Raw genomic sequence first — 55,476 nt, forward strand, 5'->3', positions numbered from 1 at the left:
CGAGGGTTTCGACGAAGGTCGGTTTGCCGCCCTCCTGGAAGGTCTCGACCATCTGCACCACGAGTTTCTTGCCGCGCTCGAGCATCGGCTGCTGCGAATCGTCATGGCGCATATCGAGCCAGGCCGGAGTGCCGTGACGACGGCCGCGTGGATCGTGGCCCATGTTCGGCGCGCCGCCGAAACCGGCGAGACGGCCACGGGTCACGGTGGAGGAATGGCCGTCGCCATCGACTTGCAGGGTCGCGCCGATGAACAGGTCCACCGCGTACTGCCCGGCCAGTTGGCAGAACATCCGGTTGGAACGCAGCGAGCCGTCACGGCCGGTGAAGAACACATCAGGCCGGGCGGCAATGTAGTTTTCCATGCCCAGTTCGGTGCCGAAGCAATGCACGCTTTCGACCCAGCCGCTTTCAATCGCCGGGATCAGCGTCGGGTGCGGGTTGAGCGTCCAGTTGCGACAGATCTTGCCCTTGAGGCCGAGGGATTCGCCGTAGGTCGGCAGGATCAGTTCAATGGCCGCGGTGTTGAAACCGATGCCGTGGTTCAGCGACTGCACGTTGTGTTTTTCGTAGATCCCACGGATGGCCATCATCGCCATCAGCACGTGCACTGGCTTGATGTGGCGCGGGTCGCGGGTGAACAGCGGCTCGATGTAGAACGGCTTGTCCGCCACCACCACAAAATCGACCCACGACGCGGGGATGTCCACGCGCGGCAGTTCGCTGACGTCGTCCACCAGTTGATTGACCTGGACGATGACGATGCCGTCGCTGAACGCCGCCGGTTCGATCAGCGCCGGGGTGTCTTCGGTGCTCGGGCCGGTGTAGATGTTGCCGGCCCGGTCAGCCATGAACCCGGCCGAGAGCACGACGTTGGGGATCAGGTCCACCACCAGCCGGGCGTAGAGTTCGATGTAGGTGTGGATCGCGCCGATTTCCAGCAGACCGTCTTCGAGCAACTGGCTGATGCGCAGGCTCTGGGTGCCGGCGAAGGAGAAATCGAGCTTGCGGGCGATGCCGCGTTCGAACAGGTCCAGATGCTCGGAACGGCCGACGCTGGGCATGATCATGTGCAGGTCGTGGAGCTTTTCAGGATCGGCCTTGGCCAGAGAGCGCGAGAGGAAATCCGCCTGCTTCTGGTTGTTGCCCTCCAGTACCACACGGTCGCCGGGCAGGATCAGCGCCTCAAGTGCCGCGACGATTTTGTCGGTGGGCAACACCGCACCGTCGGCCAGCCCGCGCACCTTGTCGAGGCGCCGCTGCTTCTCGTCACGCCGCCGCGTCCAGCGCGAGTCGGGGGAAAGGGTTGTTGTCATGCTCACTCCACAGGGTTCGCTGTCGTGGAGCTACCTTAGGAGTGTGATCGAGGGGCATCAATCAAGCGCGGTGGCGAACCGTTACGGTGAGCGTAACGATCAGTGGCGAGTTCGCGAACCGGCGCTATTGATCAATCGGCGTGCTGATTGTCTCTTGAAAATTACTACGACCCCACACTCGAAAACCGATAAACCTCAGACAGACTAGTGCAGCAGTAAAACTTCCAATGACCGCCGATGGGGAAAAAAGCCATATACCCACGAGTGACTGAAAGAACACGGCCAGAAGCAACATAAACAGGCCTAATAGAGTCAACAGCAATAAACCTTGTAGCTTGACCCAGCGCTTTCCTACTTCGGCAACCGGCAATCCGACACTTGCCAGCACCGTACTCACCATCAAGCCGATGAATTGTCCGTTGGTCGTTACAGGATGTGCAAAGAGCGCCAGGCCTGCACTCAAAATCAACACCAGCAAGCTTGCGAAGAGTCCGAACCAGAACAAAATCTTAAATACGGCCATGACATGGCTACGAATGAATTCACGCTGCCTGATTTCATCACGCCGCCTGGGTTTAGTGAGCATGGCAGATACCAGAAGAGCAGAACCTACCCCGCCAAGGCTCATGATGACGAGATTCTTGATGACCTCCTTGCCCTGCTTTTCCAATCCATAAAATGTCGATAGGTCCATGTACGTCAGAATCCACACTGTTCCCGTCATCGAGATCACAAAACCGGTCATTTTCCCGATCACTGCGCGATTCACTGAGAGCACTACGGCGGTGGCAAATACAAAAGCTGCCCAGCAGAGCAGAACTCCTGCAAACGGAGTTGTGTTGTAAAACGTGAAAAACCAATCCATTGCGTTACTGACCAGAAGCATCATTTGATGATCGTTCCTTCATTTTCAGACTCTCCCTTATCGGCGCCTTGAACCCGAGCTTTACACTTTGATGAATTCAAGGCGGCGTGGCCGGCGCATCGGTAACGCGTGGCGTTAAATCATGAAGATTTGCGCTTACCGTAGTGCCACCCAAATCCTGTAGGTGCTGTCAAATGATCGGAATGGTTTAAATAGCTATCGCGAGCAAGCTCGCTCCCACAGGGAAACGCATTTCAAATGTGGGAGCGAGCCTGCTCGCGATGAGGCCAACCCGAACACCGAAGACTTTGGATCAGTGGACAAGTCCGGCATCCACCAACAACTTCTCCAGCGCCAACAAATCCGGCACCTTCGCCACCTGCTCCCCCACCTGCACCGCCGCCTGCTCCAGCGCACACAACGGCACGTCGACATAACTCAACTGGCTGTCGAGCTTGTACGAGCGCGGAATCCCCTGCACCAGCAGCGCGATGAACTTCAACTCCGGCCGCCCGCCCAGGGCATTGAGGATGACGATCCGTGCCCGCTCGCCGATGACGATCCTGTTGCCGCACGCCGACTCGAAACTCAGCAGCGGAATCTGCCGCTCGCGCCAGGTCACCCGCCCCAGATACCACGGCGGCGTGTCGAGATCGAAGGCGCTGGACTGGTAGTCGATCAGCTCGGCGACGGCGACGTTGGGCAGGATCAGGTTGCGATCCGCCAGCGGCAGCAGCAGCCCGGTGAGCTGGCTGCTGCGTTGGTTGTGCCGGGTTTCATGCATGTTTTTTGCTCCACAGGGCGATGCTTTCGAGCAGCACCGATTCCTGGTACGGCTTGCCGAGGTAGTCGTTGACGCCGATGGCCATCGCGCGGTCGCGGTGTTTCTGGCCGGTGCGCGAGGTGATCATGATGATCGGCAGATGCTGCAGGCGTTCATCTTGGCGTACCTGGGTCGCCACTTCGAAGCCATCCATGCGCGGCATTTCGATGTCGAGCAGCATCAGGTCCGGCATGTGCTCCTCCAGCAGCAGCATCGCATCGACCCCGTCCTTGGCGGTCAGCACGTTCATGCCGTGGCGTTCGAGCAAACGGCTGGTGACCTTGCGCACCGTCACCGAGTCGTCGACCACCATCACCAGCAACGGCTTGTGCGGTTCGCTTTCGATTTCGTGACTGGCCGGGCGCTGCGGCAACCGCGCCTGCATCGCGCGGATCGGCGCCAGCAGGTCGAGAATCAGCACCACCCGGCCATCGCCGAGGATTGTCGCCCCGGACACGCCCTGCACCGAGGCAAACTGCGGGCCGAGGCTCTTGACCACAATCTCGCGGGTGCCGGCCATCGTGTCGACCTGCACCGCGATGTACCGGTCGTTGCACTGCACCAGCAAGACCGGCACCGGCAGGCTCTGGCCGGACAGTTTCGGCCGTGGCGCGGTTTTCAGCAGCTCGCCCAGATAGCACAGTTCATAACGCTGGCCGCCGTACTGATAAGTCGGCGGGTCGAGACGGAAATGCCCGTCCAGTTCATTCGGCAGTACGCGAACGATGCCGTCGATGGTGTCCAGCGGAATCGCGTATTGATCCTCGCCGCACTGCACCATCAGCGCACGGTTGACCGAGACGGTGAACGGCAGGCGAATGCGAAAATGCACGCCCTGCCCCGGCACCGAATCGATGCTCATGGTGCCGCCCAGTTGCCGCACTTCTTCATGCACCACATCCATGCCCACGCCGCGCCCGGAAATCTGGGTGATTTTCTCGGCCGTGGAAAAACCTGGCTGGAGGATGAACTGCAACACCTCGCGGTCGCTGATCTCGGCGTCCGGCGCCAGCAGGCCGCGCTTGATCGCCTTGCGTCGCACGGCATCCAGCGGCACGCCGGCGCCATCGTCGCGGATGTCGAACACGATGTCGCCGCCCTCGCGGGACAGGTCGAGGCTGATCTGCCCCTGCGCCGGTTTGCCCGCCGCCAGCCGGACTTCGGCGGACTCCAGGCCATGGTCGACGGCATTGCGCAGCATGTGTTCCAGCGGTGCGGCCATGCGCTCGAGGACGTTGCGGTCCATCTCGCCCTCGGCGTTGCCGACGCTGAACGCCACGTCCTTGCCCAGCTCTTCGGCGACCTGGCGCACGATGCGTTTCAGACGCGGCAACATGCGCTCGAACGGCACCATGCGCGTGCGCATCAGGCCTTCCTGCAACTCGGTGTTGATCCGCCCCTGCTGCTGCAACAGGTTCTCCGCGTCGTGGGTGCGCCGGTCGAGGGTTTCCTTCAAGTCCAGCAAGTCGGAAGCAGACTCGAACAGCGCCCGTGACAGCTGCTGCAACTGCGAATGGCGGTCCATTTCCAGCGGGTCGAAATCTTCGTAACCGAGGCGTTCGGCATCCACTTGCTGACGGCTGAGGATCCGCCCCTGGGTTTCGGTGTCGAGCCGGCGCAACTGGTCGCGCATGCGCTCGATGGTGGTTTCCATTTCGTGCAGGGCGGTCTGCGCATCGTTGACTTGCTGCTCGATGCGCCCACGGAAAATCGAGGTTTCGCCAGCGAGGTTGACCAGCTCGTCGAGCAGTTCGGCGGAGACCTTGACCATGTCCGCCCCGGTCTCGGGCGCCGGGGCCGCAGGCTCGGCCTTGACCGCAACCGGCGGCACGGGCGCCGGGGTTTGCACCAGCACGGGATGGCTGAAATTCTGGATCGCGCTGATCAGCCGGTCCGCCGGCGGACACGGCTGACCGGCGCGCACCCCGTCGAGCATCTGCGCCAAGCGGTCATGGCCGCGCTGCAACAGCGCGAACAGTTCGGCGCTGCCCTGCAGGGTGCCGGCAGACAGGCTTTCGTAGAGGTTTTCCAGCTCATGAGCAAGGTCGCCGATCGGGCCGATTTCCACCATCCGCGCACCGCCCTTGAGGGTGTGCAGATCGCGCAGCAGGGTTTCCACTTCCTGGCGATTGCCGGGTTCGGCCTGCCAGCGCAGCAACGCGGCGCCGGAGTTTTCGATGATGTCGAAACCTTCCTCGAGGAAGATCTCCAGCAGCTCCGGATCGTGTCCGGGGCCGTCCTGTGTGGCGGAAGCGGTCGGCGTCTCAGAACTGGCGCTCGGGCCCTGGCGAAAGCGGCGGATCGCCTCGATCAGGTCCTGCGCCGGATCCAGCGGCTGGTGCCGGTGCAACTGTTCGAGGAACAGCGCCAGGCGCTCGTGGCTCTGGCGCAGCAATCGATCCAGGGCTTCGCTGTGGCTGTAACGACGATCCACCAGTCCTTGGTAAAGGCCTTCCAGTTCATGGGCCAGATCACCGACGGCCGCCACCTCGGCCATCCGCGCGCCGCCCTTGAGCGTGTGCAAATCCCGTTGCAGCGACGACAGCGGTGCGCCGTTTTCCGGATCCTTCAGCCAGCGCTGCAAGGCTTGGCCGGCGCTGTCGAGAATGTCCACCGCCTCTTCGAGGAAGATCTCGACGATCTCGTCGTCCGGCCCGCTGTCGGTGCTGTGTTGTTGCAGTTCGGCGGTGGCGCTGCCCAGTTCGCGGATGCTCGTGGTGCGGCTGCCATCGCTGCGGATCAGGCCCATGGCCGACGGGTCGAGGCTCTCGTCGAGCAGTTCGTGCAAGGCGCGGATGCGTTGCGGTTGCGGGGTGATTTCCTGGCCGGCGGCCAGTTCGTCGAGCATGTTGATCAGCGCTTCATGGGCCTGCTGCGCCTCATGGAAAAACCGCTCGCTGACCGCCAGGCTGCTTTCCTCGACGGCGCCGTATAGATCGAGCAAGGCTTCACACAGCACATCCACCGGCAGCAGATCCGCCAGGTGCGCGCCCTCGCCCAGGGTGGTCAGCTCATCGAGCAGCGCGCTGAGTTCCTGACGTTCGCCGGGGTGCTGCTGCCAGCGCTGCAAGAGGCTTTCGGCGTCGAGCAGGATGTCCATGCCCTGGGCCAGAAAGTTGTTGATCAGTTGCGGATCGCGTTTGACCCGCAAGGCGCTGCTGGGGGCGCTGAGGATCGACTCCAAACGCTCGCCGAGCAGGGTTTCGGTGCGTTTGATCAGCGACTGCGCGCCGACAATCGGCGCCAGCGGATCGTGTTTGAGCTGACGCAGACCGACGCGAAACAGGCCCTCGGCTTCGAGCAGCAGTTCCACTTCGTCGAGGTCCAGCGCCAATTGATGGGCCTTGAATTCCCGGGCCAGTTTATCCAGCGGCGCCGCCAGTTCGGCAATCGGCGAAACTCCTGCCATCGAGGCGCTGCCCTTGAGGGTGTGCAGCGCGCGCTGCAACTCGTCGCTGGCCTGCAACGGCACATGCTCGGCAGCCTGATCGAGAAAACGATTGAGGCTGGCGAGGTGGGTTTCGGCTTCGTTGCGGAAAATCTCCAGCAACAGCGGATCGAGGGCCGCGACGTCTTCCACGTCTTCGGCCGGCAGCGGTGTGTCGCCCTTGGCCAGCGCATGGGCGCGGGCCGCCAGTTGATCGACATCGTGGCGCTGACGCTGACCGTTGGTGGCGAATTCGGCGATCAGGTCCGGCAACAGCAGCAGCGTGTCGGCCAACAACTGGCGCACCGCGGGGCCGGGTTCGACGCTGTGTTCCAGCACCCGGTTGAGCAGGTTTTCCACCGCCCAGGCCAGCTCGCCGAGGACCAGCGCGCGCACCATCCGGCCGCTGCCCTTCAGCGTATGGAAGCCGCGGCGCAGCTCACTGAGGGCGGCGCGGTCATCGGGCTCGGCAGACCAGCGCGGCAGGTAGTCGCTCAGCACCTCGAGCACTTCCCCGGTTTCTTCGAGGAACACTTCGCGCAGCTCGTCATCCACCGGTTCTTCATCGGCCGGTGGTGGCAGCAGGCTGCCTGGCGTGGTCAGCGCCGGCGGGTTGACCGCCGAGACCGGGCTGGCCAGCACTTCGGCCAACGACTGCACGATCTGCGGGTCGTCCAGCTCCTGTAAATCCTGCATCACCAGCGCTTCGCTGGGGCTGAGCACATCGTCGAGCACCGGCACATGCGGCTCGCCGGGCTGTTCGTCAGGAAAGAAACCGAGACTGGCGAGGCTTTTCTGCGCGATATCCAGCAAATGTTCGCTGGGTGCCTGCGGGTCGTCGGTCAGGCGCTCGAGGTAATACTCGAGGCTAGTGATGGCGTCGGCGAGGCTGTCGAGTTGCTGCCAGCCCGGCTCGTGAGGGTCGAGCAACAGATGCTCGCGGATAAATCCATTGCAGGCTTCGAGCAGGCTGGCCGCTCGCGCCAGCGGAATCATCGCCAGCGCGCCGCGCACCTGGGTCAGCAGCGCCGGCAGGCTTTGCAGTTGCTGGCGATCCCAGTCGGCGTCGATGTAGTCGACGATCATGTCCTTGGCCTGTTGCAGACAGATGCGCGCTTCCTTGATCACGATCTGATGGATCTGCGTCAGGTCAGTGGTCGGCAGGCGCGAGTCTTCCGGGCTCTCCGGTTCCACCGTGCCAACCATCCCGGCCAGCGTCGCTTCGACGTAGAGCAAGGCGCCGGCGACGTCCATCAGCGTGGCGTCGTTCGGTTCGCGCTGACCCTGGGCGAGACTGAGCACCACCGCCAGTTGATCGATGATCACCTTGCGCGGCTGGCCGAAACCGAGCACCGCCAGGGTGTCGGCGATCTGCCGCAGCGGCGCCAGCAGGCTGTCCAGGTCCGAGGCGTGCTGGCGGTCGCTGCGCACGAACAGGTCGAGGCGTTCCTTGACCCGCACCAGTTCTTCGCACAGCGCCGCGAGCACCGAGCGCATGGCATCGCGGTCAGGGCCGGCCAGGCGCGCGCGTTCTTCGTCGACCATCGCGCTGTCGGGCAGCGCGTCGTCCAGGGAGTAGCGATCTTTCATGGTCAGCATCTGCCCGGTGGGATGTTCGGCTTTGGCGATATAAAACAGCAGGCTTTTCAGCAGTTCATGCGGTGGCGGCTGGTTGAGGCCGGGCATGCCCTGTTCGAGCAGGCGCTTGAGTTCCTTGTCGGCGTCCTTGAACAGGCTGCGCAGCGCCGGGCTGTTGGCGATTCGCCCTTCACGCATGCCTTCGACCAGCGCCGAGGCGACTTGCCACAACGGGCTCAGCGGCGAGTTACCGCTCAACGCTTCGAGGCGGGTGAAGACCTTGGCCAGATAACCGAGGTGCGTCTGGTCATCCTGTTCGCGGAGCAATCCGACCAGCGCCATTTGCAGCATCTGGCGCAATTTGCGCAGCACATTCGGCAGCTCTGCCGGCTCCAGCAGCGCCAGGGTTTCCTCGCCCAGCGGCGCCAGCTCGGGCAACTGCGGGCTGAACAGGCTGGTTTCCGACAACAGGCTTTCGCCCCGGGCGCTGCGCAAGTCGTTGATCAGCGGCAGCACCACCAGTGGCAGGTCGCGGCGGGCGCCCTGCACGCGGTCGAGGTAGATCGGCAATTGACCCAGCGCCTGCAACAGCAAGTGCAGCGCTTCGTCACGGTGGCTGACGCGGTCGTTCTGCAACGCTTCGACCAGGTGTTCCATTTCTTCGGCGAGCAATGCCGCGCCGTAGAACTCGACCATCTGCAGGCTGCCGTGCACCTGATGGATGCAGGCCAGGCATTCGTCCAGCCCGGGCACGGACTGCGGATCGTCGAGCACGGCTTCGATGGCCTGATGCGCTTGCCTCAGCGTCTCGGCGATTTCACCCTTGACCCATTCAAGGGCCACGTAATCGTGCCGGTCACCCATAACCACTCCGCTCGACATTGCCTCGCCCGCAGGCCTCACGCCTTGTCCGAGACGGGCGCAGACGCCGCCGGCAAGGTGAACCCGGACACCGAGCGACGCAACTGGCTGGCCATTTTCGCCAGGTTGCCGATGCTCTCGGCGGTGGCCGTGGAGCCGGACGAGGTCTGCGAAGTGATCTGCTGGATCACGTTCATCGTCAGGGAAATCTGCCCGGCCGAAGACGTCTGCTGCTGCGCCGCGTTGGAAATGCTCTGGATCAGCGCCGCGAGGGTCTTGGACACGCCTTCGATTTCTTCCAGGGCCACCCCGGCATCCTGCGCCAGCCGCGCGCCGCGCACCACTTCGGTGGTGGTCTGCTCCATGGAAATCACGGCTTCGTTGGTGTCGGTCTGGATCGCCCGCACCAGCGTCTCGATCTGCCGGGTCGCAGCGGACGAGCGCTCGGCCAGCCGCTGCACTTCGTCGGCCACCACGGCAAAACCGCGCCCGGCATCACCGGCCATCGACGCCTGAATCGCCGCGTTGAGGGCGAGGATGTTGGTCTGGTCAGCAATGTCATCGATCAGGCTGACGATGTCGCCGATTTCCTGGGACGACTCGCCCAGGCGCTTGATGCGCTTGGCGGTGTCCTGGATCTGTTCGCGAATGTTGTCCATGCCGTGGATGGTGTTGTGCACCACCTCGTTGCCCTTGTTGGCGATCTCCACCGAACGCTCGGCCACTGCCGAGGATTCGGCGGCGTTGGCCGACACCTGATCGATGGACTGAGCCATGTCGCTGATCGCGGTCGAGGCTTCGGAAATCTGCTGGGCCTGATGCTCCGATGCCTGGGCCAGGTGCATGGCGGTGGCCTGGGTTTCCTGCACCGCAGCGGCGACCTGGCCGGCGGTGAGGTTGATGGTGGCGACCAGATCGCGCAACTGGTCGACCGAATAGTTGATCGAGTCGGCGATGGTTCCGGTGAAGTCTTCGGTCACCGAGGCGGTCACGGTCAGGTCGCCGTCGGCGAGGTCTTCGATCTCGTCGAGCAGGCGCATGATCGCGTTCTGGTTGCGTTCGTTCTTTTCTGCGGTCTCGCGCAACTGACGGTTGGTTTCCCGGACCATGACCAGGCCGATCAGGATGATCGAGGCCAGCGCCAGCAGGCCCAGTACGTAGCCGCCGATGGTGTCGGTGTTACGCCCGCCGGCAAGGTTTTCGAAACGGCTGGCCAGGTGCGAGGCTTCGTCGAGCAAGGTCTGCGACAGGCTGAAAATATTGGTGGCCGATTCACGGACCTTGAACAGCTCCGGCGAGGTTTCGAGGATTTCATCCACGGAACCTGAGACAAACTGAAACAGCTCGGAAATCTCGCTCAAGCGAGCGCGGGCGTCGCGGTCTTCCACCTGGCTGACTTTCAGCGCCGGGTTGCCTTGCAACATGCCATTGAGCACCTGACCGAAGCGCGCGGCATCGCGACCAAAAGCGTCGGCGGCTTGCTGGGAGTTTTCATCGCCCGACAGCACGGTGTTCACCGCGCCGAGAATCCGCTCGGCCAGCAGCGACTGACGCTGGGCCATCGCCACCTGCGCCGCCGGCGCACCGCGTTGCAGGAGGATTTCCACGACCTTTTCGTATTCGATCTGCAACTGCGGCACGGTTTCGGCCAGGGTCGCGGCCACCTGATGCAGGGACAGCACGGTCTGCTCGCTGGAGAGAATCGCGTCGGTGTTTTTCAGCAGGCGTTCCCAGTCCAGCTGCACGGCGCGCATTTCCGGGCGCACGACGGACGGCGCCGGCGGCAGGCCGGTGCTCGGGTCGCCCTTCTTGAGGTAACCCCAGCGTTGGGCAAAATCGTTGCGCGCATCGCTGAGCAGCTTGAACGCGGCGGCTTTGCCGGCGGCAGCCTCGGTGGCGTTCTTGGCGATCCGCTGCGACAGCACCCGCAGCTCGCCGGCGTGACCGATGTACTGCTTGTCGTAGTTGGCCTGGGTGTTGAGGTAAGCGAAGTTGGCGAACAGCAGCATGATGAACACGATCAGTGCGATGAACAGCACGATGATCTGCGAGCGGCTGCGCGAGCCTTCTGCGGGCTTGCCTGTTTTTGCTTTGATCATCGGTCCTCGCCTGTTAAACCGCGACGTGCATGAAACTCGGTGACTGCGCCAGCGCAAACAGGCTGAACACCCGCCAGTTCTGCTCGCGCCGGAAATAGCCCTTGATGAACTCGCCTTTGGAGCCTTGCCGTTTACTGATCGAGACGGATTCGAAACTGTCCTGCTCGAAGTGCTGCAGGCCGAAGACTTCATCGACCAGCAACCCGGCAAACACGTCCTGATGCTCTACCACCAATACCCGCCGCTGTTTGCGCATCGGTGACAGCTCATGGCCGAAAAAGCCGCACAGGTCCATGACCGGCAGCAGCCGCCCGCGCAGGTTGGCCACACCCTTGACCCACGGCTTCACGCCCGGCAACTGGGTGACACGCAATTCGGGCAACACTTCGCTGACTTCGCCCATCGGCGTGACGTACCAGTGCTCGCCCAGACGAAAGCCGATGCCGCTCCAGCGATCCTGGCGCGCCGGTTGCGACGGCAGGTCCGCCGCCAGCAGGCGACAGCGCTGGTCGATCTGCCACAACAGTTCGAACGCGGTCAGCGACTCGCTCATGGCGGCGCGATCAACCGGCCAGCACGTTGTTCAGGGTCTTGATCAGCGTGTCTTCGTCGACCGGTTTGGTCAGGTAGTCCCTGGCGCCCTGGCGGGTGCCCCAGACCTTGTCAGTCTCCTGATCCTTGGTGGTGATGATGATCACCGGGATGTGGCTGGTTTCCGCATCCTTGGTCAACTGGCGGGTAGCCTGAAAGCCGTTGAGGCCGGGCATGACGATGTCCATCAGCACCGCGTCGGGTTTTTCCTGGCGGGCCAGGGCCACGCCGTCGGCGCCGTTTTCGGCTTTCAGCACTTCGTGCCCGTGCTTTTCCAGCATGCCGGTGAGTTTGTACATTTCGGTCGGCGAATCATCGACGATCAGGATACGTGCCATGGTCTTCCCCATTTTTCTTGTCGACACCGGGCCCGCTGGCCGAGCGTCTCTGTGCGTGTCTTACTGCGGCAAAGCGGCAGCGAAGCCCGGAACATGGGCCGAGATCGCGTCGAGCAGTTCTTCCTTGCTGAAAGGCTTGGTCAAAAATTGATCGGAACCGACAATCCGCCCCTTGGCCTTGTCGAACAGCCCGTCCCGGGACGACAGCATGATCACCGGCGTGCCCTTGAACGCATTGTTGTTCTTGATTAAAGCGCAGGTCTGATAACCATCCAGACGCGGCATCATGATGTCGACAAAGATGATCCCGGGATGGTGGTCGGCGATCTTCGCCAGGGCGTCAAAACCGTCGATCGCGGTGATGACTTCGCACCCTGCATTTTTCAACAGGGTCTCGGCGGTGCGACGAATCGTTTTCGAGTCGTCGATCACCATGACCTTCAAGGCGCTGGACTGCTGTTCCATAAGGGGGCTCTACCGTCGCCTTTGCGAATCAATTTGTCCGTTTTGCGATGACTGATGGCTGGAAACCCTTGATGCTCAAGGGCCAGCACGGCTGGGAGCCTTTTTAGCACAGTCTCCAGACGCAATCTATCGACGGGTTTTTCCTTGACCGAAAACCCGCCCGGCGCCACTCTGGCGGCACTTTTTTCATACCGATCCGGTAGCCAATTTTCGAGGAAAACCCAATGAGCGTTCGCGTCGGGATTGTCATGGACCCAATCGCCAGCATTTCCTATAAAAAGGATAGCTCGCTGGCCATGCTGCTGGCGGCGCAGAAGCGCGGCTGGGAACTGTTCTATATGGAACAGAAAGACCTTTACCAGGGTGAAGGCCAGGCACGGGCGCGAATGAAGCCGCTGAAAGTCTTCGCCAACCCGGAAAAATGGTTCGAACTGGGCGCCGAACAGGATTCGCTGCTCAGCGACCTGAACGTGATCCTGATGCGCAAGGATCCGCCGTTCGACATGGAGTTCGTCTACTCCACCTACCTGCTCGAACAGGCCGAGTCCGCCGGGGTGCTGGTGGTCAACAAACCGCAGAGCCTGCGCGACTGCAACGAAAAGCTGTTCGCCACGCTGTTCCCGCAGTGCACGCCGCCAACCGTGGTCAGCCGCCGCGCCGACGTGCTGCGTGAATTCGCCGCCAAACATGGCGACGTGATCCTCAAGCCGCTGGACGGCATGGGCGGTACTTCGATCTTCCGTCACCGCGCCGGCGACCCGAACCTGTCGGTGATCCTGGAAACCCTGACCGCCCTCGGCGCCCAGCAGATCATGGGCCAGGCCTACCTGCCGGCGATCAAGGACGGCGACAAGCGCATCCTGATGATCGACGGCGAGCCGGTGGATTATTGCCTGGCGCGGATTCCGGCCCAGGGCGAAACCCGTGGCAACCTCGCAGCCGGTGGCCGTGGCGAAGCTCGTCCGTTGACCGACAAGGATCGCTGGATCGCCGCCCAGGTCGGCCCGACCTTGCGCGAAAAAGGCCTGCTGTTCGTCGGCCTGGACGTGATCGGCGAGCACCTGACCGAAATCAACGTCACCAGCCCGACCTGCATCCGCGAAATCGACAATGCCTTCGGCACCGACATCGGCGGCCTGCTGATGGATGCCATCGAGAAAAAGCTGCAAGCTTGATGTGCATCACATGCAGCCTGTCGCTTGATGCTTGAAGCCCAAGGCGTGAAACCAACATTGCGTTATCATGCGCGGCCTGTGAAAAACGCGATGTTGGTTTTCTTGTCATGACACTTCCGTCCGATCTGCCCGCTGAACTCGCCCATAAAGGCGTGCGCCCGGTCGATCGCCTCGGATTTACCCTGTTTCTCGCGGCGCTGATCCATCTGGCGCTGTTGCTCGGCGTGGGTTTCACCATGGTCGAGCCCAAGCAGATCAGCAAAACCCTGGAAATCACCCTCGCTACCTTCAAGAGCGAAAAGAAGCCGGCGAAGGCCGATTTCCTCGCTCAGGAAAACCAGGAAGGCAGTGGTACCCTCGACAAGAAGGCGATCCCCAAGACCACCGAGGTCGCGCCGTTCCAGGCAAATGAAGTCAAGAAAGTCACCCCGCCGCCCGCCGCCAAGCCGGAAGTGCAGGAAGCCGCGCCCAAGGCGGCCGTGACCACCGTCGCGCCGAAACCGAAAAAGGCGCCGACCAAGAAAGAAGAAGCCAAGAGCGAGACCAAACCGACGGTCGATGCACCGACCTTCGACAGCTCGCAGCTCTCCAGCGACATCGCCAGCCTCGAAGCCGAACTGGCCAACGAACAACAGCTGTACGCCAAGCGCCCGCGCATCCACCGCCTCAGCGCTGCGTCGACCATGCGCGACAAGGGTGCCTGGTACAAGGACGAGTGGCGCAAGAAGGTCGAGCGCATCGGCAACCTCAATTACCCCGACGAAGCCCGGCGCAAGCAGATCTACGGCAATCTGCGCCTGATGGTGTCGATCAACCGCGACGGCTCGCTGTATGAAGTGCTGGTGCTGGAGTCTTCCGGCCAGCCGCTGCTGGATCAGGCGGCGCAACGTATCGTGCGACTGGCGGCACCGTTTGCACCGTTTACCGGGGACCTGTCGGACATCGACCGGCTGGAAATCATCCGCACCTGGAAATTCGCCCGGGGTGACCGGCTGTCCAGTAACTGAGTCGATCTTTTGCCCGCTCCAGCTTGTCAGTTCGCCCCCCGAACGCCACACTAGCGCACATGAAAAACGTCAGCCCCAGCTACCTCAAGCATCACTTCCTGATCGCCATGCCACACATGGCCGACCCGAACTTTGCCCACACCTTGACCTACATCGTCGAGCACACGGCCAATGGGGCCATGGGGCTGGTGGTCAACCGACCGCAAGAGCTGAATCTGGCCGACATCCTCGAGCAATTGCGCCCGGACATCGATCCGCCAGCGCTGTGCCAGCATGTGCCGATCTTCATCGGCGGCCCGGTGCAGACTGATCGCGGTTTTGTCCTGCACCCGGCGGGCAAGACGTTCCAGGCCACCGTCGAGCTGGAGGGCGATCTGGCCCTGTCCACCTCGCAGGACGTGCTGTTCGCCATCGCCGACGGCGTGGGCCCGGCCAAAAGCGTGATCACCCTCGGTTATGCCGGCTGGGAAGCGGGACAACTGGAAGCCGAGCTGGCCGACAATGCCTGGCTGACCTGCCCGTACGACGCCGACATCCTGTTCAACACCAGCAGCGAACTGCGCCTGGAAGCGGCGGCCAGGCACCTGGGGATCAACCTCAGCCTGCTGACCAGCCAGGCAGGACACGCCTGATGGCCCTGCGCCTGATCCTCGGCTTCGACTACGGCACCAAACAGATCGGCGTGGCGGTCGGCCAGGTGATTACCGGCCAGGCCCGCGAACTGTGCACCTTGAAGGCGCAAAACGGTGTGCCGGACTGGAATCAGGTCGAAGCCCTGATAAAGGAATGGAAGCCCGACGCCGTGGTGGTCGGCCTGCCGCTGAACATGGACGGCACGCCCAGCGAGATGTGCGCCCGCGCCGAGAAATTCGCCCGCCGCCTCAACGGCCGCTTCAACCTGCCTTTCTATACCCACGATGAACGCCTGACCACCTTCGAAGCCAAGGGCGAACGACTGGTACGCGGTGGGCAGAAAGGCAGCTACCGCGACAACCCGGTGGACGCCATCGCCGCCGCCCTGCTGCTGCAAGGCTGGCTCGACGAAAACACCGCACTATTTGAATCCTGACAAGCGCTACGGCGCTTTTCTTTTGGTTACAACCCGAGCCCCGGTTCGCGAGAACCGGCTCGACCCCGAGAAGGAGCAACCATGAGCCTGCCCAATCCCGCCGATCTGATCAGCCAGATGGCGACCCGCCTCAAGGCGCACCTTGCCCAGCGTGAAATCAGCGAACCGCGTTACATCGGCATCCGCACCGGCGGCGTCTGGGTCGCCCAGGCCCTGCTCGCAGAGCTGGGCAGCGACGCGCCATTGGGCACGCTGGATGTTTCCTTCTACCGCGACGACTTCAGCCAGAACGGCCTGCACCCGCAAGTGCGCCCGTCCGCCCTGCCCTTCGAAATCGAAGGCCAGCATCTGGTGCTGATCGACGACGTACTGATGAGCGGCCGGACCATCCGCGCCGCCATGAACGAACTGTTCGACTACGGCCGCCCGGCCAGCGTGACGCTGGTCTGTCTGCTGGACCTGGACGCCGGCGAACTGCCGATCCGCCCCAACGTGGTCGGCGCGACCCTGTCGCTGGCCGCCCACGAGCGGGTCAAGCTGTCCGGTCCGGAGCTGGCACTCGAACTGCAAGACCTTGCCCTTTAATCCGCCCTATTGAGAGTCCCCCTCGCGATGACGCCTCTAGATACCAAGCGCCCGCTGCAGCTCAATGATCAGGGCCAGCTGCGCCACTTCCTCTCGCTCGACGGCCTGCGCCGCGAGTTGCTGACGGAAATCCTCGACACCGCCGACTCGTTCCTCGAAGTCGGCGCCCGGGCCGTGAAGAAGGTTCCGTTGTTGCGCGGCAAGACCGTGTGCAACGTGTTCTTCGAAAACTCGACCCGCACCCGCACCACCTTCGAACTCGCGGCCCAGCGCCTGTCGGCGGACGTGATCACCCTGAACGTGTCGACCTCGTCGGCCAGCAAGGGCGAAACCCTGCTCGATACCCTGCGCAACCTCGAAGCCATGGCTGCCGACATGTTCGTCGTGCGCCACGGTGACTCGGGCGCCGCGCACTTCATCGCCGAACATGTCTGCCCGCAGGTGGCGATCATCAACGGCGGCGACGGCCGACACGCGCACCCGACCCAGGGCATGCTCGACATGCTGACCATCCGCCGCCACAAGGGCGGTTTCGAGAACCTCTCGGTAGCCATCGTCGGCGACATCCTGCACTCGCGGGTGGCGCGCTCGAACATGCTCGCCCTGAAGACCCTCGGCTGCCCGGACATCCGCGTGATCGCGCCGAAAACCCTGCTGCCGATCGGCATCGAGCAATACGGCGTGAAGGTCTACACCGACATGACCGAAGGCCTGAAAGACGTCGACGTGGTGATCATGCTGCGCCTGCAGCGTGAGCGCATGACCGGCGGCCTGCTGCCGAGCGAAGGCGAGTTCTACCGCCTGTTCGGCCTGACCACCGCGCGCCTGGCCGGCGCCAAGCCCGATTGCATCGTCATGCACCCGGGGCCGATCAACCGCGGCGTGGAGATCGAGTCGGCGGTGGCCGACGGCCCGCACTCGGTGATCCTCAATCAAGTCACCTACGGCATCGCGATCCGTATGGCCGTGCTGTCGATGGCCATGAGCGGGCAAACGGCGCAACGTCAATTCGAGCAGGAGAACGCCCAGTGAAGCTCAGCATTCTCGGCGCCCGCGTCATCGATCCAAGCAGCGGCCTGGATCAAATCACCGATATTCACGTTGAAGCCTGCAAGATCGTCGCCCTCGGCGCGGCACCGGCCGGTTTCACCGCCGTCGAAACCATCGACGCCACAGGCCTGGTGGCCGCTCCGGGGCTGGTCGACCTGAACGTCGCCCTGCGCGAGCCGGGCTACAGCCGCAAAGGCACCATCGCCAGCGAAACCCGCGCCGCTGCGGCCGGTGGTGTGACCAGCCTGTGCTGCCCACCGAAAACCAAACCGGTGCTCGACACCTCCGCCGTGGCCGAACTGATCCTCGACCGCGCCCGCGAGGCCGGCAACACCAAGGTGTTCCCGATCGGCGCGCTGAGCAAAGGTCTGGATGGCGAACAGCTCGCAGAACTGGTTGCCCTGCGTGACGCCGGTTGCGTAGCGTTCGGCAACGGCCTGGAAAGCTTCCGCAACACCCGCACCCTGTGCCGGGCGCTGGATTACGCGGCAACGTTCGACCTGACGGTGATTTTCAACTCGCAGGATCACGACCTCGCCGACGGCGGCCTGGCCCACGAAGGTGCCACCGCCAGCTTCCTCGGCCTGCCAGGCATCCCGGAAACCGCTGAAACCGTGGCCCTGGCCCGTGATCTGCTGCTGGTCGAGCAAACCGGCGTGCGTGCGCACTTCAGCCAGCTGACCAGTGCTCGCGGCGTGGCCTTGATCGCTCAGGCCCAGGCTCGTGGTTTGAAAGTCACGGCGGATGTCGCCCTGTATCAGTTGATCCTGACGGACGAAGCGCTGATCGACTTCAGCAGCCTGTATCACGTGCAACCGCCGCTGCGCACCCGCGCCGACCGCGACGGCCTGCGTGAAGCAGTGAAGTCCGGCGTGGTTTCGGCGATTTCCAGCCATCACCAGCCCCATGAACGCGATGCCAAACTGGCACCGTTCGGCGCCACCGAACCGGGCATCAGCAGCGTCGAATTGCTGCTGCCGCTGGCGATGACGCTGGTCGAGGATGGTCTGCTGGACCTGCCGACCCTGCTGGCCCGCCTGAGCGCCGGCCCGGCCGAGGCCCTGCGCCTGCCGGCGGGCAAGCTGGCGGTGGGGGGTGCGGCGGATATCGTGCTGTTCGATCCGAAGGCCTCGACCGTTGCCGGCGAAACCTGGCTGTCGAAAGGCGAGAACTGCCCGTTCCTCGGCCATAGCCTGCCGGGTGTGGTGCGTTACACCTTGGTGGATGGCCGGATCAGTCACCAGGCGTAAAAAAAATGGCGAGGGAGCCAGCTCCCTCGCCATCACTTACTGAAAGGCGCCCCGCCCTTCGGCATTACGCACCGACACCTGATCGTTCAGCGTCCAGAAGTCATACAGCACCCCAAGAAAGAACAACCCGCCGGTCAGCAGATACACCAACCCGCTGATCCACTTGCCCTGATACATCCGGTGCACGCCGAGCGCGCCGAGGAAGGTCAGCAGAATCCACGCCACGTTGTACTCGATCGGGCCCGCGGCGAAACGCAGGTCGGCTTCGCGATCCATCGCCGGGATCAGGAACACGTCGATCAGCCAGCCGATCCCCAGCAACCCGAAAGTGAAAAACCAGATCGTGCCGGTCACCGGCTTGCCGTAATAGAAGCGGTGGGAGCCTGTGAAACCGAAAATCCACAACAGGTAACCGATCACCTTGCTGTGGGTGTCTTTTTCCTTCACACGGGGCAGCTGATAGCCGTTCATTAAGACCTCGATACACGCGATAGATAAATATTCTTTAATTCTTTGTGACTTTTTTACAGGTAGCCGACGTATGGCAAATGCTAGCGTGTGTCCCGTCAAAGCCTTATAGCACCGGACTTCTGTCCGACAATTGCGTCTTTTTGCCGCTTATTTGGTTCCGTTGGCATCGGATTGAATCGACCAACGGCCTCGGAAGTGACAAAAAAGCTGTTATAAAGTTGCGCGCTAACACATCAAGAGCCCTGCCTAATGCGTCCATTTTTCAAGACATGGCTAACTATTTGCCTATTAATGCCACTGGCCGCCCACGCCACCAATCGTGAGCAACGTCTTCCAAACGTTAACGGTTTCACACCTAAATCCCATGCCTCTGCTCCTTCGAACAAAGGCAAACAGGTCAAGCACACCACGCTGAGCAGCACCGGCCGAAGCAAGCTGGTGCCACCGATGGCGACCAAGGAAAGCAGCAACGTCCTCAGTCGCGCGGTAAACGTCCTCGGTACGCCATACCGTTGGGGCGGCAGCAGCCCGAGTAAAGGCTTCGACTGCAGCGGTCTGGTGAAATACGCGTTCAACGACGCCACGTTCGACCTGCCACGCACCTCGAACGCCATGGCCAGTGGTCACGGCGAGAAAGTCGAACGCAAGGACCTGAAGCCGGGCGACCTGATTTTCTTCAACATCAAGAGCCGTCGGGTCAATCACGTTGCCATCTACCTGGGCAACGACCGGTTCATCCATGCGCCACGGCGCGGCAAAGCGGTGAGCATCGACACTCTGAACAAGCCGTACTGGGAAAAGCATTACGTGGTGGCCAAACGCGTATTGCCGAAAGAGCAAGGGCAGATGCGCGTGGTTCAGCGCTAAGTTGACTGATCCAGGATTTGCTTAACCAGTACTGCCCCCTTCGCAAGCAAGCCCGCTCCCACATGGAACCGCATTCCAATGTGGGAGCGGGCTTGCTCGCGAAGGGCCGGTGGTAACACCGAAAATCCCCCTCAGAATTTATCTGGCGTGCGCGCTTTCTCCCGCGCATGTTCACGGCTGATCAAGCCCTTGGTCACCAGATCCTTCAGGCACATGTCGAGTGTCTGCATTCCCAGCGAGCCACCGGTCTGTATCGCCGAATACATCTGCGCCACCTTGTCCTCGCGGATCAGGTTACGGATCGCCGACGTACCCAGCATGATCTCGTGCGCCGCCACCCGACCGCCGCCGATCTTCTTGATCAGCGTCTGCGAGACTACCGCCAGCAACGACTCCGACAGCATCGAGCGCACCATGGACTTTTCGTCCCCGGGGAACACGTCCACCACCCGGTCGATGGTCTTGGCTGCCGACGTGGTGTGCAAGGTACCGAACACCAGGTGCCCGGTCTCGGCCGCGGTCAGCGCCAGGCGGATGGTTTCCAGATCGCGCATCTCGCCCACCAGGATCACATCCGGGTCTTCGCGCAGCGCTGAGCGCAACGCAGTGGCGAAACTGCGGGTATCACGATGGACTTCGCGCTGATTGATCAGGCATTTGCGCGATTCGTGGACAAATTCGATCGGATCTTCGATGGTCAGGATGTGGTGATGACGATGGGTGTTGAGGTAATCGATCATCGCCGCCAGTGTCGTGGACTTGCCGGAGCCGGTCGGTCCGGTCACCAGCACCAGCCCGCGCGGCGCATCGGTGATCTTGCGAAAGACGTCGCCCATGGCCAGGTCTTCCATGGTCAGCACTTTTGACGGGATGGTCCGGAACACCGCCCCGGCGCCCCGGTTCTGGTTGAAGGCATTGACCCGAAAGCGCGCCACGCCGGGGACTTCGAAGGAAAAGTCGGTTTCCAGATGTTTCTCGAAGTCCACCCGCTGGGTGTCGTTCATGATGTCGTAGATCAGCTCGTGCACTTGCTGGTGATCCAGCGCCGGCAGATTGATCCGCCGCACGTCGCCATCCACGCGGATCATCGGCGGCAGACCGGCCGACAGGTGCAGGTCGGAAGCACCCTGTTTGGCGCTGAAGGCCAGCAGTTCAGTGATATCCATAGCGTCCCTCAATTCCAGTAGAATGCCGCGAACCTTCAGACCGCTGGCGCCAAATCCTGCCTGAAAAGTAGCCGAACGATGATCAGGCAAGGCAAAAGTCGGCGAAGAAGCGGAGTTGACGTCAGTCAATGAGCATTCTGAGGCGACTTTTAACGCCGCATGATCGAGTGCAGGCACTTTTCAGGCAGGATTTGATGTCCACGATAGCAGACAACATCCAACTGGTTAGTTCGCGTATTCAAGCAGCCGTCAAAGCGGCCGGACGCGATGAAAACAGCGTCCAGCTGCTCGCCGTGAGCAAGACCAAACCGGCACAAGCCCTGCGCGAAGCGTACGCCGCCGGCCTGCGCGATTTCGGCGAGAACTACCTGCAAGAGGCCTTGGGCAAGCAGCTCGAACTGGCCGACCTGCCCTTGATCTGGCACTTCATCGGCCCCATTCAGTCGAACAAGACCCGCTCGATTGCCGAGCATTTCGCCTGGGTGCACTCCGTGGATCGTCTGAAAATCGCCCAACGCCTGTCCGAGCAACGCCCGGCGGATCTGCCGCCACTGAACATCTGCATTCAGGTCAACGTCAGCGGTGAAGCCAGCAAGTCCGGCTGCACCCCGCTAGACCTGCCGGCCCTGGCCCAGGCCATCAGCGCCCTGCCGCGCCTGAAACTGCGCGGGTTGATGGCGATTCCCGAGCCGACCGAAGATCGCGCCGAGCAAGACGCTGCATTCGCTGCCGTTCAGAAATTGCAGGCCGGCCTCGATCTGCCGCTCGACACACTTTCCATGGGCATGAGCCACGACCTCGAGTCGGCCATTGCCCAGGGCGCGACCTGGGTCCGTATCGGTACGGCCCTGTTCGGCGCCCGCGACTATTCCCAATCTTGACCATTTCCAGATAAGGACCTGACATGAGCAACACACGTATTGCCTTTATCGGTGCCGGCAACATGGCCGCCAGCCTGATCGGCGGCCTGCGGGCCAAGGGTCTGGAAGCTGCACACATTCGCGCCAGCGATCCGGGCGAAGAAACCCGCGCCAAAGTCAGCGCCGAACACGGCATCGAAACCTTCGCCGACAACGCCCAGGCCATCGACGGCGCTGACGTTGTCGTGCTGGCGGTCAAGCCACAGGCCATGAAAGCCGTGTGCGAAGCGATTCGCCCGAGCCTGAAACCGAATCAACTGGTGGTCTCGATCGCCGCCGGCATCACCTGCGCCAGCATGACCGCATGGCTCGGCGAGCAACCGATCGTGCGCTGCATGCCGAACACCCCGGCGCTGCTGCGTCAGGGCGTGAGCGGCTTGTACGCCACCGGCGCCGTGAGCGCCGAACAACGCCAACAGGCTGAAGAACTGCTGTCCGCCGTGGGCATCGCCCTGTGGCTGAACGAAGAGCAGCAACTGGACGCGGTCACCGCCGTCTCCGGTTCCGGCCCGGCGTACTTCTTCCTGCTGATCGAAGCCATGACCGCCGCCGGCGTCAAACTCGGCCTGCCGAAGGAAACCGCCGAGCAACTGACCCTGCAGACCGCTCTGGGCGCCGCGCATATGGCGGTGTCCAGTGACGTCGACGCTGCCGAACTGCGCCGCCGCGTGACCTCGCCGGCCGGCACCACGGAAGCTGCAATCAAATCGTTCCAGGCCGGCGGCTTCGAAGCCCTGGTGGAAAAAGCACTCGGCGCCGCCGCGCACCGCTCGGCCGAAATGGCCGAACAACTGGGCAAATAAGGAGCCTCACATGATTGGATTGAACACCGCAGCGGTCTACGTGCTGCAAACCCTCGGCAGCCTGTACCTGCTGATCGTGCTGCTGCGCTTCGTTCTGCAACTGGTGCGGGCGAACTTCTACAACCCGCTGTGCCAGTTCGTGGTCAAGGCCACCCAGCCGCTGCTCAAGCCACTGCGCCGGATCATTCCGAGCCTGTTCGGCCTCGACATGTCGTCGCTGGTACTGGCGATCCTCGTGCAACTGGCGCTGATGGCGCTGACCCTGCTGCTGACCTACGGCACCACCGGTAACCCGCTGCAACTGCTGATCTGGTCGCTGATCGGCGTGACGGCGCTGTTCCTGAAGATTTTCTTCTGGGCCATGATCATCAGCATCATCCTGTCCTGGGTCGCACCGGGCAGCCACAATCCGGGCGCCGAGCTGGTGAACCAGATCTGTGAACCGGCCTTGGCGCCGTTCCGCCGCATCCTGCCGAACCTCGGCGGTCTGGACCTGTCGCCGATCTTCGCCTTCCTCGTGCTGAAGCTGATCGACATGCTGGTGATCAACAACCTCGCGGCGATGACGATGATGCCGGAAATCCTGCGCCTGCTGATGTGAGCTGGTTTCGCTGGGACGGTGACGACCTGATTCTGGAGTGTCACCTGCAACCGGCCGCCCGCAGCGATGATTTCTGCGGGCTGCACGGCGATCGCCTGAAGATCCGCCTGACCGCGCCGCCGGTCGAGGGCAAGGCCAATGCCTACCTGATGGGGTTTCTGGCCAAGGCTTTTGGGGTTTCCAAGAGTCAGGTCAGTTTGCTCAGTGGTGAGCTGAACCAGCAGAAGCGAGTGCGCATCAGCGCACCGAAAAAGCTGCCGGATCTGCCGGGGCTCTGCCGCCCCTGATCGTTGCTTGCCGCTAACCCCACCGGTCTTTAGACTTACGCCTCATTTCAACGAGAGCAGGGTCGATGCCAGCTGCCTTTCCCCCCGATTCTGTTGGTCTGGTGACGCCGCAAACGGCGCACTTCAGCGAACCGCTGGCCCTGGCCTGCGGCCGTTCGCTGGCCGATTATGACCTGATCTACGAAACCTACGGCACGCTGAACGCGCAAGCGAGCAACGCCGTGCTGATCTGCCATGCCTTGTCCGGCCACCACCACGCTGCGGGTTATCACAGCGTCGACGACCGCAAGCCCGGTTGGTGGGACAGCTGCATCGGTCCCGGCAAACCGATCGACACCAACAAGTTCTTCGTGGTCAGCCTGAACAACCTCGGCGGTTGCAACGGCTCCACCGGCCCGAGCAGCCTCAACCCGGAAACCGGCAAGCCGTTCGGCGCCGACTTTCCGGTGCTGACCGTGGAAGACTGGGTGCACAGCCAGGCACGTCTGGCCGACCTGCTCGGCATCGGCCAATGGGCCGCGGTGATCGGTGGCAGCCTCGGCGGCATGCAGGCGCTGCAATGGACCATCACTTACCCGGATCGCGTGCGCCACTGCCTGGCCATCGCCTCGGCCCCCAAGCTGTCGGCGCAGAACATCGCCTTCAACGAAGTGGCGCGCCAGGCGATCCTCACCGACCCGGAATTCCACGGTGGCTCGTTCCAGGAACACGGCGTAATCCCCAAGCGCGGCCTGATGCTGGCGCGGATGGTCGGGCACATCACCTACCTGTCCGACGACTCCATGGGCGAGAAATTCGGCCGTGGCCTGAAGAGCGAAAAGCTCAACTACGACTTCCACAGCGTCGAGTTCCAGGTCGAAAGCTACCTGCGCTATCAGGGCGAAGAGTTCTCCGGGCGCTTCGATGCCAACACCTATCTGTTGATGACCAAGGCGCTGGACTACTTCGATCCGGCAGCGAACTTCAACGATAACCTGGCGAAAACCTTCGAAGGTGCGAAAGCCAGGTTCTGCGTGATGTCGTTCACCACCGACTGGCGCTTCTCCCCGGCCCGTTCGCGGGAACTGGTGGACGCGCTGATGGCCGCGCGCAAGGACGTCAGCTACCTGGAAATCGACGCACCCCAGGGCCACGACGCCTTCCTGATTCCGATCCCGCGTTATTTGCAGGCGTTCGGCAATTACATGAACCGCATTACGTTGTGAGAAAGCCATGAGAGCTGATCTGGAAATCATCCAGGAATGGATCCCCGCCGGCAGCCGCGTGCTCGACCTCGGCTGCGGTGACGGCGAGTTGCTGACCTGGCTGCGCGACCACAAGCAGGTCACCGGCTATGGCCTGGAAAACGACCCGGACAACATCGCCGAGTGCGTGGCCAAGGGCATCAACGTCATCGAGCAGGACTTGGACAAAGGCCTGGGCAACTTCGCCAGCAACAGCTTCGATATCGTGGTGATGACCCAGGCCCTGCAAGCCGTGCATTACCCGGACAAGATCCTCGACGAAATGCTGCGTGTCGGCCGCCAGTGCATCATCACCTTCCCCAACTTCGGTCACTGGCGCTGCCGCTGGTACCTGGCGAGCAAGGGTCGGATGCCGGTGTCGGAATTTCTGCCGTACACCTGGTACAACACGCCGAACATCCACTTCTGCACCTTCGAAGACTTTGAAGAACTTTGCCGCGAACGTGAGGCGAAGGTCATTGATCGGCTTGCCGTGGATCAACAGCACCGCCACGGGTGGGCCAGTAAGCTATGGCCTAATCTGTTAGGTGAGATCGGTATCTACCGCGTCAGCAGCCCGGGGCTTGCGGATCACAGAATCGCGGTCTGAACCACGACATTGCGAGGAGAACGAACATGGGACGCTTGATTACCGCGCTATTGGCCGCCTGCCTGAGCCTGTCGGCCGTGGCCGCCGATGCCATCAAGGGCGAACGCAAGGAAGTGTTCGGTGATGTCACCGTGCATTACAACACCTTCAACTCGACCTTCCTGACGCCGGACATCGCCAAGGCTGCCGAGCTGATCCGCAGCAAGAACCGGGGTGTGATCAATGTCTCGGTGATCAAGGACGGCAAGCCGCTGATCGCCCAGGTCACCGGCACCGTCAAAGACCTGACCAGCCAGAGTGTGCCGCTGACCTTCCGCCAGATCACCGAACAGGGCGCGATCTATTACATCGCCCAGTACCCGGTGGAGCAGCAGGAAACCCGCACTTTTGAAATCAAGGTGCAGACCGGCGACAAGATCAACACCCTCAATTTCAACCAAGAGCTTTTCCCTGGCCAATGATCAATCTCAAGCAACTCGTACTGGCCAGCCATAACGCCGGCAAACTCAAGGAACTCCAGGCCATGCTCGGCGACTCGGTGCAACTGCGCTCGATCGGCGAATTCAGCAGCGTGGAGCCGGAAGAAACCGGTCTGTCGTTCGTCGAGAACGCGATCCTCAAGGCCCGCAATGCTGCGCGCATTTCCGGATTGCCGGCGCTGGCCGACGATTCGGGCCTGGCGGTGGATTTCCTCGGCGGTGCGCCGGGCATCTATTCGGCGCGCTACGCCGACGGCAAAGGCGACGCGGCGAACAACGCCAAACTGCTCGACGCCTTGAAGGATGTGCCTGAAGCCGAGCGCGGCGCGCAGTTTGTCTGCGTGCTGGCCTTGGTGCGTCACGCCGACGATCCGCTGCCGATCCTCTGCGAAGGTCTGTGGCACGGGCGCATCCTGACCGCTGCCAGCGGTGAACACGGTTTCGGCTACGACCCACTGTTCTGGGTGCCGGAGCGTAACGTGTCCAGCGCCGAGCTGAGCCCGAGCGACAAGAACCAGATCAGCCACCGCGCCCGTGCAATGGATCTGCTGCGCCAGCGTCTGGGCTTGAAATGACCGATAGTTCTTCCGTGTCGTCGCTGATTATCGGCGGCGCCGCCTCCTCGCCTCGGGCGCCGTTGCCGACGCTGCCGCCCCTGGCGCTGTACATCCACATACCGTGGTGTGTGCGCAAATGTCCGTATTGCGACTTCAACTCCCACACCGCCAGCCCGGTGCTGCCGGAGCAGGAATACGTCGACGCGCTGCTCGCCGACCTCGATCAGGATCTGCACGCAGTGTATGGCCGTGAGTTGAGTTCGATCTTCTTTGGCGGCGGCACGCCGAGCCTGTTCAGCGCCGAAGCCCTGGGTCGATTGCTGGAAGGCGTGAAACAGCGCATCCCGTTTGCCGATGACATCGAAATCACCCTGGAAGCCAACCCCGGAACCTTCGAACAAGAGAAGTTCGTCGCCTACCGCAAGCTGGGGATCAATCGCCTGTCGATCGGCATCCAGAGCTTCCAGCAGGAAAAGCTCAAGGCCCTCGGCCGTATCCACAACGGCGACGAAGCGGTACGCGCAGCTGGCATGGCGCGCCAAGCCGGGTTCGATAACTTCAACCTCGACTTGATGCACGGCTTGCCGGACCAGTCGCTGGACGATGCCCTGAGCGATCTGCGCCAGGCTATCGAGCTGAAGCCGACCCACATTTCCTGGTATCAGTTGACGCTGGAGCCGAACACCGTGTTCTGGAACCAGCCGCCGGTGCTGCCGGAAGACGACACGCTGTGGGACATTCAAGAGGCCGGGCAGGCACTGCTCGCCGAGCACGGTTACGCGCAGTACGAAGTTTCGGCGTATGCCCAACCGGGCCGCCCGGCGCGGCATAACCTCAATTACTGGAGCTTCGGCGACTTCATCGGCATCGGCGCCGGCGCTCACGGCAAGCTCAGCCATCCGGACGGGCGCATCGTGCGCACCTGGAAGACGCGCTTGCCGAAGGATTACCTCAACCCGGCAAAAAGCTTCCAGGCCGGCGAGAAAGCCCTGACCAACGACGAGATGCCGTTCGAATTCCTGATGAACGCCCTGCGCCTGACCGCCGGCGTCGAATCGCGCCTGTACCCGGAGCGCACCGGCCTGCCGCTGGAGAGCCTCGACGAACACCGGCGCGAGGCCGAACAAAGCGGTCTGTTGCAGGTCGAACCGTCACGTCTGGCGGCCACCGAGCGCGGACAACTGTTCCTCAACGACTTGCTGCAGAAATTTCTGAGCTGAGCCCAACGCCCAACGGCAGCCCTAAGGAAAAAACATGGATTTGATTCTCGACCTGCTCGCCACCGTGTCCCGCTGGAGCCGCAGCAACCTCTCGGAAATCGCTCTGGCCCTGGTGGGCTGCCTGCTGGTGCTGTTCGGCGCCGACTTCAAGGGCTGGGTCGAGCAACGCCTGGGCAGCATCGCCGGCGCCCTGCGCGTGCCGCTGATGGCCCTGCTGTGTCTGATCGGCAGCGGCGCGGCGCTGATCTACGCCACACCCTGGGTGGTGAAGGGCTTGAGCCAGTTCAACAACTACAGCCTGGCGCCGGTGTTGTTGGTGGTGCTGGTGTTGATTGGCGTAGTGGCCGACCGCCGCTGATTTTCAGTACACACAGAACGCAAATGTGGGAGCGAGCTTGCTCGCGAAAGCGGTAGATCATTCGATATTGATATCGACTGAAATGACGCCTTCGCGAGCAAGCCCGCTCCCACATTTATTGTTGCGTGATATTCAGGACTGCTTTTCGAACTTCAGATCCCACACGCCATGCCCAAGACGTTCGCCGCGGCGTTCGAACTTGGTGATCGGCCGTTCGGCCGGGCGGGGTACGCACTTGCCGTCTTCGGCGAGGTTGCGATAGCCCGGGGCGACGTTCATCACTTCCAGCATGTATTCGGCGTACGGCTCCCAGTCGGTGGCCATGTGCAGAATGCCGCCAACCTTCAACTTGCTGCGCACCAGTTCAGCGAAGGACGCCTGAACGATGCGGCGCTTGTGGTGACGGCTCTTGTGCCACGGATCCGGGAAGAACAGCATCAGGCGATCGAGACTGTTGTCGGCGATGCAGCGGTTGAGCACTTCGATCGCGTCGCAGTCGTAGACCCGCAGGTTGGTCAGGCCCTGAGTCAGCACGCCGTTGAGCAGTGCGCCGACACCCGGACGGTGAACCTCGACACCGATGAAATCCTGCTCCGGCGCAGCGGCGGCCATCTCCAGCAGCGAGTGGCCCATGCCGAAACCGATCTCCAGCGAACGCGGCGCGGAACGGCCGAACACCTGGTCGAAATCCACCGGCGCATCGGCCAGCGGCAGGACGAACTTCGGCGCGCCCTGATCCAGGCCGCGCTGCTGGCCTTCGGTCATGCGCCCGGCGCGCATCACAAAACTCTTGATGCGGCGGTGTTGGCGCTCGTCGCCTTCTTCCGTCTGGATTGGCGTGTCGTTCGATTCAGTCATCAATAGCTCTTACTTGATCAGACCATCCAGCGGCGAAGAGGCGCTGGCATAGAGTTTTTTCGGCATGCGGCCGGCGAGGTAGGCCAGGCGGCCCGCGACGATCGCGTGTTTCATGGCTTCGGCCATCATGATCGGCTGCTGGGCGTGGGCGATGGCCGAGTTCATCAGCACGGCGTCACAGCCCAGTTCCATGGAGATGGTGGCGTCGGAAGCGGTGCCGACACCGGCATCCACCAGCACCGGGATTTTGGCTTCTTCGAGGATGATCTGCAGGTTGTACGGGTTGCAGATCCCCAGGCCCGAACCGATCAGACCGGCCAGCGGCATCACCGCGATGCAGCCGATTTCCGCCAGTTGCCGGGCGATGATCGGGTCATCACTGGTGTAGACCATCACGTCGAAGCCTTCCTTGACCAGCACTTCGGCGGCCTTGAGGGTTTCGATCACGTTGGGGAACAGGGTTTTCTGGTCGGCCAGCACTTCCAGCTTCACCAGGTTGTGGCCATCGAGCAGTTCACGGGCCAGGCGGCAGGTGCGCACGGCCTCGACCGCGTCGTAGCAACCGGCGGTGTTCGGCAGGAAGGTGTAGCGATCCGGCGACAGCACTTCGAGCAGGTTCGGCTCGCCTTCGATCTGGCCCAGGTTGGTGCGGCGCACGGCGAAGGTGACGATCTCGGCACCCGAGGCTTCGATGGCCAGACGGGTTTCTTCCATGTCACGGTACTTGCCGGTACCGACCAGCAAACGCGACTGGTAAGTACGACCGGCCAGAACGAAAGGCTTGTCGCTACGAACGATGCTCATGGGGAATCCTCTGTTGGGGTGAGGGTCTTGCAGAATGCCTTAAATAGCCAAACGCTGTGAAAACGTCGCGAGCGAAGGAAAGACAAGGCAAAAACAGGCGAGGAAGCGGAGTTTACGGGTTGTAAATGAGCATTCCGAGCCTGTTTTTAACGCAGTATTTCTTGCGTGCGCCGAAGGCGCCCAGCACGCAGCAGTTTTCACAGTGTTTGGGATCAGCCGCCGCCGATGGCGTGCACCACTTCGACGTTGTCGCCGTCGTTCAAAGTGGTGTCGGCATGCTGGCTGCGCGGGACGATATCCAGATTGAGTTCGACCGCCACCCGGCGTCCGGTCAGGTCCAGACGGGTCAGCAGGGCCGCAACGGTTTCACCGTCGGGCAGTTCAAAGGATTCACCGTTCAACTGAATGCGCATGCGCAACGCCGCCATCACTTTTTAGGGGGTGGCATTCTAGCCCGATCATGACCTAAAGGTCAGCACCAAGCGTCAAGCGGTTGGATACAGGCGCCAGGCGGCCAGCCCCAGGCACAGCCAGCCAATCAGGAATGCCAGACCGCCGAACGGGGTGATGATGCCGAGCTTGCCGATGCCGAGGGTGGTCAGCAGGTACAGGCTGCCGGAGAACAACAGGATGCCGACGCTGAACGATATGCCGGCCCAGGCGACCAGCCGCCCCTGTAGCTGCGTGGCCAGCAGTGCCACGCCAAACAGCGCCAGTGCATGCACCAGTTGATAGGTAACGCCGGTGTGGAAGATCGCCAGGTATTCGGGTGTCAGGCGGTTTTTCAAGCCATGGGCGGCGAATGCGCCGAGGCCGACACCGGTGAAACCAAAGAAGGCAGCCAGCATCAGAAAGCTACGCAGCATGTAGAACTCCAGTCAGACTCGATCGGCAGGGTCTGTATAATGGCCCGCTCAACCGGTTCGGCCAAGCCATCTCTATGCTGCGTTTATTTCTCCGTCGTTTCACGAAGGCCCTGCTCTGGTTCGCGGGCGGCAGCGTATTGCTGGTGTTGGTGTTTCGCTTTGTGCCGCCACCGTTCACGGCGCTGATGGTCGAGCGCAAGATCGAATCCTGGGTCGACGGCGAGCCGATCGATCTGCAACGCACCTGGAAGCCGTGGGACGAGATTTCCGATGACCTGAAGGTCGCGGTGATTGCCGGCGAAGACCAGAAATTCCCCGAGCACTGGGGGTTTGACCTGAGTGCGATCAAGGCCGCACTGGCCCACAACGAGCTCGGCGGCTCGATTCGCGGCGCCAGCACCCTGAGCCAGCAAGTATCGAAGAATTTGTTCTTGTGGTCCGGCCGCAGCTATCTGCGCAAGGGCCTGGAGGCGTGGTTCACCGCGCTGATCGAAGTGTTCTGGCCCAAGCAGCGGATTCTCGAGGTGTACCTGAACAGCGTCGAGTGGGATGACGGCGTGTTTGGTGCCGAAGCGGCGGCAAGGCATCACTTTGGCGTAGGCGCCAGGTCGCTGTCCCGGCAGCAGGCGAGTTATCTGGCGGCTGTGCTGCCGAATCCCCGGGTCTGGAGCGCCAGTCATCCGACCGCTTATGTGTCGCGCCGAGCCGGCTGGATTCGCCAACAAATGAGCCAGCTGGGTGGCGACAGCTACCTGCTGACGCTCAATGATTCGCGCCGCGCGCCCTGGGCCCAATGACTTTCCGACAGGCAAACAAAAACGCCCCGATCATCACTGATCGGGGCGTTTTTTATTGCCGGACTACCGGTTATGCGGCAATCGACAACTTGAGCTTGTTCATCGCGCTCTTCTCGAGCTGACGGATCCGCTCGGCCGACACGTTGTACTTCTGCGCCAGGTCGTGCAGCGTGGCTTTCTCTTCTGCCAGCCAGCGCTGGTAGAGGATGTCGCGGCTGCGTTCGTCCAGCACTTCCAGCGCTTCGTGCAGGTTGTGATTGGAGTTGTCGCTCCAGTCGGCATCTTCCAGTTGACGCGCCGGGTCGTACCGGTGGTCTTCCAGGTAGTTGGCCGGCGACTGGAAAGCGCTGTCGTCGTCTGCTTCCGCAGCCGGGTCGAAGGCCATGTCATGGCCGGTCAGGCGACTTTCCATCTCACGCACTTCACGCGGCTCGACGCCGAGGCTTTCCGCCACACGGTGGACTTCCTCGTTGTTCAGCCAGGCCAGACGTTTCTTCTGGCTGCGCAGGTTGAAGAACAGCTTGCGCTGGGCCTTGGTGGTCGCGACTTTCACGATCCGCCAGTTGCGCAGGATGAACTCGTGAATCTCGGCCTTGATCCAGTGCACCGCGAAGGACACCAGACGCACGCCCATTTCCGGGTTGAAACGCTTCACGGCCTTCATCAGGCCGACGTTACCTTCCTGGATCAGGTCAGCCTGAGCCAGACCGTAGCCGGAATAGCTACGGGCGATGTGTACGACAAACCGCAGGTGGGCGAGCACCATCTGCCGAGCCGCCCCCAGATCCTGCTCATAGTAGAGACTCTCGGCCAGTTCACGCTCCTGCTCCGGCGTCAGCAATGGAATGCTGTTGACGGTGTGCACGTAGGCTTCCAGGTTTGCGCCTGGAACCAATGCATACGCAGGTTGCAAAGAATTGGACATACGGAAAAACCTCCGACTTACATACTCATGCTTTTCAGCATTGCGAAAAATTGACCGGAAACTCAAATGAAAGTTTCCTTAACCACTGAAAGGTCAATCACGCGCAAAAAAGATTCTACTTCGGCGCCAGCTCCCTGAGATGACGTGCGACTGCAATCCATGCACCGATATAACCCAACAGCACCGCGCCAAGCAAGAGCGACAGACCGTCGGCAACTGGCACGCCGGCCAGTGCGAAATCGCTGCCGTACAAGCCGGCCAGCCCGACCACCGCATCGTTCAGCCAGTTCAGGCCGAACGCCAATACACCCCAGGACAGCAGTCCCGCACCGAAGCCATACAACGCGCCCATATAAAGGAAGGGACGACGCACATAGCTGTCGGTGCCGCCGACGAGTTTAATCACTTCTATCTCGGTGCGGCGGTTTTCAATATGAAGACGAATGGTATTGCCTATCACCAAAAGTAATGCGGAAACCAGCAACACCGTCAGACCGAAGACGAAACGATCGCCGAGCTTGAGGATGGCGGCCAGACGCTCGACCCAGACTAGATCAAGTTGCGCCTGTTGTACCTTGGGCAGCTCGGAAAGTTTTTGTCTTAATGCTTCCAGGGTCGACTTGTCGACCTCGTTCGGCGTCACCAGCACCACACCCGGCAAAGGGTTTTCCGGAAGTTCGCGCAGGGCTTCGCCCAGGCCCGACTGCTGCTGGAACTCTTCCAGTGCCTGGTCGCGACCGACATATTCAGCATCAGCTACGCCCGGCATGCCCTTGATCTGGTCGCGCAATGCTTCGCCCTGCGCCGGAGTCGCCTCGAGCTCCAGGTACAGCGAAATCTGCGCCGCACGCTGCCACGAACCGCCCAAGCGCTCGACATTGCTCAGCAACAGCGAAAGACCCATCGGCAGGCTCAGCGCAACTGCCATCACCATGCAGGTGAAGAAACTGCCGATCGGCTGCTTGCCGAGACGACGCAGGCTGTCGATCCAACTGGCGCGATGGCTTTCGATCCAGGCACGGAACAACGTGGCGAAGTCCGGGCCGTCGTCATCGTCGTGCTTTTTCTTCTTTGGCGGTTGCGGATCGGCGGCCTTCGGGGCCACGCGCTCGGAAACCTTCGGACTACGTGTTGCACTCATACGCCGGCCTCCCCGTCGCCGATCAATCGGCCGCGTTGCAGGGTCAGCATGCGATGGCGCATGCGCGCGATCAGCGCCAGGTCATGACTGGCGATCAGCACGCTGGTGCCCAGACGGTTGATGTCTTCGAACACGCCCATGATCTCCGCCGCCAGACGCGGGTCGAGGTTACCGGTCGGTTCGTCCGCCAGCAGCAAAGCCGGACGGTGAACGATGGCGCGGGCAATGCCAACGCGCTGCTGCTGACCGGTGGACAGGTCACCCGGATACAGCTCGGCCTTGTCCGACAGCGCCACGCGCTCCAGCGCCGAATCGACGCGCTTGGCGATCTCGACCTTGGACAGCCCGAGAATCTGCAACGGCAGCGCGACGTTATTGAACACCGTGCGATCGAACAACAGTTGATGGTTCTGGAACACCACACCGATCTGCCGACGCAGGAACGGAATCTGCGCGTTGCTGATGGTGCTCAGGTCTTGCCCGGCCAGCAGCAGCTTGCCGCTGGTCGGACGTTCCATCGCCAGCAACAGGCGCAACAATGTGGATTTACCGGCACCGGAGTGGCCGGTGACAAACAGGAACTCGCCGCGACGGACTCGAAAGCTCAGCTCATGCAAGCCGACGTGACCGTTCGGGTAGCGCTTACCGACCTGTTCGAAACGAATCATGAACGCTCCCGCTCTGCAAACAGTGCCTGGACAAAGGGTTCGGCTTCAAAGGTACGCAGATCGTCGATGCCTTCACCGACGCCGATGTAGCGGATCGGCAGGCCGAACTGCTTGGCCAGGGCGAAAATCACCCCGCCCTTGGCGGTGCCGTCGAGCTTGGTCAGCGCCAGGCCGGTCAGTTCGACGGTCTGGTTGAATTGCTTGGCCTGGTTGATGGCGTTCTGGCCGGTGCCGGCGTCGAGCACCAGCAGCACTTCGTGCGGCGCATCGGCGTCGAGCTTGCCGATCACCCGGCGAACCTTTTTCAGTTCTTCCATCAGGTTGTCTTTGGTGTGCAGACGACCGGCGGTGTCGGCGATCAGCACATCGATGCCACGAGCCTTGGCGGCCTGCACGGCGTCGAAGATCACCGAAGCCGAGTCCGCGCCCGTGTGCTGGGCGATCACCGGGATCTTGTTGCGCTCGCCCCAGACCTGCAACTGCTCGACAGCGGCGGCGCGGAAGGTGTCACCGGCGGCCAACATGACTTTCTTGCCTTCCAGCTGCAGTTTCTTCGCCAGTTTGCCGATGGTGGTGGTCTTGCCGGCGCCGTTGACGCCGACCACCAGAATCACGAACGGCTTGTTCTGGGAAGCGATCTTCAGCGGCTGCTCGACCGGTTTGAGCATTGCAGCCAGCTCGGCCTGCAGGGATTTGTACAGGGCGTCGGAATCCGCCAGCTCTTTACGTGCGACCTTCTGGGTCAGGCGCTGGATGATCACCGAAGTCGCCTCGACGCCGACGTCGGCAGTCAGCAGGCGGGTTTCGAGATCGTCGAGCAGATCGTCATCGATGGCTTTCTTGCCGAGGAACAGGCTGGCCATGCCTTCGCCGATACTGGCGCTGGTCTTGGACAGGCCCTGCTTGAGACGGGCGAAGAAGCCGGCCTTGGTTTCTTCGGTACGCGGGGCCTCGACCGGGGCTTCGACCGGGGCTTCGACCTGGGTTTCCACAGGAACGACTGGCACTGCTGCTACCGGTGCAGGTGCAGGTGCAGGTGCAGGTGCAGGTGCAGGCTCGGGCGCTTCGACAATCGGGGCAACCGGGGCAGCAACCACGGGCTCTGGAATGACAGGAGCGGCTTCCACCACCGGCGCCTGAACAGGCTCTGGCATGAACGCAGCCGGCGCGGGAATCGTTGGCGTAACGTGCGGAGCGGCCTCTTCGACCAGCGCCACCGGCTCTTCCGCTACCGGCAAGGTCAGCCACGGCTCGCTGGCCGGGGTCAGCGGCAGTTCGGCGGCAGCCGGCGTTTCAGGCTCGGCCTCGGCCACCGGTTGCAGCACCGGCTCGGCGATCGGCAGCACGACCGGTGCCGGCGCTTCTTCTATTACGGGAGCAGGCGCAAGGGCCTGCTCAGGAATGGCAGTCGGCTGTTCGACGACGGGTTCCTGCGGTTTCTTGCGCAGCCATCCGAACAGGCCTTTCTTCTCGCCAGCCGCAGCTGGGGTCTTCTTGTCGTCGTTGGAACCAAACATGGAGGACGGCTATCTCACGGTAGCGACGCGCCACAGGGGCGCCCCGGCAAATAAATATTCGATGCAGAACAGACTGTGTTTCACCCAGCTTGTTCACGCGCAACATTTTGTCGAGGCGCCAAAAGCACCTCAAAGGTCATTAAATACGAAGGACTGGAACGGCATCGTCGGCGAAAACGCAGAGTTTAGCTGAGAAACTCAAAGCTTCTGCCGGTAACCCGTACAACCTATAGACCGATCAGTGGCCTGATAGGCGTGGCCGCCAGTAAAACGGATCAGTATCCTAGCACCCTCTCGCCCGCCGACGCTAAGACCAAGCGGGCAGCCCAACAGGTTTAAAAACGAATGAATGCTCTAGCCCGCCGCGCCGCAGGCCTGCTGCTCAGCACAGTCTGCCTGCCCCTTTCGGCCCTGGCGGCCGACCCGCAACCGACCCACGAATTCACCCTCGACAACGGCTTGAAGGTCGTCGTGCGCGAAGACCATCGCGCGCCGGTGGTGGTGTCGCAGGTCTGGTACAAGGTCGGTTCCAGCTACGAAACCCCGGGCCAGACCGGTCTGTCCCACGCCCTCGAGCACATGATGTTCAAGGGCAGCGAAAAAGTCGGCCCCGGCGAAGCCTCGCTGATCCTGCGCGACCTCGGCGCCGAAGAGAACGCCTTCACCAGCGACGACTTCACCGCTTATTACCAGGTCCTGGCCCGCGACCGTCTGGGCGTGGCCTTCGAACTGGAAGCCGACCGCATGGCCAACCTGCGCCTGCCGGCCGACGAGTTCGCCAAGGAAATCGAAGTCATCAAGGAAGAGCGCCGCCTGCGCACCGACGACAAGCCGATGGCCAAGGCCTTCGAGCGCTACAAGGCCATGGCCTACCCGGCCAGCGGTTATCACACGCCGACCATCGGCTGGATGGCTGACCTTGAGCGGATGAAGGTCGAAGAGCTGCGCCACTGGTATCAGTCCTGGTACGTGCCGAACAACGCCACGCTGGTGGTGGTCGGCGACGTGACCCCGGACGAGGTGAAAACCCTCGCCCAGCGCTACTTCGGGCCGATCCCGAAACGCGACGTGCCGCCGGCGAAAAAGCCGCTGGAGCTGGCCGAGCCCGGCGAGCGCCAGATCACCCTGCACGTGCAGACTCAACTGCCGAGCCTGATGCTCGGTTTCAACGTCCCGAGCATCGCCACTGCCGAAGACAAACGCTCGGTCAACGCCTTGCGCCTGATTTCGGCGTTGCTGGACGGCGGCTACAGCGGTCGCATCCCGACCCAACTGGAGCGCGGTGAAGAGCTGGTGTCCGGCGGTTCGTCGAGCTACGACGCCTACACTCGCGGTGACAGCCTGTTCACCCTGTCGGCCACGCCGAACACCCAGAAGAAAAAAACCATGGCCCAGGCTGAGGCCGGTCTGTGGAAACTGCTGGAACAGCTGAAAACCACCGCACCGTCCGCCGAAGAACTGGAGCGCGTACGCGCGCAGGTCATCGCCGGCCTGGTCTTCGAGCGCGATTCGATCACCAGCCAGGCCACCGCCATCGGCCAGCTGGAGACCGTCGGTCTGTCGTGGAAGCTGATGGACACCGAACTGGCCGATCTGGAAAGCGTCACCCCGCAAGACATCCAGAACGCCGCCAAGCTGTATTTCACCCGCGAACGTCTCAGCGTCGCCCACGTCCTGCCCCTGGAGACGACTCATGAGTGAGCGCAAAACCCCACGCCTGCTGCTCGGCCTGATCACCGTGGCCATCATCGGCTCCGCTGCGTTCTACCTGGTGCCAAGCGACAACACCAAGGCCAGCGAAGCGCTGGATAACGCCAAGTCCAGCCAGAAGCTGCAATCGCTGGCCGAGCTAGACGGCAAGGCCCCGGCCAGCCGCAAGCTCGACGTGCAGACCTGGAACACCGCCGAAGGCGCCAAAGTGCTGTTCGTCGAGGCTCGCGAACTGCCGATGTTCGACATGCGCCTGATCTTCTCCGCCGGCAGCAGCCAGGACGGCAACGCGCCGGGCCTGGCCCTGCTGACCAACGCCATGCTCAACGAAGGCGTGGCGGGCAAGGATGTCGGCGCCATCGCTCAGGGTTTCGAAGGCCTGGGCGCGGATTTCGGCAACGGCGCCTACAAGGACATGGCCATCGCGTCGCTGCGAAGCCTCAGTGCTGCCGACAAACGCGAGCCAGCGCTGAAGCTGTTCTCGGAAGTAGTGGGTAAACCGACTTTCCCGGCCGACTCCTTCGCGCGCATCAAGAACCAGATGCTCGCCGGTTTCGAATACCAGAAACAGAACCCCGGCAAACTCGCCAGCCTGGAGCTGATGAAGCGCCTCTACGGCGATCACCCGTACGCCCACGCCAGCGACGGCAATGCGCAAAGCGTGCCGAAGATCACGCTGGCGCAACTGCGTGAGTTCCACGCCAAGGCCTATGCGGCCGGCAACGTGGTGATCGCGCTGGTGGGCGATCTGTCCCGCAGCGAAGCCGAGGCGATTGCCAATCAGGTGTCCGCTGCACTGCCAAAAGGTCCGGCGCTGGCGAAAGTCGAGCAACCGATCGAGCCGAAACCCGGCATCGGCCACATCGAGTTTCCGTCGAAGCAGACCAACCTGATGATCGCGCAACTGGGCATCGACCGTGACGACCCGGATTACGCCGCGCTGTCGATGGGCAACCAGATCCTCGGTGGCGGTGGCTTCGGCACTCGCTTGATGAGCGAAGTGCGCGAGAAGCGCGGCCTGACCTACGGCGTGTATTCGGCATTCAGCCCGATGCAGGCGCGCGGCCCGTTCATGATCAACCTGCAGACCCGCGCGGAAATGAGCGAAGGCACCCTGAAACTGGTGCAGGACGTGCTCGCCGACTACCTCAAGACCGGCCCGACCCAGAAAGAGCTCGATGACGCCAAGCGCGAACTGGCCGGCAGCTTCCCGCTGTCCACCGCGAGCAACGCCGATATCGTCGGCCAGCTCGGTGCCATGGGTTTCTACAACCTGCCGCTGAATTATCTGGACGACTTCATGCGTCAGTCCCAGAGCCTGACGGTCGAGCAGGTTCGCGACGTTCTGAACAAACACTTGAGCACGGATAAACTGGTCATCGTCAGCGCTGGCCCGACCGTGCCGCAAAAGCCGTTACCGGCCCCATCTGATAAACCTGCCGAGCAGCCGCTCGGGGTTCCGGAGCATTAATGGCCAGTCCAAAGAAACCTGTACAAAAACTGCACAACGGTGTGAACCAGTTACGCATCATCGGCGGCGAATGGCGCAGCCGAAAGCTGAGCTTCCCTGATGCGCCGGGTCTGCGTCCGACGCCGGACCGGGTGCGCGAAACCCTGTTCAACTGGCTCGCGCCCTACGTTGCCGGGGCCAAGGTGCTCGACCCGTTCGCCGGCAGCGGCGCGCTGTTTCTCGAAGCACTGTCCCGTGGCGCGGCCCTGGGTCAGGCGCTGGATGCCAGCCACGTCGCGGTGTCCAGCCTGAAAGAACACCTCGGCACGCTGCGCTGCACCAACGGTCACGTGCAGACCGCCGATGCCCTGCGATATCTGGAAACCCAGACTGCGACCGCGTTCGACCTGGTGTTCCTCGACCCGCCGTTCAACCAGAACCTGCTGCCCGCCGTGTGCACGCTGCTGGAAGAGCGCCAATGGCTGGCCGACGATGCGTGGATCTACACTGAAAGTGAAACCGCGCCATCGACCCTCGGCCTGCCGGGCAACTGGCGCCTGCACCGCGAGCAGAAATCCGGGCGGGTGTACTACGCGTTGTGGCAACGGGGCCTGCCCTCTCTCTGACAATCGTCTGGCGAACGCCGAATCTGGCGCGCGGTAGATAACTACCGCACGCCGCCCGCGCAAAATCTCCACAGTGGATTACGCCATTTCAGTAATCCATTGAGGACCCATCATTTATGGACACTTTGTGCAGCAGGATGCTGCCTTGCCTGGCCCTGGCCCCGCTGCTGGCGCTGGCCGCCCCACCACCGACCACCCATGAGTTTCTGCTGGACAACGGCCTGAAGGTCATCGTCCGCGAGGATCACCGAGCCCCGCTGGTCACTTCCCAACTGTGGTTCAAGGTCGGATCGGCTGACGAAGCACCGGGTCAGACCGGACTGTCACACGCGCTGGAGCACATGCTTTACAAGGGCAGCAGCAAGACCTGTCCGGGCGAAGCATCCGCCATACTGGAATCCCTGGGGGCATCGGAAAATGCCTTTACCGGTAAAGACGTCACTGCTTATCACCAGACTTTGCCCAAGCCTTATCTGGGGGTCGCATTCGAGCTGATGGCCGACCTGATGTCGACTGCTCACCTCACACCTGAAGATTTCGCTTCCGAGATAAGTGTCATTCAAGAAGAGCGCCGCTTGAGTGTGGAAGACAGTCCTCTGGACACCGCACTGGAGCGTCTGGAAACCCTGGCCTATCCCTCCAGCAGCTACCGGCCCCCCGTCATCGGCTGGATGAACGATCTGCGCACCTTGAACACCGCTCAGTTGCGCGACTGGTATGAGTCACGCTATGCCCCTGGCAATGCCACGCTGGTCGTCGTCGGCGACGTCACCCTCGATTACGTTCAACCTCTGGCTCAACGCTACTTCGGCGGCCTCGCCAGTCGCCCCCTCACCCAAACCGTAAAACCGCGCGAATTGCCGCAGCCAGGCGAACGCCGCCTCATCCTCAACCAACCGGTGCCCGCCTCGCAGTTGATCATGGCGTTCAACGTTCCCAGCCTGGCTACGGCAGATACATACCGGACTGCGCATGCGCTGCGCCTGATGGAAATGTTGCTGGCAGGCTCCCAGAGCGCTCGCCTGCAAAAACACCTGCAACACAAGGAGCATGTATTCAGCCATGTCAGCGCCAGCTACGACCTTTACAGTCGCGGCGATACTCTTCTGACATTGAGCACCCGCCTCGACAGCTCACAACCCACAAGCCCGGAAACCGCACAAATACGAGTCTGGGATCTGCTCGAAGAACTGCGCACCACGCCCCCCTCTCCCGAAGAACTGGAACGCGCGCGGACCCAACTGATCGCCCAGAGAGTTTTTGCCCGGGATTCGATCATGAACACTGCCATACATCTGGCCGCCCTCGAGAGCGCTGGCCTGTCGTGGCAATTGCTCGATCAGGAGATCGCCGAGCTCAAGAAAGTGACCCCCGAGGACCTCCGCCAGGTCGCTGAAAAGTACCTGATCCGCGAACGCCTCAGCACAGCCCACGTGCTTGCGGAGAAAAAACATGGATAAATCTGCGCACGTCTTTCGGTCTGCCATGGCCGGTTTTGCGTTCACCCTCTGGCTGTCAGCCAGTCCGGTTGCTGCCGATACTGCGCCAGCCGGTTTTCCCAAATCACGATTGCAATCGCTGTCGGAAACAGACACGTCCCGACAGACGCCACGCCCATTGACCATCAAGGGCTGGAAAACCACGACAGACATCAAAACGCTATTCATCCGTACGGCGGAGTTGCCGATGTTCGATGTTCACGTCAGTTTCGCCGCCGGCAGTGCACACGATGGCGACAACCCCGGTCTGGCAGCGTTGACATTCAGCCTGTTCAACGAGGGGGTGAGCGGCAAGAATGACCATGCAGCGATCGCCGAAGTCTTTGACGGGCTGGGTGCGAAAGTCGGTATGGTTCTGGATCAGGAGCGTGCCACGTTCACGTTGCGCAGCCTCAGCGATCCAGACAAAAGCGCCCCGGCGCTGCAACTGTTTACGCAAATGCTGGGGCAGCCCTCCCTTTCCGATGAAGCGCTGCTGAGGGTCAAGAGCGAGCTTCGTGGCTTGCAGCTGGCACAACAGCAACAACCTGCGGACATTGCCAGGCAACGCCTTCAGGAGCTGCTGGCTCCGGACACGCCCTACGCCCGTTCGATCTACGGAACCGATACCGACATGACCTCGATCACCCGTCAGGCCGTTCAAACGTTCCACCGACAAACCCACTCGGCAAGCCAGACACAAATTACGTTGGTGGGAGACCTTTCCGTCGAGCAGGCACAGGCCATCAGCCTGCAAATCGCCAATGCGCTACCCGCCCCCACCGTTGCACTCCCCGCCGTCGAACCGCCCAAAGCGTTCGGCACTGAAATGCATCACCATGTAGAGCGCACACAAGAACAGACTCACGTATTGCTTGGGCAACCCAGCCTGTCGCGCCAACACGAGGATTTCATTGCGCTGTATGCCGGGACGCTGATTTTCGGCAGTGGCGCAAATTCCCGCCTGATGACAGAACTGCGCAACAAACGAGGCCTGGTATACGACGTCAGCATTCGCACCAAAGACTGGGCAGGCGGCGGACTGACATCAATTGCTCTGCAGACCAGCCCCCAATTCGTGAATGAAACGGTGGCTCTGGTGAAATCGATGCTCAGCGATTTCCGGCGTGATGGCCCCTCGCAGGAGGAGCTCGATCACTTCAAACGCCGACTGGCCAACGCCAATATCACTGGCAGTGCCAGCAACGGGCAGATTCTCGCGCGCCTGATCGAGATCAACCGCCACCACTTGCCGCTCGACCTGGATTTCTTCGCGCAACAGGTGCAGAGCCTGACGCTGGAGCAGATCAGAATGGCAGTGGACAAACATCTGCCTGACGATCAGTGGCGGGTAGTGACCGTAGGTCCGACGACACCCCAACTGCCGCTCCCGCAACCGGCCATTGTCCCGACCGTCGAGCCGTCCGGGCATTCGTGTCGCGCTGATGCAGGCTTTGTGGCAAGTTAGATCTCCCTTGAAGTGGCAGCCCTTTGTGTGGCGACCACTTCATGCATGACACCGTCGAGATTTACTGTGCGCGCACCTCTTGCTCCTTCCGAACCCGGATTTCGTTTCACACCCGCCTTCGGCCTCGGCAATCCACACCGGCAAACCTTGTGGGGGCCACTATGGCGTAAAACCGTGCACCTTGATCGCCAGCGCGAACGGCTGTGGCTGGACGACGGCGATTTCCTCGACCTCGACTGGTATGGCCCGCACAGCGCTGAAGCGCCACTGGTACTGGTGCTGCACGGGCTGACCGGCTCTTCCAACTCCCCCTACGTCGCCGGAATCCAGGCAGCGCTCGCCGCGCAAGGCTGGGCCAGTGTCGCGCTGAACTGGCGCGGCTGCTCCGGCGAGCCGAACCTGCTGCCGCGCAGCTACCACTCCGGGGCCAGCGAAGACCTCGCCGAAACCCTCCGCCACCTGAAGGCCAAGCGGCCATTGGCGCCGCTGTATGCGGTCGGCTATTCCCTCGGTGGCAATGTGCTGCTCAAGCACCTGGGGGAAACCGGCAGCGCCAGTGGCGTGCTCGGTGCGGTGGCGGTGTCGGTGCCGTTTCGCCTCGATCAATGTGCCGACCGTATTGGCCAGGGTTTCTCGAAGGTCTATCAGGCGCACTTCATGCGCGAGATGGTGGCCTACATCAGGAACAAGCAGCGTCAGTTCCAGCATGACGGGCGCGAAGATGGGATTGCAGCTTTGGCGGCCCTCGGCTCGCTGGAAAACATGCGCACCTTCTGGGATTTCGATGGCCGGGTGACCGCGCCGCTGCACGGTTTCGCCGATGCCGAGGATTATTATCGCCGGGCATCGAGCCGTTACTTTCTCGGTGAGATCCGCACACCGACCCTGATCATTCAGGCAGCGGACGACCCGTTCGTGTATCCCCACAGCCTGCCGCAGGCCAGTGAGTTGTCGGCAACGACGCAATTCGAATTGCAGAACAAGGGCGGGCACGTCGGCTTCGTCGACGGCACGCTCCGCCAGCCGGGTTATTACCTGGAACGACGGATTCCGCAGTGGCTGGCCGACGCGGGGCGATGAGGTCATGAGCGATCAGGGCGAGTCGATCCGCTTCTGGCAAGCCGCGCCCCTGGCCGGGGTCGAGCTGTTGACCGCGCGCTACATCGAGCATCGTTTCGCCCCGCACGTCCACGACGGTTATGTGATCGGCATGATCATGGCCGGCGCCCAGCGCTACCGTTATCGCGGCGCCGAACACCTGGCGGGCAGCGGCACGCTGGTGCTGATCAATCCGGACGAAGTGCATAACGGCCACAAGGGCTCCGAGGACGGCTGGCTGTACCGGGCGTTTTATCCCGACACCGGGCAGATCGTCGCGCTGTTGAATGAACTGGAACTGCCGACCGCACCGATGCCGGCCTTCGGGGCGACGCTGTATCGCGATCCGGACCTGGTCAACGGTTTCTGTCAGTTGCACCGCTTGCTGGAAAGCCCCGCCACCGCGTTGCAACAGCAAACCGTGTGGCGGGAAATGATGATGCTGCTGTTGCAGCGTCACGCAGCGGTGCAGATCAGCGGCAACCCCGGCAAGGAGCACCGCGCGGTGGCGATGGCCAAGGAGTTGCTGCACGCGCAACTGGCGGCGCCGCCCTCGCTGGAAGAACTGGCGGCGGCCGTGAACCTCTCGCCCTTCCACTTCGCCCGGGTGTTCCGCCGCGCCACCGGCATGCCGCCGCACAGCTGGCTGATGCAGCAGCGAATTGCCTGCGCGCGGGGCTTGTTGCAGAGCGGCTGCCTGCCGGTGGAAGTCGCCACGCAGCTGGGATTTGCCGACCAGAGCCATCTGAGCCGGCAATTCAAACAGGTTTATGGCGTGGGGCCGGCGGCCTATCGCAGCGCGCGGCTGGATCGCTGAGCGATTACTCGCCGGTGGCGATACCGCGCGAAGGCTCGTTGATCCACTCGCTCCACGATCCGGCATACAGCGAACCCAATGGATAACCCGCCAGACACAGGGCAAACAGGTTGTGACACGCCGTCACCCCGGAGCCGCAGTAAGCCACCAGATCGTTCGGGGAACGCTCGCCGAGTTTCGCGGCGAAACGCTGCTTGAGCTGATCGGTCGGCAGGAAACGCCCGTCGCTGCCCAGGTTGTCGGTAAACGCCGCGCATTGCGCGCCGGGAATGTGCCCGGCGATCGGGTCGATCGGCTCCACTTCGCCCTTGAAGCGCGGCAAGGCGCGGGCATCGAGCAGGGTCAGGGCCGGCTGGCCGAGGCGTTGCTGCAATTGCTCGGCGCTGAGCAGCAGGCGCATGTCCGGCTGGCCGCTGAAGTTGCCCCGGGCCGCTGACGGTGGATCAAGACTCAACGGCAGCCCCGCCGCATGCCAGGCCTTGAGCCCGCCATCGAGAATGAACACGCCGTCACGCTTGCCCAGCCACGCCAGCAACCACCAGGCCCGCGCCGCATAGGCGCCCGGGCCGTCGTCATACAGAACCACGTCGCTGTCATTATTGATGCCGAACGCTTGCAGGCGTTCGATCAGCGCCGCCGGTTCCGGCAGCGGATGGCGACCGGTCACGCCCTTGATCACCGGGCCGCTGAGGTCGCGTTCAAGATCGGCGAAATGTGCCCCGGCAATGTGCCCCTCGGCGTAGCTGCGCTGGCCGTAATCCGGGTCTTCGAGGGCAAAGCGGCAATCGAGAATCACCAGCCCCGGTTGCGCCTTGCGGGCATCCAGTGCGGTCGGGCTGATCAGTTGCGCAATCGGCATAGCGAACGACTCCAGTGAGGAAATGGGCTTACGGTCTCTCTTCGAGGGCCTGGGCCAGCGGCACGTAGAACTCTTCGAACAAGGCGTTGACCTCATCGCGGGCCTGCTCGGTGACGAACCCTGCTTCCAGCACCAGCACCTGATACACGCCACGTTTGATGGCCTGTTCGCTGAGGTAGTTGGAATTCTCCCGGGTCGTGCACAGGAAGCGCACCCAGGAGGTGAGGATGATCCACGCGTTGAGGGTCAGGGATTCGATCTGCACCCGATCCATTTTCAGGATGCCGGCGGCAACGAACCCTTCATAGATCGCCGCGCCCTGGATCACGCAGCGCTGGGAGAAGCGCCGGTAGCGCCCGGCCAGCTCAGGATCGCTGTCGAGCAGATGCTCGAGATCGCGGTGCAGGAAACGGTAGCGCCACATCGCCGACAGCAGCTCCTTGAGATAGAAGCGCTTGTCTTCGACCGTCGCGGCACGGCCCTGAGGCGGACGCAGGAAGCTGTCCACCAGGCTTTCGTACTCACTGAACAGCACGGCGATGATCGCCTGCTTGTTGGGGAAGTGGTAGTACAGATTGCCCGGAGATATCTCCATGTGGGCGGCGATGTGATTGGTGCTGATGCTGCGCTCGCCCTGCTGATTGAACAGCTCGAGGCTGTTCTGCACGATGCGCTCGCTGGTTTTGATCCGTGGGGCCATGGCTTGAGCTTTAATTCAGAGTGCGTTGGGGGGCATCTTACGGCCTAACCGGAACGGGATAAAACCAGGATGCGCAAGGAAGCCATTTGACTTTCTAGAGCATAGACTCTAAAAAGCTCCTCACAACAACAACTCCGGAGCCGCCGATGACTGCCGATATTGCCTACCTGCAAACGCTGCAACAGCCGCTGGAAGAGCTCAACCGGCTGTTTGACGCGCAGCGTGCCGCCTACGCCGCCAACCCGATGCCGCCTGCGGCCCAGCGCCAGCAATGGCTCAAGGCCCTGCGCGATTTGCTGAGCAACGAGCGGCAGGCCCTGATCGACGCCATCAGCTCCGACTTCAGCCACCGCAGCGCCGATGAAACCCTGCTCGCCGAGCTGATGCCGAGCCTGCACGGCATTCACTACGCCAGTCGGCACATCAGCCAGTGGATGAAACCTTCAAAACGCAAAGTCGGCGTTGCTTTCCAGCCCGCGTCGGCGAAAGTCGTGTACCAGCCGCTGGGCGTGGTGGGCGTCATCGTGCCGTGGAACTACCCGCTGTTCCTGGCCATCGGCCCGCTGACCGGCGCCCTTGCGGCCGGCAATCGGGTGATGCTCAAGCTCAGCGAATCGACCCCTGCCACCGGCCTGCTGCTCAAGGAACTGCTGGCGCGAATCTTCCCCGAGGATCTGGTGTGCGTGGTGCTCGGCGAGGCCGATGTCGGCGTGGCGTTTTCGAAAATGCGCTTCGACCACCTGCTGTTCACCGGCTCCACCAGCGTCGGCAGGCACGTGATGCGCGCAGCGGCAGAGAACCTGACGCCGGTGACCCTGGAACTGGGCGGCAAGTCCCCGGCCATCGTCTCCCGCGACGTGCCGCTCAAGGACGCCGCCGAGCGCATCGCTTTCGGCAAGACCCTCAACGCCGGCCAGACCTGCGTGGCCCCGGACTACGTGCTGGTGCCGGAAGAGCGCATCGGCGGTTTCGTCGAAGCCTATCGCCAGGCCGTGCGCGGGTTTTATCCGACACTCGCCGACAACCCGGACTACACCGCGATCATCAACGAGCGCCAACTGGCGCGGCTCAACAGCTACCTCAGCGACGCCACCAGCAAGGGCGCGCTGCTGATTCCACTGTTCGACCAAGGCCAGGGCCGACGCATGCCGCACAGCCTGCTGCTGAATGTCAGCGACGAGATGACGGTCATGCAGGACGAGATCTTCGGCCCGTTGCTGCCGATCGTGCCCTATCAGGATCTGGATCAGGCATTTGCTTACATCAATCAGCGGCCACGTCCTCTGGCTCTTTACTACTTCGGCTACGACAAGCGCGAACAGAAACGCGTGCTCAGCGAAACCCATTCCGGTGGCGTCTGCCTCAATGACACGCTGCTGCACGTGGCGCAGGACGACATGCCATTCGGCGGCATCGGCCCGTCGGGCATGGGTCATTACCACGGGCACGAAGGCTTCCTGACGTTCAGCAAGGCCAAGGGTGTGCTGGTCAAACAACGCTTCAACGCGGCGAAGCTGATCTACCCGCCCTACGGCAAATCCATTCAGAAACTGATCCAGAAACTGTTCATTCGCTAACGTCACCGCCGGGTAATAACAACAATGCACCCAAGCCTGACCGAAACACCTGCCCTGTCGCGCCGTGGCCTGCTGAAATTCAGCCTCGGCGCCACGGCTTTCCTCGCTACCGCCGGCCTTGGCGCCAGCCTCAGCGGCTGTTCGTCGAGCGCTTCAGCCAACGGGTTCGCCACGCTGCGCAGCGCTGATCTGCTGTTTCTGCGTGCGCTGATTCCAGTGATGCTGGAGGGCGCCGTTACTGTGGAAAAGATGCCCGCTGCTGTCGACGGAACGCTTAAGTCGCTGGACTACAGCCTCGATCACCTGTCGCCGGAAATGCTCAAGCTCACCCGGCAACTGTTCGACGTGCTGGGCATGGCGGTGACGCGCGGGCCATTGACCGGGATCTGGGGCAGTTGGGAAAACGCCAGCCCCGAGGCGATCCGTCACTTCCTCGAACGCTGGGAAAACAGCTCGCTGAGCCTGCTGCGCATGGGCCACAGCTCATTGCTGCAAATGGTGATGATGGCCTGGTACACCCGCGCCGAATCCTGGGCCCATTGCGGTTACCCCGGCCCGCCCGCCGTTTGAGCCTGGCGACCCACGCAAAACAATAATAAGAGAACCTGATCGATGCCCGTACCCGACCCGTTTCGCGAAGGCCTTGCCCGTGGCTGGAAAACCTACAACGGCGCGCAACTTACCGATGACCTGAGCCTGGAAGCCGACGTGGCCATCATCGGCAGCGGCGCTGGTGGCGGCACCACGGCGGAAATCCTCAGCGCCGCCGGCTACAAAGTGCTGCTGATCGAAGAAGGCCCGCTCAAGACCAGCAGCGATTTCAAACTGCTGGAAGACCAGGCCTACAGCAGCCTCTATCAGGAAGGCATCGGCCGCATGAGCAAGGACGGCGCGATCACCATCCTTCAGGGCCGCGCGGTCGGCGGCACCACGCTGATCAACTGGACATCGAGTTTTCGCACCCCCGAACCGACCCTCGAACACTGGGCCAGGGAACACAACGTCAAAGGCCACAGCCCCGCCGACATGGCGCCGTGGTTCGAAAAAATGGAGCAGCGACTCGGCGTCGCCCCGTGGATGGTGCCGCCCAACGCCAACAACGACGTGATCCGCAAAGGCTGCGAACAACTCGGCTACAGCTGGCACGTGATCCCGCGCAACGTACGCGGCTGCTGGAACCTCGGCTACTGCGGTATGGGCTGCCCGACCAACGCCAAGCAATCGATGATGGTCACGACCATTCCGGCGACCCTGGAAAAGGGTGGCGAGCTGCTCTATCTGGCCCGGGCCGAAAAGCTTTTGATCAACGGCGACAAGGTCATCGGCCTGCAATGCGTGGCGATGGACGAACGTTGCGTCGAGCCGACTGGGCACGCCATTACCGTCAAGGCACGCCACTACGTGCTGGCCGGCGGCGGGATCAACAGCCCGGCGCTGCTGATGCGTTCGGATGCACCGGATCCGCACAAACGGCTGGGCAAGCGCACCTTCCTGCATTTGGTGAACATGTCCGCCGGGCGTTTCGACGAGGTGATCAACCCGTTCTACGGTGCGCCGCAATCGATCTACTCGGATCATTTCCAGTGGAAGGACGGCACCACCGGCCCAATGGCCTACAAACTCGAAGTGCCGCCGCTGCACCCGGCGCTGGCCGCCACGTTGCTCGGCGGGTTCGGTCAGGAAAGCGCGCAACACATGGCGGACCTGCCCCACACCCACGCGATGCTGGCCCTGCTGCGTGACGGTTTTCACCCGGACAGCCCGGGCGGCAGCGTCGAGCTGCGCGGTGACGGCTCGCCAGTGCTCGACTATCAGGTGTCGCCTTACACCTGGGAAGGCTTGCGCCGATCCTTCCACAGCATGGCCGAGATCCAGTTCGCCGGCGGCGCCAAAGCGGTGATGCCGATGCACGCCGATGCGCGCTACGTGAACAGCCTGGCCGAGGCCCGCTCGTTGATCGACAGCCTGAGCCTCGAGCTGTATCGCACCCGCCTGGGCAGCGCCCACGTCATGGGCGGATGCGCAATGGGCGAAGACCCGAAAAGCACGGTCACCGACAGCCTCGGCCGCCATCATCAACTGCGTAATCTGTCGATTCATGACGGCTCGCTGTTCCCCACCAGCATCGGCGCCAACCCGCAGTTGTCGGTGTATGGTCTGACGGCGCAACTGGCGACATCCCTCGGCGAACGGCTGAGAAACCCGTGAAAAAGACGAAAATTCCGCTCGTCTATAGTGCTTTCTTATCCAACAGGCGACTTTCCCGACCGGGACGGCTGCGATACCATCCGACTCCCCAACGGATTCCCGCCAGGACGACGCGATGAACCGAGTGTTGTACCCAGGTACCTTCGACCCTATTACCAAGGGCCATGGCGATCTGGTCGAACGCGCCTCGCGCCTGTTCGACCACGTGATCATTGCGGTCGCCGCCAGCCCCAAGAAGAATCCGCTGTTCCCGCTGGAACAACGGGTCGAGCTGGCCCGCGAGGTCACCAAACACCTGCCGAACGTGGAAGTGGTCGGCTTCTCGACGCTGCTGGCGCATTTCGCCAAAGAGCAGAACGCCAACGTGTTCCTGCGTGGCCTGCGCGCGGTATCGGACTTCGAATACGAATTCCAGCTGGCCAACATGAACCGCCAGTTGGCGCCGGATGTGGAGAGCCTGTTTCTCACCCCGTCCGAACGTTATTCGTTCATTTCCTCGACCCTGGTGCGGGAAATCGCGGCCCTGGGCGGCGATATCAGCAAGTTCGTCCACCCGGCGGTGGCCGAGGCCCTGACCCTGCGCTTCAAGAAGTAACGACCGTTCAAACGGCGCCCGCGTGCACTACGGGCGCCAATGCGGCACAATTGCGCGCATTGATTCATAGCGCCCGGGCTCCCCGCCCCGGCTGGAGTTAGCATGTCCCTGATCATCACCGACGATTGCATCAACTGCGACGTCTGCGAACCCGAGTGCCCGAACGCCGCCATCTCCCAAGGCGAAGAGATCTACGTGATCGACCCGAACCTGTGCACCCAGTGCGTCGGTCACTACGACGAGCCGCAGTGCCAGCAGGTCTGCCCGGTGGATTGCATTCCACTGGACGAAGCCCATCCGGAGACTGAAGAACAGTTGATGGAGAAGTACCGCAAGATCACCGGCAAGGCTTGAGTCTCTTTTTAGATCGCAGCTTTGGCTGCGATCTGACTATTCGCGCTGCTCAAATCCTTCTCCAGTGCAGCCCAGGCAACGCACGAACGCCGCTTTCGCCGGCGCCACCACCAGCGCCTCTCCCGCATCGCCAATTCCGCCACCCAGCGCGGTGAACGGCAACGACACGACAAACGCCCCGGCGCCGATCACCGTCGCCACCACCAGCAATGGTCGGGCAATCAGCAGGTCGCCGAGCATGGCGTAAGCCGGTGGATTCTGGATGGCGTAACGCGGATCACCGCTGCCGCCTTCCGTGGCCTGAACGGTCAGACTGAAGCACAGCAGCAGTGCGACGATGAGGGTTTGCAAGGACTTCATGGCACGATCCTTCGGGCTGAACAGTGAGACATCTCACTATAGACCGTAGGACTTTTTCGGATGCCCTGCTCAGCTCTGGCAGCGCGGACACCAGACGCTGGCGCGCTGGCCGAGCTTGATTTCCCGCAGGCCCGTGCCACAGACCTTGCAGTGCTCGCCACCGCGACCGTAGACAAACAGCTCCTGCTGGAAATACCCCGGCTGCCCGTCGCCACCGATGAAGTCGCGCAACGTGGTGCCGCCACGCTCGATGGCCGCGGCGAGGATGCGTTTGATCTCGATCGCCAGCTTCAAGTAGCGCGCCCGGGAAATGCCCTTGGCTTCGCGGCGCGGATCGATGCCGGCGGCGAACAGCGCTTCGGTCGCGTAGATATTGCCGACCCCCACCACCACCGCGTTGTCCATGATGAACGGCTTGACCGCCATCGACCGCCCGCGCGACAGCTGATACAGCCGCTCGCCATCGAACAGATCGGTCAACGGCTCCGGACCCAGACGGATCAGCAATTCGTGATTGAGCGGATCGTTGCTCCAGAGCATCGCCCCGAAGCGCCGTGGATCGGTGTAGCGCAGGGCCAGGCCCGACTCCAGTTCGATATCGACATGCTCATGCTTGGCCGCCGGCATCCCGACCTCAACCAGCCGCAAATTGCCCGACATGCCCAGATGGCTGATCAAGGTGCCGACTTCGGCGTTGATCAACAGATACTTGGCGCGCCGCTCGACCAGCACGATGCGCTGCCCGGACAGGCGCACATCGAGGTCGTCGGGAATCGGCCAGCGCAGCCGCCGCTCACGCACGATCACCCGGCTGACACGCTGGCCTTCCAGGTGCGGGGCAATACCGCGGCGGGTGGTTTCGACTTCCGGCAATTCAGGCATGAGTGTCTCGAATCAAGGGTCTTTTTAAATCAGTGCGCGCCAAGTTCGCGGATGGTCTGCTTCAAGGTTTCGAAGTCGTAATCCGAGAGGCCGATGTATTCCAGCACCAGCGGCCCGACCGCCTGCCATTCGAAGTCTTCGGTCTGGTTACCCAAAACCCGGTACGACGCGCAGATGTGCTCGGCCATTTTGAGGATCGCCAGCAGGTTTTTCATCTGACTGTTGCGCGAGGTCTCGTCGCTGAAGATCGCCAGCGCGTTGTGGTGATTGGCGATGGCCGCGCTGACATGCTCCGGCAGGCGCCAGGACTTGGCGGTGTAGTAGCCGACCACCGAGTGATTGGTGTTGTAGACGTCGTTCTCGGTGTCCACAATCCGGCGCTCGGCACCCGCCTTGGCGTAAGCCGTTTCGAGCGTCGTCATGTAATCCGGGAAACGCTGAAGCATCAGCGGCACGCCGCAATCGTGGAACAGGCCCAAGGCGTAAGCCTCGTCGCTCGCCTCGGTGCCGACACGCTTGGCCAGGGTCAGGCAGGTCATGGCCACGTCCTGGGCGGTGTCCCAGAAACGGTTGAGGGTGACGATGGTGTCGTCGTTCATCTCGCCCTTGATCGACATCGCGTTGATCAGATTGATGATCGAACGGCTGCCCAACAGGTTCACCGCGCGCTTGATCGAAGTGATCTTGTTGCTCAGGCCGTAATAGGGCGAATTGACGATTTTCAGCAGCGAGCCGGACAGGCCGGGATCCTGGGAGATCAGCTTGGCGATCGTCTCCAGGTCGGGGTCGGGCATGTACTGCTCCATTTGCAGATCCACCATGATCTGCGGCTGCGCGGGCACACTGATGCCTTGCAGGGACTGTTGAATCTGTTCGGTGGTCAGCTCTTGGGACATAAGTACACACTCTGGGACAGGCGGCGATTCTAACCTCTAAAAACCGACGCACGACACACCAGTGGGCAATTCGCAGGAACTTTCACTTTCCACCAGCCTTCGGAATCTGTAGTGCCCGGAGCAGTTCTCCATCTGTCTCGGGCAGTAATTCCAACAGACTCAGGAGCTTAACGATGGCTACTTCTCTCAGCGGCAAGCGCGTCGCTTTTCTCGTAACCGACGGTTTCGAGCAGGTTGAACTGACTGGCCCCAAACAGGCACTGGAGCAGGCGGGAGCGCAGGTTGACATCCTCTCCGCCGAAGCCGGCAGCGTCAAAGGCTGGAACCACGATAAACCTGCAGACGACTTCAAGGTCGACCAGACCTTTCAGGGCGCAAGCATCGAACAATACGACGCCGTGGTGCTTCCCGGCGGTGTGCAGAACTCTGACACCATCCGCATCGACCAGGACGCCCAGCACCTGGTCAAGACCGGCACCTCCGCCGGCAAACCGATCGCGGTGATCTGCCATGGCAGCTGGCTGCTGATTTCGGCAGGACTGGTCAATGGCAAGACCATGACCAGCTACAAGACGGTCAAGGACGATCTGGTCAACGCGGGGGCAAACTGGGTCGATCAGGAGGTGGTCAAGGACGGCAACCTGATCAGCAGCCGCCAACCGGACGATATTCCGGCGTTCAGCGACGCACTGATCGACGCGCTGTCGGCGTAGGGCTCCGGCGCGTTTCATCGCACGCCAAACCCGGCATAAGGCGCAACACGGTATACTCCCGCTCTTTTTTCCGGAGCGACGTCATGTCCCTGCCTAGCTTGCGCCTCAAAGCCAACGCCGACCGTCGCCTGCGCGCCGGTCACCTGTGGATCTACAGCAACGAAATCGACGTGGCCGCAACCCCGTTGCACGGCTTCAAGGCCGGCGACCAGGCGATCCTCGAGGCCGCCGGCGGCAAGCCGCTGGGCATTGTCGCCATGAGCCCGAACAACCTGATCTGCGCGCGCCTGCTGTCGCGCGACATCAAGCTGCCGCTGGACAAGTCGCTGCTGGTGCATCGCCTGAACGTGGCCCTGTCGCTGCGCGAGCGCCTGTTCGACAAGCCGTTCTATCGTCTGGTCTACGGCGATTCCGACCTGCTGCCGGGTCTGGTGGTCGACCGTTTCGGCGACATCCTCGTGGTGCAACTCGCCTCCGCGACCATGGAAGCCCATAAAGATGACGTGATCGCGGCGCTGACCCAAGTACTCAAGCCAAGCGGCATCCTGTTCAAGAACGACTCCGCCGCCCGCGATGCCGAAGGCCTCGAGCGTTACACCGAAACCGTCTTCGGCGTGGTACCGGAGTGGGTGGCGCTGGAAGAGAACGGCGTGAAATTCGAAGCGCCGGTGGTTCAGGGTCAGAAAACCGGCTGGTTCTACGATCACCGCATGAACCGCGCACGCCTGGCCCCTTACGCCAAGGGCAAGCGCGTGCTGGACCTGTACAGCTACATCGGTGGCTGGGGTGTGCAGGCGGCCACGTTCGGCGCCAGCGAAGTGTTCTGCGTCGACGCTTCGGGCTTCGCCCTCGATGGCGTTGAGCGCAACGCTGCACTGAACGGCTTTGCCGACAAGATGACCTGCATCGAAGGCGACGTCTTCGAAGCCCTCAAGGAACTCAAGGCCAGCGAAGAGCGCTTCGACGTGATCGTTGCCGACCCGCCTGCGTTCATCAAGCGCAAGAAAGACCTGAAAAACGGTGAAGGCGCCTACCGTCGCCTGAACGAGCAAGCCATGCGCCTGCTCAACAAGGACGGCATCCTGTTCAGTGCTTCGTGCTCGATGCACCTGCCGGAAGACGACTTGCAGAACATCCTGCTGACCAGCGCCCGTCACCTGGACCGCAACATCCAGTTGCTGGAGCGTGGCGGCCAGGGCCCGGATCACCCGGTACACCCGGCCATTCCGGAAACCCGCTACATCAAGAGCATCACCTGCCGCCTGCTGCCTAACAGCTGACAGCCACACGGCACTGACGCTGTCGAAAGGGGAGCCCACGGGCTCCCCTTCTTTTTGTCTTGCACTTTGCTTTCCTACATTTATCGTCCCCCCGACGTGCAGGATATTTCCGCAAATAATTTATTTACTGATATTTAACTTACACATCCACTTCCAGCCGAAGATGACTCCGACAAAATTACTGGATTATTCCTACTTAATATTTGCTTGCGATTAACCCATTACAAACTATTATTAAGTCGTCACCACGGAGGTGACACAAACTAACCACGAAGCACCAATGAACAAGGAGTTCAATCATGAAAGCAATTACTCTGGAATCCCGCACCCTCGCAAACCTGGCTTTTCTGGTCGCACCTAAAGTCCGTTAAGTAAGGTTGGCGCTGGGTATAGCCGGCTACCCAGCGCCTCTGACAAAGCATCCATCCAGAGCAACGTGCCCCGACATGCATATAAACCCTTATTTATTCATACTGCCACGAACACCCGGCCAGATAGTCTGGAATTACAAAGACCATACTCAACATGAACTTGACCTTGAGTATTCCACTCGATTGGCGCAACTTATTCACAACCCTGATTTATATGACAACAGCAACACAATAGACACACAACTTTTAGATAGCGGAATACTGATTTCTTCAAAAAAACCAGCGCCCGTCTGGGGCTGGGATGAACTATCCAGGATCTACCATATCGGCACTCGGGATATTCCGTGCGAACAGACTCCCCGAAATATTCAGGAATGGTCCAGGCAATACCTCGAACA

At 62.0% G+C, this 55,476-nt stretch carries 57 protein-coding genes (2 of these 57 running past the window's edge); 34 read left to right on the forward strand and 23 right to left on the reverse strand.

Annotation, left to right across the window (positions count from 1 at the left end):
* From mdcA to pilG, 8 genes are all read right to left on the reverse strand, one after another.
* Positions 1-1,315 carry the 5' portion of a malonate decarboxylase subunit alpha gene (gene mdcA / locus K3819_RS27255; protein ID WP_085611967.1) on the reverse strand. Its footprint begins 356 nt before the window's first position, so 1,315 of the gene's 1,671 nt are visible here — the first part of the coding sequence; the start codon lies at positions 1,313-1,315; its stop codon lies beyond the left edge, outside the window.
* Between the two features lie 124 nt (positions 1,316-1,439).
* A complete protein-coding gene (locus K3819_RS27260) occupies positions 1,440-2,204 on the reverse strand; it encodes a hypothetical protein (protein WP_221398264.1) in 765 nt (254 codons plus the stop codon).
* A gap of 289 nt (positions 2,205-2,493) precedes the next feature.
* Positions 2,494-2,964, reverse strand: coding sequence for a chemotaxis protein CheW (locus tag K3819_RS27265; protein WP_221398265.1), 471 nt, complete (start codon positions 2,962-2,964; stop codon positions 2,494-2,496).
* Positions 2,957-8,872 (reverse strand): Hpt domain-containing protein, encoded by a 5,916-nt coding sequence (locus K3819_RS27270; RefSeq protein ID WP_221398266.1) that lies wholly within the window; start codon positions 8,870-8,872, stop codon positions 2,957-2,959. Before K3819_RS27270 ends, K3819_RS27265 begins: the two co-directional genes overlap by 8 nt.
* A 35-nt stretch (positions 8,873-8,907) precedes the next feature.
* Positions 8,908-10,968 carry a methyl-accepting chemotaxis protein gene (locus K3819_RS27275; protein ID WP_085611970.1) on the reverse strand — a complete coding sequence of 687 codons (2,061 nt, stop codon included), beginning with the start codon at positions 10,966-10,968 and terminating at the stop codon, positions 8,908-8,910.
* Between the two features lie 13 nt (positions 10,969-10,981).
* The gene (locus tag K3819_RS27280) at positions 10,982-11,521 is read right to left on the reverse strand and encodes a chemotaxis protein CheW (RefSeq protein WP_007953327.1); all 540 of its coding nucleotides are present in this window, start codon (positions 11,519-11,521) and stop codon (positions 10,982-10,984) included.
* 10 nt (positions 11,522-11,531) lie between these two features.
* Positions 11,532-11,897 (reverse strand): twitching motility response regulator PilH, encoded by a 366-nt coding sequence (gene pilH, locus K3819_RS27285; protein ID WP_011336365.1) that lies wholly within the window; start codon positions 11,895-11,897, stop codon positions 11,532-11,534.
* Positions 11,898-11,957: 60 nt separating this feature from the next.
* Positions 11,958-12,362, reverse strand: a complete 405-nt coding sequence (pilG, locus tag K3819_RS27290) for a twitching motility response regulator PilG (RefSeq protein WP_007953330.1) — start codon at positions 12,360-12,362, stop codon at positions 11,958-11,960.
* Positions 12,363-12,586: 224 nt separating this feature from the next.
* On the opposite strand from pilG, the gene gshB reads away from it, so the two are divergent.
* The 7 genes from gshB (at position 12,587) to K3819_RS27325 (ending at position 18,498) form a co-directional block, all read left to right on the forward strand.
* A complete protein-coding gene (gshB, locus tag K3819_RS27295) occupies positions 12,587-13,537 on the forward strand; it encodes a glutathione synthase (protein ID WP_064600070.1) in 951 nt (316 codons plus the stop codon).
* 107 nt (positions 13,538-13,644) lie between these two features.
* Entirely contained in the window at positions 13,645-14,544 is a 900-nt protein-coding gene (locus K3819_RS27300; RefSeq protein ID WP_221398267.1) for an energy transducer TonB, read from the forward strand.
* A gap of 59 nt (positions 14,545-14,603) precedes the next feature.
* Positions 14,604-15,176 carry a YqgE/AlgH family protein gene (locus K3819_RS27305; protein ID WP_011336368.1) on the forward strand — a complete coding sequence of 191 codons (573 nt, stop codon included), beginning with the start codon at positions 14,604-14,606 and terminating at the stop codon, positions 15,174-15,176.
* Positions 15,176-15,613 carry a Holliday junction resolvase RuvX gene (gene ruvX / locus K3819_RS27310; RefSeq protein WP_007953334.1) on the forward strand — a complete coding sequence of 146 codons (438 nt, stop codon included), beginning with the start codon at positions 15,176-15,178 and terminating at the stop codon, positions 15,611-15,613. Before K3819_RS27305 ends, ruvX begins: the two co-directional genes overlap by 1 nt.
* An 81-nt stretch (positions 15,614-15,694) precedes the next feature.
* On the forward strand, positions 15,695-16,198 hold the full coding sequence (pyrR, locus tag K3819_RS27315; RefSeq protein WP_085646969.1) for a bifunctional pyr operon transcriptional regulator/uracil phosphoribosyltransferase PyrR: 504 nt from the start codon (positions 15,695-15,697) through the stop codon (positions 16,196-16,198).
* A 27-nt stretch (positions 16,199-16,225) separates the two neighbouring features.
* Positions 16,226-17,230 (forward strand): aspartate carbamoyltransferase catalytic subunit, encoded by a 1,005-nt coding sequence (locus tag K3819_RS27320; RefSeq protein WP_007913665.1) that lies wholly within the window; start codon positions 16,226-16,228, stop codon positions 17,228-17,230.
* A complete protein-coding gene (locus tag K3819_RS27325) occupies positions 17,227-18,498 on the forward strand; it encodes a dihydroorotase (protein ID WP_085611974.1) in 1,272 nt (423 codons plus the stop codon). The genes K3819_RS27320 and K3819_RS27325 overlap by 4 nt, the downstream gene beginning before the upstream one ends.
* A gap of 36 nt (positions 18,499-18,534) precedes the next feature.
* On the opposite strand, the gene K3819_RS27330 is transcribed toward K3819_RS27325, so the two are convergent.
* On the reverse strand, positions 18,535-18,969 hold the full coding sequence (locus K3819_RS27330) for a TM2 domain-containing protein (RefSeq protein WP_064600078.1): 435 nt from the start codon (positions 18,967-18,969) through the stop codon (positions 18,535-18,537).
* A 249-nt stretch (positions 18,970-19,218) separates the two neighbouring features.
* On the opposite strand from K3819_RS27330, the gene K3819_RS27335 reads away from it, so the two are divergent.
* Positions 19,219-19,836, forward strand: coding sequence for a C40 family peptidase (locus K3819_RS27335; protein ID WP_039767935.1), 618 nt, complete (start codon positions 19,219-19,221; stop codon positions 19,834-19,836).
* Between the two features lie 131 nt (positions 19,837-19,967).
* On the opposite strand, the gene K3819_RS27340 is transcribed toward K3819_RS27335, so the two are convergent.
* Positions 19,968-21,002 (reverse strand): type IV pilus twitching motility protein PilT, encoded by a 1,035-nt coding sequence (locus tag K3819_RS27340; protein ID WP_221398268.1) that lies wholly within the window; start codon positions 21,000-21,002, stop codon positions 19,968-19,970.
* Positions 21,003-21,196: 194 nt separating this feature from the next.
* On the opposite strand from K3819_RS27340, the gene K3819_RS27345 reads away from it, so the two are divergent.
* From K3819_RS27345 to K3819_RS27390, 10 genes are all read left to right on the forward strand, one after another.
* On the forward strand, positions 21,197-21,883 hold the full coding sequence (locus K3819_RS27345; RefSeq protein WP_221398269.1) for a YggS family pyridoxal phosphate-dependent enzyme: 687 nt from the start codon (positions 21,197-21,199) through the stop codon (positions 21,881-21,883).
* Positions 21,884-21,906: 23 nt separating this feature from the next.
* Positions 21,907-22,725 (forward strand): pyrroline-5-carboxylate reductase, encoded by an 819-nt coding sequence (proC, locus tag K3819_RS27350; RefSeq protein ID WP_064600085.1) that lies wholly within the window; start codon positions 21,907-21,909, stop codon positions 22,723-22,725.
* A 10-nt stretch (positions 22,726-22,735) separates the two neighbouring features.
* The gene (locus K3819_RS27355) at positions 22,736-23,326 is read left to right on the forward strand and encodes a YggT family protein (RefSeq protein WP_011336374.1); all 591 of its coding nucleotides are present in this window, start codon (positions 22,736-22,738) and stop codon (positions 23,324-23,326) included.
* A complete protein-coding gene (locus K3819_RS27360; protein WP_221398270.1) occupies positions 23,323-23,613 on the forward strand; it encodes a DUF167 domain-containing protein in 291 nt (96 codons plus the stop codon). Before K3819_RS27355 ends, K3819_RS27360 begins: the two co-directional genes overlap by 4 nt.
* 65 nt (positions 23,614-23,678) lie before the next feature.
* Positions 23,679-24,818 carry a homoserine O-acetyltransferase gene (locus tag K3819_RS27365; protein ID WP_039767930.1) on the forward strand — a complete coding sequence of 380 codons (1,140 nt, stop codon included), beginning with the start codon at positions 23,679-23,681 and terminating at the stop codon, positions 24,816-24,818.
* A gap of 7 nt (positions 24,819-24,825) precedes the next feature.
* Positions 24,826-25,446: a methionine biosynthesis protein MetW gene (gene metW, locus K3819_RS27370; protein ID WP_011336377.1), complete on the forward strand. Its 621-nt coding sequence runs from the start codon at positions 24,826-24,828 to the stop codon at positions 25,444-25,446.
* Positions 25,447-25,472: 26 nt separating this feature from the next.
* Positions 25,473-25,907 carry a DUF4426 domain-containing protein gene (locus K3819_RS27375; protein ID WP_221398271.1) on the forward strand — a complete coding sequence of 145 codons (435 nt, stop codon included), beginning with the start codon at positions 25,473-25,475 and terminating at the stop codon, positions 25,905-25,907.
* Positions 25,904-26,500 carry an RdgB/HAM1 family non-canonical purine NTP pyrophosphatase gene (rdgB, locus tag K3819_RS27380; protein ID WP_011336379.1) on the forward strand — a complete coding sequence of 199 codons (597 nt, stop codon included), beginning with the start codon at positions 25,904-25,906 and terminating at the stop codon, positions 26,498-26,500. The genes K3819_RS27375 and rdgB overlap by 4 nt, the downstream gene beginning before the upstream one ends.
* Positions 26,497-27,702 (forward strand): radical SAM family heme chaperone HemW, encoded by a 1,206-nt coding sequence (hemW, locus tag K3819_RS27385; RefSeq protein ID WP_260329004.1) that lies wholly within the window; start codon positions 26,497-26,499, stop codon positions 27,700-27,702. Before rdgB ends, hemW begins: the two co-directional genes overlap by 4 nt.
* Before the next feature lie 34 nt (positions 27,703-27,736).
* On the forward strand, positions 27,737-28,060 hold the full coding sequence (locus K3819_RS27390) for a DUF3392 domain-containing protein (RefSeq protein WP_074690154.1): 324 nt from the start codon (positions 27,737-27,739) through the stop codon (positions 28,058-28,060).
* Between the two features lie 132 nt (positions 28,061-28,192).
* On the opposite strand, the gene trmB is transcribed toward K3819_RS27390, so the two are convergent.
* The 4 genes from trmB to K3819_RS27410 all read right to left on the reverse strand — a co-directional run bounded on the left by trmB (position 28,193) and on the right by K3819_RS27410 (position 30,588).
* Complete coding sequence (trmB, locus tag K3819_RS27395; protein ID WP_064380092.1) at positions 28,193-28,918, reverse strand: tRNA (guanosine(46)-N7)-methyltransferase TrmB; 726 nt, start codon at positions 28,916-28,918, stop codon at positions 28,193-28,195.
* A 9-nt stretch (positions 28,919-28,927) separates the two neighbouring features.
* Positions 28,928-29,722 carry a thiazole synthase gene (locus K3819_RS27400; RefSeq protein WP_007953385.1) on the reverse strand — a complete coding sequence of 265 codons (795 nt, stop codon included), beginning with the start codon at positions 29,720-29,722 and terminating at the stop codon, positions 28,928-28,930.
* A gap of 212 nt (positions 29,723-29,934) precedes the next feature.
* Complete coding sequence (gene thiS, locus K3819_RS27405; RefSeq protein ID WP_007953386.1) at positions 29,935-30,135, reverse strand: sulfur carrier protein ThiS; 201 nt, start codon at positions 30,133-30,135, stop codon at positions 29,935-29,937.
* Between the two features lie 72 nt (positions 30,136-30,207).
* The gene (locus tag K3819_RS27410) at positions 30,208-30,588 is read right to left on the reverse strand and encodes a DUF423 domain-containing protein (RefSeq protein ID WP_064600093.1); all 381 of its coding nucleotides are present in this window, start codon (positions 30,586-30,588) and stop codon (positions 30,208-30,210) included.
* Between the two features lie 74 nt (positions 30,589-30,662).
* Between K3819_RS27410 and mtgA the strand changes: the two genes are divergently transcribed.
* On the forward strand, positions 30,663-31,385 hold the full coding sequence (gene mtgA, locus K3819_RS27415) for a monofunctional biosynthetic peptidoglycan transglycosylase (RefSeq protein ID WP_085611980.1): 723 nt from the start codon (positions 30,663-30,665) through the stop codon (positions 31,383-31,385).
* Positions 31,386-31,455: 70 nt separating this feature from the next.
* Here mtgA and rpoH read toward each other — a convergent pair whose 3' ends face one another.
* The 4 genes from rpoH to ftsY form a co-directional block, all read right to left on the reverse strand.
* On the reverse strand, positions 31,456-32,310 hold the full coding sequence (gene rpoH, locus K3819_RS27420) for an RNA polymerase sigma factor RpoH (RefSeq protein ID WP_007953393.1): 855 nt from the start codon (positions 32,308-32,310) through the stop codon (positions 31,456-31,458).
* Positions 32,311-32,425: 115 nt separating this feature from the next.
* Positions 32,426-33,451, reverse strand: a complete 1,026-nt coding sequence (gene ftsX / locus K3819_RS27425; protein ID WP_085611981.1) for a permease-like cell division protein FtsX — start codon at positions 33,449-33,451, stop codon at positions 32,426-32,428.
* On the reverse strand, positions 33,448-34,119 hold the full coding sequence (ftsE, locus tag K3819_RS27430; RefSeq protein WP_007953396.1) for a cell division ATP-binding protein FtsE: 672 nt from the start codon (positions 34,117-34,119) through the stop codon (positions 33,448-33,450). Before ftsE ends, ftsX begins: the two co-directional genes overlap by 4 nt.
* Positions 34,116-35,636 carry a signal recognition particle-docking protein FtsY gene (gene ftsY / locus K3819_RS27435; protein WP_221398272.1) on the reverse strand — a complete coding sequence of 507 codons (1,521 nt, stop codon included), beginning with the start codon at positions 35,634-35,636 and terminating at the stop codon, positions 34,116-34,118. The genes ftsE and ftsY overlap by 4 nt, the downstream gene beginning before the upstream one ends.
* A 345-nt stretch (positions 35,637-35,981) precedes the next feature.
* On the opposite strand from ftsY, the gene K3819_RS27440 reads away from it, so the two are divergent.
* The 7 genes from K3819_RS27440 to K3819_RS27470 all read left to right on the forward strand — a co-directional run bounded on the left by K3819_RS27440 (position 35,982) and on the right by K3819_RS27470 (position 44,283).
* Positions 35,982-37,337 (forward strand): pitrilysin family protein, encoded by a 1,356-nt coding sequence (locus K3819_RS27440; RefSeq protein WP_064600101.1) that lies wholly within the window; start codon positions 35,982-35,984, stop codon positions 37,335-37,337.
* On the forward strand, positions 37,330-38,817 hold the full coding sequence (locus K3819_RS27445) for a pitrilysin family protein (RefSeq protein ID WP_085611984.1): 1,488 nt from the start codon (positions 37,330-37,332) through the stop codon (positions 38,815-38,817). Before K3819_RS27440 ends, K3819_RS27445 begins: the two co-directional genes overlap by 8 nt.
* A complete protein-coding gene (gene rsmD / locus K3819_RS27450) occupies positions 38,817-39,422 on the forward strand; it encodes a 16S rRNA (guanine(966)-N(2))-methyltransferase RsmD (protein WP_221398273.1) in 606 nt (201 codons plus the stop codon). The genes K3819_RS27445 and rsmD overlap by 1 nt, the downstream gene beginning before the upstream one ends.
* 116 nt (positions 39,423-39,538) lie before the next feature.
* Positions 39,539-40,882 carry a pitrilysin family protein gene (locus tag K3819_RS27455; RefSeq protein ID WP_221398274.1) on the forward strand — a complete coding sequence of 448 codons (1,344 nt, stop codon included), beginning with the start codon at positions 39,539-39,541 and terminating at the stop codon, positions 40,880-40,882.
* Positions 40,875-42,368 (forward strand): pitrilysin family protein, encoded by a 1,494-nt coding sequence (locus tag K3819_RS27460; protein WP_260329005.1) that lies wholly within the window; start codon positions 40,875-40,877, stop codon positions 42,366-42,368. Before K3819_RS27455 ends, K3819_RS27460 begins: the two co-directional genes overlap by 8 nt.
* 45 nt (positions 42,369-42,413) lie before the next feature.
* Positions 42,414-43,448, forward strand: coding sequence for a hydrolase (locus tag K3819_RS27465; protein ID WP_221398275.1), 1,035 nt, complete (start codon positions 42,414-42,416; stop codon positions 43,446-43,448).
* 4 nt (positions 43,449-43,452) lie between these two features.
* A complete protein-coding gene (locus K3819_RS27470; RefSeq protein WP_221398276.1) occupies positions 43,453-44,283 on the forward strand; it encodes an AraC family transcriptional regulator in 831 nt (276 codons plus the stop codon).
* 4 nt (positions 44,284-44,287) lie between these two features.
* Here K3819_RS27470 and K3819_RS27475 read toward each other — a convergent pair whose 3' ends face one another.
* Complete coding sequence (locus tag K3819_RS27475) at positions 44,288-45,142, reverse strand: sulfurtransferase (protein ID WP_085611990.1); 855 nt, start codon at positions 45,140-45,142, stop codon at positions 44,288-44,290.
* 28 nt (positions 45,143-45,170) lie between these two features.
* Entirely contained in the window at positions 45,171-45,842 is a 672-nt protein-coding gene (locus K3819_RS27480; RefSeq protein ID WP_039767914.1) for a TetR/AcrR family transcriptional regulator, read from the reverse strand.
* A gap of 146 nt (positions 45,843-45,988) precedes the next feature.
* On the opposite strand from K3819_RS27480, the gene K3819_RS27485 reads away from it, so the two are divergent.
* The 5 genes from K3819_RS27485 (at position 45,989) to K3819_RS27505 (ending at position 50,576) form a co-directional block, all read left to right on the forward strand.
* Positions 45,989-47,419 carry a coniferyl aldehyde dehydrogenase gene (locus K3819_RS27485; protein WP_221398277.1) on the forward strand — a complete coding sequence of 477 codons (1,431 nt, stop codon included), beginning with the start codon at positions 45,989-45,991 and terminating at the stop codon, positions 47,417-47,419.
* A gap of 24 nt (positions 47,420-47,443) precedes the next feature.
* Positions 47,444-47,989 carry a twin-arginine translocation pathway signal protein gene (locus tag K3819_RS27490; protein ID WP_221398278.1) on the forward strand — a complete coding sequence of 182 codons (546 nt, stop codon included), beginning with the start codon at positions 47,444-47,446 and terminating at the stop codon, positions 47,987-47,989.
* A 42-nt stretch (positions 47,990-48,031) separates the two neighbouring features.
* Entirely contained in the window at positions 48,032-49,627 is a 1,596-nt protein-coding gene (locus tag K3819_RS27495; RefSeq protein WP_221398279.1) for a GMC family oxidoreductase, read from the forward strand.
* A gap of 115 nt (positions 49,628-49,742) precedes the next feature.
* A complete protein-coding gene (gene coaD, locus K3819_RS27500) occupies positions 49,743-50,222 on the forward strand; it encodes a pantetheine-phosphate adenylyltransferase (RefSeq protein WP_007953414.1) in 480 nt (159 codons plus the stop codon).
* Positions 50,223-50,324: 102 nt separating this feature from the next.
* Entirely contained in the window at positions 50,325-50,576 is a 252-nt protein-coding gene (locus K3819_RS27505) for a YfhL family 4Fe-4S dicluster ferredoxin (protein ID WP_003195146.1), read from the forward strand.
* Between the two features lie 36 nt (positions 50,577-50,612).
* Here K3819_RS27505 and K3819_RS27510 read toward each other — a convergent pair whose 3' ends face one another.
* The 3 genes from K3819_RS27510 to K3819_RS27520 all read right to left on the reverse strand — a co-directional run bounded on the left by K3819_RS27510 (position 50,613) and on the right by K3819_RS27520 (position 52,660).
* Positions 50,613-50,936: a hypothetical protein gene (locus K3819_RS27510; RefSeq protein ID WP_007953415.1), complete on the reverse strand. Its 324-nt coding sequence runs from the start codon at positions 50,934-50,936 to the stop codon at positions 50,613-50,615.
* 69 nt (positions 50,937-51,005) lie between these two features.
* Positions 51,006-51,818, reverse strand: coding sequence for a bifunctional DNA-formamidopyrimidine glycosylase/DNA-(apurinic or apyrimidinic site) lyase (gene mutM, locus K3819_RS27515; RefSeq protein ID WP_221398280.1), 813 nt, complete (start codon positions 51,816-51,818; stop codon positions 51,006-51,008).
* Positions 51,819-51,847: 29 nt separating this feature from the next.
* On the reverse strand, positions 51,848-52,660 hold the full coding sequence (locus K3819_RS27520; RefSeq protein ID WP_221399735.1) for an HDOD domain-containing protein: 813 nt from the start codon (positions 52,658-52,660) through the stop codon (positions 51,848-51,850).
* 227 nt (positions 52,661-52,887) lie between these two features.
* On the opposite strand from K3819_RS27520, the gene K3819_RS27525 reads away from it, so the two are divergent.
* The 3 genes from K3819_RS27525 to K3819_RS27535 form a co-directional block, all read left to right on the forward strand.
* Positions 52,888-53,427, forward strand: coding sequence for a type 1 glutamine amidotransferase domain-containing protein (locus K3819_RS27525; RefSeq protein WP_064600129.1), 540 nt, complete (start codon positions 52,888-52,890; stop codon positions 53,425-53,427).
* 83 nt (positions 53,428-53,510) lie between these two features.
* A complete protein-coding gene (locus K3819_RS27530) occupies positions 53,511-54,707 on the forward strand; it encodes a class I SAM-dependent rRNA methyltransferase (protein WP_221398281.1) in 1,197 nt (398 codons plus the stop codon).
* Positions 54,708-55,153: 446 nt separating this feature from the next.
* Positions 55,154-55,476, forward strand: partial view of a SagB family peptide dehydrogenase gene (locus tag K3819_RS27535; protein WP_085611995.1) — the start only. It continues 751 nt past the right edge of the window; the window shows 323 of its 1,074 coding nt (coding positions 1-323); the start codon lies at positions 55,154-55,156; its stop codon lies off the right edge, out of view.

It is taken from the genome of Pseudomonas sp. 3-2, from assembly GCF_019710535.1.
Lineage (GTDB): Bacteria > Pseudomonadota > Gammaproteobacteria > Pseudomonadales > Pseudomonadaceae > Aquipseudomonas > Aquipseudomonas pharyngis.

Excerpts from the sequence above, each read along its gene's own strand:
- coaD (WP_007953414.1), top strand. The coding sequence starts at position 49,743 with ATGAACCGAGTGTTGTACCCAGGTACCTTCGACCCTATTACCAAGGGC.
- K3819_RS27445 (WP_085611984.1), top strand. The coding sequence starts at position 37,330 with ATGAGTGAGCGCAAAACCCCACGCCTGCTGCTCGGCCTGATCACCGTG.
- K3819_RS27410 (WP_064600093.1), bottom strand. The coding sequence starts at position 30,588 with ATGCTGCGTAGCTTTCTGATGCTGGCTGCCTTCTTTGGTTTCACCGGT.
- K3819_RS27275 (WP_085611970.1), bottom strand. The coding sequence starts at position 10,968 with ATGATCAAAGCAAAAACAGGCAAGCCCGCAGAAGGCTCGCGCAGCCGC.
- K3819_RS27330 (WP_064600078.1), bottom strand. The coding sequence starts at position 18,969 with ATGAACGGCTATCAGCTGCCCCGTGTGAAGGAAAAAGACACCCACAGC.
- K3819_RS27320 (WP_007913665.1), top strand. The coding sequence starts at position 16,226 with ATGACGCCTCTAGATACCAAGCGCCCGCTGCAGCTCAATGATCAGGGC.
- K3819_RS27525 (WP_064600129.1), top strand. The coding sequence starts at position 52,888 with ATGGCTACTTCTCTCAGCGGCAAGCGCGTCGCTTTTCTCGTAACCGAC.
- K3819_RS27465 (WP_221398275.1), top strand. The coding sequence starts at position 42,414 with ATGACACCGTCGAGATTTACTGTGCGCGCACCTCTTGCTCCTTCCGAA.
- K3819_RS27305 (WP_011336368.1), top strand. The coding sequence starts at position 14,604 with ATGAAAAACGTCAGCCCCAGCTACCTCAAGCATCACTTCCTGATCGCC.
- mutM (WP_221398280.1), bottom strand. The coding sequence starts at position 51,818 with ATGCCTGAATTGCCGGAAGTCGAAACCACCCGCCGCGGTATTGCCCCG.
- K3819_RS27505 (WP_003195146.1), top strand. The coding sequence starts at position 50,325 with ATGTCCCTGATCATCACCGACGATTGCATCAACTGCGACGTCTGCGAA.
- K3819_RS27510 (WP_007953415.1), bottom strand. The coding sequence starts at position 50,936 with ATGAAGTCCTTGCAAACCCTCATCGTCGCACTGCTGCTGTGCTTCAGT.
- K3819_RS27460 (WP_260329005.1), top strand. The coding sequence starts at position 40,875 with ATGGATAAATCTGCGCACGTCTTTCGGTCTGCCATGGCCGGTTTTGCG.
- K3819_RS27485 (WP_221398277.1), top strand. The coding sequence starts at position 45,989 with ATGACTGCCGATATTGCCTACCTGCAAACGCTGCAACAGCCGCTGGAA.
- K3819_RS27475 (WP_085611990.1), bottom strand. The coding sequence starts at position 45,142 with ATGCCGATTGCGCAACTGATCAGCCCGACCGCACTGGATGCCCGCAAG.
- K3819_RS27260 (WP_221398264.1), bottom strand. The coding sequence starts at position 2,204 with ATGATGCTTCTGGTCAGTAACGCAATGGATTGGTTTTTCACGTTTTAC.
- K3819_RS27390 (WP_074690154.1), top strand. The coding sequence starts at position 27,737 with ATGGATTTGATTCTCGACCTGCTCGCCACCGTGTCCCGCTGGAGCCGC.
- rdgB (WP_011336379.1), top strand. The coding sequence starts at position 25,904 with ATGATCAATCTCAAGCAACTCGTACTGGCCAGCCATAACGCCGGCAAA.
- rpoH (WP_007953393.1), bottom strand. The coding sequence starts at position 32,310 with ATGTCCAATTCTTTGCAACCTGCGTATGCATTGGTTCCAGGCGCAAAC.
- K3819_RS27455 (WP_221398274.1), top strand. The coding sequence starts at position 39,539 with ATGGACACTTTGTGCAGCAGGATGCTGCCTTGCCTGGCCCTGGCCCCG.
- K3819_RS27480 (WP_039767914.1), bottom strand. The coding sequence starts at position 45,842 with ATGGCCCCACGGATCAAAACCAGCGAGCGCATCGTGCAGAACAGCCTC.
- K3819_RS27335 (WP_039767935.1), top strand. The coding sequence starts at position 19,219 with ATGCGTCCATTTTTCAAGACATGGCTAACTATTTGCCTATTAATGCCA.
- ftsE (WP_007953396.1), bottom strand. The coding sequence starts at position 34,119 with ATGATTCGTTTCGAACAGGTCGGTAAGCGCTACCCGAACGGTCACGTC.
- K3819_RS27265 (WP_221398265.1), bottom strand. The coding sequence starts at position 2,964 with ATGCATGAAACCCGGCACAACCAACGCAGCAGCCAGCTCACCGGGCTG.
- proC (WP_064600085.1), top strand. The coding sequence starts at position 21,907 with ATGAGCAACACACGTATTGCCTTTATCGGTGCCGGCAACATGGCCGCC.
- K3819_RS27340 (WP_221398268.1), bottom strand. The coding sequence starts at position 21,002 with ATGGATATCACTGAACTGCTGGCCTTCAGCGCCAAACAGGGTGCTTCC.
- K3819_RS27490 (WP_221398278.1), top strand. The coding sequence starts at position 47,444 with ATGCACCCAAGCCTGACCGAAACACCTGCCCTGTCGCGCCGTGGCCTG.
- hemW (WP_260329004.1), top strand. The coding sequence starts at position 26,497 with ATGACCGATAGTTCTTCCGTGTCGTCGCTGATTATCGGCGGCGCCGCC.
- gshB (WP_064600070.1), top strand. The coding sequence starts at position 12,587 with ATGAGCGTTCGCGTCGGGATTGTCATGGACCCAATCGCCAGCATTTCC.
- K3819_RS27365 (WP_039767930.1), top strand. The coding sequence starts at position 23,679 with ATGCCAGCTGCCTTTCCCCCCGATTCTGTTGGTCTGGTGACGCCGCAA.
- K3819_RS27355 (WP_011336374.1), top strand. The coding sequence starts at position 22,736 with ATGATTGGATTGAACACCGCAGCGGTCTACGTGCTGCAAACCCTCGGC.
- K3819_RS27345 (WP_221398269.1), top strand. The coding sequence starts at position 21,197 with ATGTCCACGATAGCAGACAACATCCAACTGGTTAGTTCGCGTATTCAA.
- metW (WP_011336377.1), top strand. The coding sequence starts at position 24,826 with ATGAGAGCTGATCTGGAAATCATCCAGGAATGGATCCCCGCCGGCAGC.
- K3819_RS27470 (WP_221398276.1), top strand. The coding sequence starts at position 43,453 with ATGAGCGATCAGGGCGAGTCGATCCGCTTCTGGCAAGCCGCGCCCCTG.
- K3819_RS27530 (WP_221398281.1), top strand. The coding sequence starts at position 53,511 with ATGTCCCTGCCTAGCTTGCGCCTCAAAGCCAACGCCGACCGTCGCCTG.
- ftsY (WP_221398272.1), bottom strand. The coding sequence starts at position 35,636 with ATGTTTGGTTCCAACGACGACAAGAAGACCCCAGCTGCGGCTGGCGAG.
- K3819_RS27495 (WP_221398279.1), top strand. The coding sequence starts at position 48,032 with ATGCCCGTACCCGACCCGTTTCGCGAAGGCCTTGCCCGTGGCTGGAAA.
- thiS (WP_007953386.1), bottom strand. The coding sequence starts at position 30,135 with ATGCGCATTCAGTTGAACGGTGAATCCTTTGAACTGCCCGACGGTGAA.
- pilG (WP_007953330.1), bottom strand. The coding sequence starts at position 12,362 with ATGGAACAGCAGTCCAGCGCCTTGAAGGTCATGGTGATCGACGACTCG.
- pilH (WP_011336365.1), bottom strand. The coding sequence starts at position 11,897 with ATGGCACGTATCCTGATCGTCGATGATTCGCCGACCGAAATGTACAAA.
- K3819_RS27375 (WP_221398271.1), top strand. The coding sequence starts at position 25,473 with ATGGGACGCTTGATTACCGCGCTATTGGCCGCCTGCCTGAGCCTGTCG.
- rsmD (WP_221398273.1), top strand. The coding sequence starts at position 38,817 with ATGGCCAGTCCAAAGAAACCTGTACAAAAACTGCACAACGGTGTGAAC.
- K3819_RS27280 (WP_007953327.1), bottom strand. The coding sequence starts at position 11,521 with ATGAGCGAGTCGCTGACCGCGTTCGAACTGTTGTGGCAGATCGACCAG.
- mtgA (WP_085611980.1), top strand. The coding sequence starts at position 30,663 with ATGCTGCGTTTATTTCTCCGTCGTTTCACGAAGGCCCTGCTCTGGTTC.
- trmB (WP_064380092.1), bottom strand. The coding sequence starts at position 28,918 with ATGACTGAATCGAACGACACGCCAATCCAGACGGAAGAAGGCGACGAG.
- ruvX (WP_007953334.1), top strand. The coding sequence starts at position 15,176 with ATGGCCCTGCGCCTGATCCTCGGCTTCGACTACGGCACCAAACAGATC.
- K3819_RS27270 (WP_221398266.1), bottom strand. The coding sequence starts at position 8,872 with ATGGGTGACCGGCACGATTACGTGGCCCTTGAATGGGTCAAGGGTGAA.
- ftsX (WP_085611981.1), bottom strand. The coding sequence starts at position 33,451 with ATGAGTGCAACACGTAGTCCGAAGGTTTCCGAGCGCGTGGCCCCGAAG.
- K3819_RS27400 (WP_007953385.1), bottom strand. The coding sequence starts at position 29,722 with ATGAGCATCGTTCGTAGCGACAAGCCTTTCGTTCTGGCCGGTCGTACT.
- pyrR (WP_085646969.1), top strand. The coding sequence starts at position 15,695 with ATGAGCCTGCCCAATCCCGCCGATCTGATCAGCCAGATGGCGACCCGC.
- K3819_RS27440 (WP_064600101.1), top strand. The coding sequence starts at position 35,982 with ATGAATGCTCTAGCCCGCCGCGCCGCAGGCCTGCTGCTCAGCACAGTC.
- K3819_RS27300 (WP_221398267.1), top strand. The coding sequence starts at position 13,645 with ATGACACTTCCGTCCGATCTGCCCGCTGAACTCGCCCATAAAGGCGTG.